The organism is Natronolimnohabitans innermongolicus JCM 12255, assembly GCF_000337215.1.
Lineage (GTDB): Archaea > Halobacteriota > Halobacteria > Halobacteriales > Natrialbaceae > Natronolimnohabitans > Natronolimnohabitans innermongolicus.
The window spans coordinates 1-56,457 of record NZ_AOHZ01000061.1; the positions used below are offsets into that span (position 1 = coordinate 1).

Here is a 56,457-nt window from a genome sequence, read left to right on the forward strand (position 1 = left end):
AGCAACAGTCCGACCGCCGAAATCGCCGGCCCGGTCGCTCGAGCCGGGAGCAGTCCCAGCCAGCGAGCGACGATGGCGAGTCCGCCCGCGACCGCGAACGCGAGCGGACCGACCACCAACAGCGTCGCGACCGGGACGCCGGTCGTCGAGAGTCCCCAGGTGAGGTCCGAAAGCCCGCGGACGAGCCCGACGTACAACAGACCGGCCCAGACGGTCCCGACGCCGGTGATGACGACGCCCGTGATCACCGCGACGGCCTGGCGGGTCGACGTGACGGCGATCTGGCGGACCAGCGCCCGCAGTCCCCACAGGAGGTAGGCGACGAGCGCGGTGCCGACGCCGACCGCGAGCAGCGGCCAGACGAGCGCCGGATCCGAAAGGCCCAGGATCGCGTTCTCGAGGGACGGCCGATCGGCGAGCAGGTATTCGACGTCGAGTAGCGGCCAGAGGAAGAGGCTGCCGACCAGCGCGAGTAGACAGCCGATACTCGCGACCCGAAGCCAGTTGTCGCCGATCCGGAGATACCGCAAGGCGTCCTCCCGCCGCGAGCGCGGCGCCAGCTGGCGAACGGGAAGCTTGCGAAGCGCCAGTCGCAGACACGACGCGCTCACGACGACGGCGAGGCAGCTGACGACCACCGAGCCGAGCGCGTCGTCGACCGCGGTCGCGGAGTCCAGCGACACCCAGCCGAAGAAGGCGGCGACGGCGACCGTCCCGACGGCGACGCTTGAGACGAGCACGGTGAGGTACGTCAACAGCCCGCTCTTGACGGCCCGTCCGATCTCCTCGCTGCCGACGTCGGCCCAGGCGGCTGCGACGCCGACCAGCGCCACCGCACACGCGGCCACGACGAACAGGGCTCGGTCGACGATTGGGGCCGCGAGGACGAGCACCGACAGCGCCGACCCGGCGGTCACGACCAGCAGGTGGCCGACGAACAGCTGGGCGAACGAGTTGCGATCGAGGAGTGCGACGCCGGCGACGGTGAGGCCGACGAGCAAGGCGAGCGCGGGCAACAGCTCCGGCTCGCCGGCGCGCACGCCGATCGCGCCGACGACGGCGAAAACGACGAGCGAGGCGAGCCAGAGACTCGCCGCTCGAGCGCGTCCCTCGTCGCCGATCGCGGAGGGGTCGTCGAGACGGGGGCTGGCGATCGGCATCTACGGCTCACCTCCCCACGGCGATCCGGTCGGCATCGATTCGACGGCTGCCCCCGGTTCATCGCCCCCTCCGCGATCGGCTGGGGATCCTGTTGCGCTCGAGGTCGTCGTGCCCGTCGATCCCCCGCTCGCGCCGCCGCCACGACGAGCACTCGAGCGGCGCGCGTCGGCGGTGAAGGCGTGTTCGATGAGCACCGGCAGCGGCGTTCCTCGGCGCCAGTCGAAGGTCCGCGCGCCCAGCGCCTGACAGCGAGCGAGACGCGTGCGCCGCCGAATCTGCGTGTACTGTCCGCTGAGGGTGTTCTCCGGAACGACGTCCGGCGAGAGCGCGACGACCGGGAGGCCGCCGCCCTGCCAGCGCTCGACTGCGTCGACCGCCCCGTCGTCGAGCAGCGGCGAGAACAGCGCCACCTGCGAACCCGACGGCGCGAGCTCGAGGATCTTCCGAACCTGTCGCGTCGTCCGGCGGCCGCTACTGGATCCCGAGCCGGAACTCGAGGCGCTCCAGTTGGGGGCCCGCCGCGCCCAGTTCGGTTTCGACTCCGATTCCGGCGTCTCCGTCGCCGCTCGCAGTACGTCGCGGGCGCGAACGCGTTGCTCGCGGCCGCTCGCAGGCTCGAGCCAGTGGAGTCCCGCCGGCCCGTCGCCCTCGCGGCCGATCACGGCGACGCCGACGTCGTGTCCATGACCGAGCAAGTCCGAAAGCGATCGCGTGGCCGCGTACGCGGCGAACTCGACGGCGGTCGGTCGTCCCGGTCCGGCGACGACCTCGTTTCGCTCGCGGGCGTCGACGACGAGGACGACCGTCGACGACACCTGGCGCTCGTAGTTGATCGTCGCGAGCGAGCCGCGTTTGGCGTAGTGGCGCCAGTCGATGCGGTCGGCCGGATCGTCCGGGCGATACTCCCGGACGGAGTGAAACGTCAGCCCCTCGCCGGGCCGGTCGGTCGTCAGCTGGCCGACGCGGCCGTTGCCGACGTCCTCGATCGGCGGCGCGTCGGCGTCTAACCGACAGACCAGTCGCTCGGCGCCGTCGGCTTCGACCGTCGCCGTCGCGACCGCGCTGGCGCCGAGCCCGCGGACGCGATACTCGGGCGCCTCGAAGTCGTACTCGCCGCGCCTGGCGACGACGACGTACTCGACGCGTCTGCTCTCGCCGGGCCGGAGGGTCGCGCCGACCCGCGGCGACCCCTCGAGCACGGCGAGTTCGTCGGGGACGCCGTCGACCACGCGCAGGTCGGTGAGCGTCCGGTCGGACGCGTTTCGCACCGTGAGCGCGACGGTAACCGGCTGTCCGGGGACGGCGGGGGTCGGCGAAACCTCGCGCGTCGCCTCGAGCCCGTCGGGAATCGAGACGGTCGAGACGGCGCCGTAGGCGACGTACACCAGGGGCACGACGGCGCCGAGCAACAGGACGGGGTTGGCGTCGAGCAGCCCGGCGATCACGAGCACGACCGTCGCCGCGATGGCGCCGCGCCAGCGCAACCGACGGCTCATCGGCGTTCACCCCCGGTCTCCCAACGGAACGACTCGGACTCGGTCGACTCCTCGAGCGTTCGGTCTGCGGGCTCGGCCCGCCCTTCGCCTCGGGTCGACGTAGTACTGAAATCCATCCGTTCGCGTCGGTCGGTTCCCGCCGGTGTCTCGATTCCGTCGGTGCCGTCGGTCGTCGTCCCCTCACGGCCACCGTCGCTGTCGGTTTCGACGGCGCCGTCGGCACCGAGTTCGGGACGGCGGGGCTGTGGCCCCCGCGCGGTCGCCATCGGATCGACCGCGCGCTGCAGCTGTCCGTCGGCGCCGCGATTGAGCTCCTCGAGTCGGGGCTGGAGAACCGGCCGCGTCCGGGGGGCCGACTGGCCGGGCACCGTCGGCAGCGCCTCGTTCGCCGCCGTCGCGACCGCGTTCACCGCCCGGCGGCTGCGCTCGCGGACGACGCGCTCGGGGAAGAGCCACGCCCGGAGCCGCTCGCGGAACGGTCGATCCGGCGGCTGCACGCTCGAGTCGAGCACGCTCGCGGCGACGCGGTCCTCGGTCCACTCGCCCGACTCGAGCGCGTTTTCGACCTCGGCTCGCGGCGTGCCGTCGGCCGCGAGCGCCTCGACGAGCGCCGTTCGGAGCGAGGGGCGAACGACTTCGATCCCGTCCTCGACGTCTCCCCCGTCGCCGGCCCGTTCGGCCGCTTCCTCGAGGACCGACGCCAGCGAGCCGCTGGAGAGCGCCGGCGACTGGTCGCTTCGCTCGGGCGCCGGCGCGGCGAACCCGTCGGCGTTCGTCCAGGAGACCGCCGGCGCGTCGGCCGTGTCGTCGAGCGTTCCGCGGACCTTCGACGCACCGAGGACGAGCGCCACGAGCGCGAGCAACAGGGCGGCGCCGATGGTCGGATTCGTCCAGACCCACACCAGTTGCTCGTCCGTTCCGTAGGCGACGCCGGCCGCCACGAGGACCAGCCCGAGCACCGTACATAGCGCGACGCGGCGGTTCATCGTCGATCACCGCTCGAGTCCGCGTCTGCATCTTCGTCTGTGCCTGCGTCCGTGGTTGCGTCTGCATCCGTGCTCGTCCCGTCGCTCTCGTCGGACGGCTCGCCACCGTCGTCAGCGTCCTCCTCGTCCTCGTCGTCCTCTTCTTCGTCGACGAGCGTCGAATACGCCGCGTCGGCCCGGTCGCGGACGCCGCTCGAGAGGGGCCGACGACCGTACTCGACCTCGCGAAAGAGCGTCGTCAACTCGTCGACTGACCCCCGCGGGTAGCCCTGTTCGACGGCGCTGCGCTGGATCTCGCCGGGCGTCGAGCGAGGCCACCGCCCCGGCGCGACGCGGCTGGCGAACGCGCGCCACAGCTCGCGAAACGTGAGCCGCTCGTCGGAATCGTCCGTCTCGGCGGCCGCTGCGGGTCCGACGGCTCGCTCGCCGTCTCGGTCGATGCTGGGCTTCGGCTCGTCACCGCTCGAGGACGCCGTCCGGCGACGTCGATACCGGTAGAGCAGCGCCGCGAGAACGAACGCACCCGCGGCGGCGGCGGCGCCGCGTTGTCCGTCGACGGCGTACCCGGCGCCGACGGCGAGGAGACCGACGATGACGGGCACCGGAAGCGTCCTGATCGCCTCGAGCCCTCCTCGCAGCCGACCGAACGCTCGGTCGGGAACCCTCGAGAGCCAGTCGACGAACGCGGCGACCAGCGCGGTTCCCGACCGCGGGAGCGTTCCGAGCCACGAACGCAGGGCCGCCAGCTTCGCCCGGAGCGCCACGATCGCGCGCTCGACGACGGCGACCATCGTCAGGACGCGGTCGACGAACCACTCGAGGAACCGGTTCGGCGCGTCGCCGGCCGACGGCCGTCCGACGTCGACGGATCGTCCGCGTCGCATGTAAGCGACGGCGAACGCGAGTCCGACGGCCGCGAGCAGGGCGGCCGCGCCGGCCGCCGGACCGTAGAAAGCCTCGACGACGAGGACCGCGAGAAGCGCGCCCGCTCCGCCGAGGACGGCTCCCGCGCCGAAAACGCCGTAGGTCCGGTACGCGAGGGCAGCGAGACCGACGACGACGAGCGTCGCCGCGAGCGCGACGTTGCCGTAGGCGTCCGCAAGGCTCGTGGTCGCCGTCTGATCGCCCGCACTGACCGTCACCGTCGCCGTCGGATCGACGGGGAGCGTGATCGCGAGCGTTCCGTTCTCGTCCGTCGTTCCGACGGTCTCGCCGTCGATCTCTACCGCCGCGTTCGCGACCGGTTCGTCGGCGGCCGTCACCTCGACGACGCCCGGGCTGCCGGGGATCGGCGCCAGCCCGTCCGGCGAGAGCGCCCCCTCGAGCAGCGCCACGTCGACGGCGGTCGTGCCGTGGAACTCCCCGCGGCTGACGCCCACCTCGACGGAATCGGTTCCGTCGTCCGGAATCTCGATCTCGGCGACTCCCGTCGCGTCCGTCTCGGCGACGTCGTCGCCGTCGACCGACACCGTCGCGTCGGCCATCGGGACGTCCTCGATGGTCGCCTCGAGTTCGACCGTTTCGCCGGGTTCCGGCACGTCCTCGAGGACGATCTCGACGTCGCCATCGACGTCGTAGGCGACGGTGCTGTCGTCGTCATCGCCGTCAGCGTCGTCCTGTACGCTCGCTACCGGCCGATCGTGTTGCGCGCCGATCGACGGCTGGACGCTCGCCGCGGCCGTCGATAGGTGTGCGCTCGGGTTCGAGGCCGAACTCGAGGCCGCGAGCAGCGGTTCTGCCAGCGCGGTCCCCGTCGAGGCGACCGCACCGGCACCGGATACGGTGGCGTCAGCCGATAACGCCGGGCTGTCTCCGGCTGCAGTCTCGGCGCCGATCCCCGTTCCGGCGCCGACTACGGCACCGACGCCGGCTGTCGCGGAGCTCAGGGACGTCCTCGCATCGGTCGCGTCTTCGACGCCCTCGCACTCGGGGTGGTCGCTCGTGTCGAGTCTGACCGAGAGTTCCGACTCGTAGGGCACCTCGCCGGTTACTCGGCCGTCGCCGTCCGTTTCGCCGACCCATTCGCCGTTGTACTGGACCGGAATGCCGGTCACCGGCTCCCGTTCGTGCAAGACCGTCGCGGTCACCTCGCTGCCGGGCGTCGGATCGTCGTGTAACATGATCGTACACGCCGAGACAAGCGGCGGCTCCGTCGGCTCCGACTCTTCGGGCGGATCGTCTGAGCCGAACCAGTCGAAGGAGAACCACTCGGGGAGCTCACCCCAGTCGAGGGAGATGTCGGGGAACCCGTCCATCTCCCCGTCGCCGTCGGGCATCGAGTCGGCGTCTATCTCGTCGGGATCGACGTCCGGTTCGCCGTCGACGCTCGGATCGATACCGGTTTCGGGACTCGTGATACCGCTCCCACCGCCAACCGGGGCGAGAAACGCCGCTAGCACGACCGCGAGCGCCGCGATCGCGACGAACGACAGCTGGCGATAGTCGGGACTGGCGTCGGGCGTCGACTCGTTGGAGGGGGGATCTGACACGTCGTAGCACCTCGGTTCGTCGGCTGGGGGACCGCTCGGGGAGCCGATTCGGGGGCCGCGTTTCCGTTTCGGCGTGTGCGACCGCCACTCGAGCGCGAGCGTTTCGTCCGTCGGTTGCACCTCGTCGGGTAGCTCTCGAACCTGCCGGTTCATTAAGGTATGCTCGAGTTCCCCCGGCGGGGCCGCGTCGGTACCGCTTCGTCGCCGGAGCGGTCGTCGCCCCCGAGCGGACGGCCGGTCGACGCCGTTCTGTCGCGCGGTCGAATACGGTTTCGACTCCCCGCTCTCAATTTTCCACTGAACTGTTCAATAGAAAACCTTTTGCTATCCGGCTCGGTTCGTTCGGACAGCATGTATCGACCGGCCGACACGACCGTCGAAGATACCGCAGCCGCAGACCGGCGAGTATGATCGACGCGACGGACCTCACCAAACGGTACGGCGACGTGACGGCGCTCGACGGACTCGACCTCGCCGTTCCCGAGGGCGAAATCTACGGCTTTCTCGGCCCGAACGGCGCCGGCAAGACGACCACGATGGAACTGCTGACGACGCTTGCGGTCCCGACCGCTGGCACGGCGACCGTCGCCGGCCAGCCGATCGCCGACCGGGAGGCCGTCAAACCTCACGTCGGCTACCTGCCCGACGAGCCGCCGGTGTACGACGCCTTCAGCGCCCGCGAACAACTCGAGTACGTCGCCACGCTCCGGGGACTCGAGGACGACGCGGCGACCGAGCGGATCGAGCGATTGCTGGCTCGCGTCGACCTCGTCGACGCCGCCGACCGCCGGATCGACACCTACTCGCAGGGGATGCGACAGAAGGTCGGCCTCGTGCAGGCGGTCCTCCACGAACCCGACGTGCTCTTTCTCGACGAGCCGACGAACGGGCTCGACCCGCGGATGGCTCGCGAGGTGATCGACCTGATCGACGAACTCGCCGCCGACGGGACGACCGTCTTCTGCTCGACGCACGTCCTCCCCGTCGTCGACGAACTGGCCGATACGGTCGGCGTCCTCTTCGACGGCTCGCTCGTCGCCGAAGGCGCTCCCGCGGAGCTACGACGCCGAGCCGGCGACGACGGCGACCGCTCGCTCGAGGACGTCTTCCTCGAGGTCACCGACGACGCGGGACGCATCGCCGACGAATCGGACCGGTCGACGGAGGCGCGTTCGGATGCCGGCTGATCGAGCCGGCGACTCGTCCGCGCCGACCGAAACGGAGTCCTCGTCGACCGACGGGGTCGCTTCTCGCTCCTCCCGCTCCTCCCGTTCCTCCCGGTCCTCTCGCTCCCCTCAGCGAAGCGGATCGTCACTGGCGACGATTCGGGCGATTTCGACCGCGGAGCGCCGCCAGGAGGACCACCGTCGGATTGCGACGCGCCGAAAGAAGGTCCTTGCCTACGTCGTGTTGGTGGCGCTGCTCCCGTTCTTTGGATTCCTCGTGTGGGGTGGCTACCAGCTCGGCAACCTCGTCGGCGGCGGCGAACTGGAGGAGTTCCTGACGCTGGCGCGGTGGTACGTCCCGATCGCGATCGGCCTCTACGCGTTCGTCGGCGCCGTCGAGGTCGGCGACCGACTGCTCGAGTTCGAGGCGCGAGACCTGCTGTTGACCTCGGTTCGAGACCGCGACCTCGTCCTCGGCTTGCTGCTGGCCGACCTTCGAAAGCGATCGTGGATCCTCATCGGGTGGACGCTGCTGTTGACGGTCGCGTTCGGGGTCGGCGTCGGGTCCGCGACCGCCACCGTCGTCGTCTCCGCCGCCGCGGCCGCGCTGACGGCCGCCTCGATCCTACTCGGCTACGCCGTCGGGCTCGCCGGCCGCGTCGCGCTGGCTCGTCTCCCGATCGGCGGCGGCGTCCGGAGCCTGCTGGGCGGACTCGGCCCGGTCGCGGTCTTCGTCGTCTTCGCCGCCGGCGGGATGTACGTCGGGCAACTGAGCGGCGAGGGACGCGACGCCGTCGCGGAACTCGCTCCCGACGGCCCGCCGCCGATTCCGATCGCCTACTACGCCGACTTCTTCGTCGTCGACACGCCGCTTTCGGCGGGAATCGGACCGGCCGCGATCGCCAGCGCCGCCGTCGTCGTCGCTTCCGTTCCCGTCCTCGTCTGGGCGGTCGCCGCGCTCGCGCCGATTCACTGGCGGATGGACCGCTCGCGAGCGGTCGACGAGGGGTCCGACGGACGGCCGACGAACGATGCGACCGCCCGCGCGGCGTCGACGGCGACTCGAGCGCGCCGCGACTGGCCGTGGCTCGCGACGCCGACGGGGTACGTCGCCGACGGCGTTCTCCGGCGTGCGATCCGCCGTCCGAGCCGGCTGGCACACCTCGTCTACTACGGGATGGCCGCCAGCTTCGTCGTCCTGACCGTCCTCACCGAGGGAAGCGGCATCCTGGCGGCCCTCGGCGCCGCGATCGCGGCGCTCGGCGTCCTGCTCGCCGGCGGCGCCGTCGGTCTGAACCCGCTCGGCGACGAGGGCTCGATGCTCGACCAGCTCGTCCTCTCTGCGTTCTCGCCGGAAACGTTCGTCCATGCGCGCCTGCTCGCGGGCGTCGCCCTCGGTCTCCCGCTCGCGCTGGTCGGGACGGCCTTGCTCGGTCTCGGGGCGCTCACGCCAACCGAGACGCTCGCCGTCGGCGCGACGCTCGTCCTCTCGGTGCCGGCGAGCGGGGCTGTCGCCCTCGGAATCGGGACGCTACTTCCGCAGTCGGAGCCGGGAACCGTCCTCGAGCGCTTCGAGTCCCGGCCGCCGGAGAAGCTCGCGATGTTCGTCCACGGCCTCCTGATCGCCGCCCTCGTCGGCGCCGCGGTCTGGCTGACGCTCGCCGACCTCGAGTCGACGACGCGGGGGATCGGACTCGCGGTCGTCGCCGCCACGACGCTCCTCGCCGCGGACGGTAGCTATCGGTTCGCGCGCCGCGGATTCGCGGAGTACGGACGCCCGAAGACGCGGGATCCGATCTACGCGCTGGAACTGGTCGCCGGGATCGGACTGCTCGGGCTCGCCCTCTCGCTGGCACTCGAGTCCGGACTCGTGCTGGTGATCCCGGGTACCGGTCCGGCCGTGATCATCGTCGCCGCCGTCGGCTCGTTCGCCGGCTGGGCGCTGGCGGGCGTCGCGTACCTGCTCTCGAGCGGCCGTTCGTGGGAATATCTCGACGGTCGCGTTCCGACGGCTCGCGACGCGCGCCTGCTCGCCGTCGGGATCGCGAGCTCGCTCGCGATTTACGGCGGGTTCGTCGCGATCACGTCGGTCCTCGACGCGCCCGTCGTCGAGCACGCGCTCTCGACGGCGGTCGTCGACGGCGGATTCCCGTTCCTGCTCGCGGTGCTCGCGCTCGTCGTTCTCGTCAACGCGCCCGTCGAGGAGTTCCTCTTTCGCAACGTCGTCCAGAAGCGACTCGAGGAGACGATCTCGGCGCGTCGGGCGATCGCCGCCACGGCGGCCCTCTTCGCGGTCCTCCACGTGCCCGCCTTTCTCCCCGGCTCGCCGACCGCCGTCGCGGTCACGCTCGCGCTGCTCGCGGCGCTCGCGGTGCTCTGGGGCTGGCTCTACGCGAAAACGGGAAGCGTCGTCGTTCCGGCGCTCTGTCACGGCGTCTACAACGCGGTCGTCGTTACGGTCGCGTTCGTCGGCGCGCTCTGAGGCGATGGTGTAGTGTGTTCGGCGCCGTCTCGAGGCGACCGCGAACCGAACGCTACACCACGCACCCCGACGCTACCGGCGCGCCTCGAGTTCGGCCTCGAGATCCTCGAGCTCCATCTCCTTCATCGAGAGCAAGACGAGCAGGTGGTAGACGATGTCCGCGGCCTCGTAAGCGATCTCGTCGTGGTCGTCGTCTTTCGCCGCCAGGACGAGTTCGGTCGACTCCTCGCCGAGTTTCTCTAACACTGCGTTCTCGCCTTTCTCGTGCGTGAACAGCGAGGCGGTGTAGGAGTCTTCGGGCAGCGTTTCCTTGCGATCCTCGATGACGGCGAACAGCTCTTCGAGCGTGTCGTCCATCTACATCTCACCCGCTACGTTGCGAATATCCTCGAGTTGCTCGAACTTTTCGCTCTCGTCGCGTCCGTCCTCGAAGACGTCGTCGGTGATCTCGATGGGGACGTTCGTCCGCGCGGCCAGCGCGAGCGAGTCGCTGGGGCGGGCGTCGATGACGGTTTCGCCGCGGGGAGTCTGAATGTGCAGATCGGCGATGTAGGTGCCGCCGTGGCCGTCGTCGCGCTGTTCGATCTCGCTGATGACGACGCGGTCGACGCGACTGCCGAGTTCTTCCATGACGTCCAACAGGAGGTCGTGCGTGAGCGGCCGTCCGATATCCTCGGCCTCGAGGCCGCGAGCGATACTCGTCGCCTCGTTGAAACCGATGAAGATGGGGACCACGTCATCCTCGTCGTCGACGCCGAGGACGACTACCGGCACCGGTCCCTGGGCCGTGCCCGCGACGCGAACCGCGTCGATAGATGCGCGCATACCAGACCCGTTGGGTGCGACCGAGAAAACATATCCGGTCGCGAATGCATGCCCACCGATCGTTCCCTCGAGCCGATCGCCCGGTGACTCACGACTACCACTCGCGGTCGTCGTCCGGTTGCGGCGAATCGTCGTCGGGCCGTGACGTATCGTCGCCGTCAGGTTCCGCCCACGGGTCGCCGGTGGCGGCCGGACTCGAGTCGCTCGCGTCCGCCTCCGTCAGTTCCGTCGCCTGCGCGCGCGATCCCGCCGCCGCGTTCGGCGGTCCCGCCGTCGATTCGGCTCCCGACACCGACCCCGACCCGGACGCCGGATCGCCGAGCAGCGACTCCGCGATCCGGCCGCAGACGTAGGCGAAGGCGTTGATGACGTGCAACAGCGCGATCGCGGCGATCGCGCCGATCGGGACGGCGAGCAGCGCCTCCGGCAGCGAGTCGATCGTCCACGAGACCGTCGTCGAGTTGACCGTGAAGAACTCCACCTCGTGGGGGTAACGAACCGGCGCGGTGACGATCGAGAGCGCACTCAGGAACAACACCAGCAACACGAAGCCGGCCATTCCGACCCAGAACTTGAGCAGGAGAAAGCCGACGCCGCGCCAGGTCGAGGGCGCGTCGAGATACCGCTTGGTTCCCGCGAGCAGTCCGTTGGCGGTCTCGGCCTCTCCGTCGGCGTCCCTCGCTCGCTCGAGTTCGGTGGATAGCAAGGCGTTTGCGAGCCGGCGCTCGAGTCGCGCGAGGAGCCGACAGCCGGCGACGGTCGCGATCAAAATCGGAATCCCGATCAGAACGATCGAGAACGCGGTCCCGAACGCGAAGCCGAACGTCACGAGCATGAGATACAGGAAGCCGAGCGGGAACGCCAACAGGAGGTACAGCAGGTTCTTGTAGGTCTGTCCGTCGGCGACGATGCCGACGAGGTCGCGGGCCGCGACGCCGTCGGTCGCGTCGGCCCGTCGTGGAGGGCACATGTCTATCGACCGTTGTTTCACCATCGCCAAAACTATTGTGTCGGTGTCATCGCTCGAGTCGTTCCCGCCGGCGAAGCGATTCCTACCGCGCTTTCTCCACCTCGAGCGCGGGAACGTCGGCGGCCGCGTTCTCGAAGAACGCCAACCCGTGGATGCGGCTGTCGGGGGTTAGTTCGGGGTGGAACGCGGTGCCGACGACCGGCCCCTCGCGGACGGCGACCGGGCGGTCGTCCCACGAGGCGAGCACGTCGGCGTCGCCGCCGACGTCGTCGATCGCCGGCGCGCGGATGAACACCGCGGGGTAGGGGTCGTCGTCGGCGAGGCCGTCGACCGAAAGCGGCGCTTCGAAGCTGTCCTTCTGGCGCCCGAAGGCGTTTCGCTCGACGGCAACGTCGAGGAGGCCGAGTTCGTCGACCCGCTCGTCGTTGGGCTCGCTCGAGGCGACGATGAGGCCGGCACAGGTCGCCAGCAGGGGCTTGCCGGCGGCGACGTGCTCGCGGATCTCGGGGGCGATTCCCTCGCTGTGGACGAGTCTGGAGATGGTCGTCGACTCGCCGCCGGGCATCGCGAGCAGGTCGCAGTCGGGGACGACTCCCGACTCGCGGATCTCGTGGACGGTGACCTCGGCGCCGCGGGCCCGCGCGGCGCGCTCGATGGCGTCGGCGTGTTCCTCGACGTCGCCCTGGACGGCGACGACGCCGGCGGTCAGTGACATGCACTCGGCTATGGCGCAGCCGGTCAAAAAAGTCGCGTCCTGTTCCAAACCGTCCTCGAGTCGGTCGCTACTCGCGAGTCGGTGATTCGTACGCAAGCGTTTCGACCGCAGCCACGAGCCGGTACAGGAGGTACACCACGTAGATGGCTCCTGCCGCCCAGAACAGCGACGCCTCCGAGCCGACCATTCCGAGCATGACCAGCGCGACGAGTCCGATTATTACCACGCCGTGGACGACGGGGAGTGAGATCCCAGGTCTGCTGTCTGTCATCTAGTTGGTTCTGTTTCACTCTTTCGCCCCGAGAGATAACATATTTGAAATTCGGACGCACGGTGCCGGGACGAGACCACTCGTCGGAAGACCGGGAGCTCAGACCATCTCAGTTCGACTCGGCTCGGAGTCGAATCTCGAGCCCATCGGGGTCGACGAATCCGAGTCCCGTCTCCCGTTCGTCGACCGTCACCCCGCTCTCCTCGAGTCGTCGCCGAATCGCCTCGAGCGCGTCGCTCGAAGGGACGACGAGTTCGGTCCACGACAGCCCGCGGCTCCCGTCGGGTGCAGGTGCCGACCGGCCGTTCCACGTGTTGACGGCGAGGTGGTGGTGGTAGTCGCCGGCCGCGAGAAACAGCGCTCGCGGCGTGGCCGTCTTCACGTCGAGGCCGAGCGTGTCGACGTAGAACCGGCGGGCTGCCTCGAGCGACGAGACCTCGAGGTGGACGTGTCCGAGCGTCGTTTCGGGTGGGACGCCGTCCGCCGCCGGAGCGTCCGTCGCGTCGTCGGCCGCTCCGCCGTCGGTCCCGCCGCCGGCCGCGGTCGCAGCCGCCGCGATGGGTTCGAGATCGAGCGCCCACGAGCCGATTCGAATGCCGCCGTCGTCGTCGCGCGGCCACTCTTCGCGGGGCCGATCACAGTAAAGTTCGACGCCGTTGCCCTCGGGGTCGTTCAGGTACAGCGCCTCGCTGACGCCGTGGTCCGAGGCGCCCGTGAGCTCCCAGCGGTCGCGAACGCGAGCCAGCGCGTCGCCGAGCGCCGCGCGGCTGGGGAGCAAGAACGCGTTGTGAAAGAGCCCCGCCGCGTCGGCGGGACGCGCCGACGCGTCCGAACCGTGACGGAGCTCGAGCAGTGGGGTCTCACCGGCGCCGAGGACCGTCGTCGACGAGTCCGCTGAAAGAACGGTGAGGCCGACGACGTCACGGTAGAACGTCGTGACGGTCGGTTCGTCGTCGACGACGAGCGCGCTCCGGCCGAGATGCGCCGCGGCCGGTAATTGCGCCGCGGAATTGGTCATGGTCTCCGTACGCGCTCGACGACCATATAGCGTCTGACCGATTGGTTAGTGTGTCGTGTGACATCAGTCGACACTCTCTCGAGTCGTCGAATCGGCGAGACGCCGGACGGACCCGGCGCTCGGGCGACGAAAGCGGGTCGGACCGAAAGCGGAACTGGACGGCGAGGCCGACTCGAGCCGTCGAGACGACGTCGTCACTCGAGCCAGCGGGTGGCGGGAGAGAAGTGGGCGCGTCGGCTACGCGGCGAACGTAAGCAGCTGTACCAGGATTCCGATCATCACGCCGGTCGCGATGACGGTCTTGGGGTCGATCTGGATTGCGTTCGAGTCCTCTGCGTCGAAGTACCGGACGAGTCCGGCACTGGACATCAGCCCACCGGTGTTCTGTCCTCGGTCCATACGCATGCCTATGAGCGGGCGGAACTAAATCTTTCGTCCGTCCTGTGCCGTCCCGTCACGTCGCCGGTTGCGGCAAGCGGTCACTGGTGGGAAACCCTTATGCGCGCTGCGTCGGAACTAGCGATGAACCGATGACTGTCACACTCAAGGACTTCTACGCGGACTGGTGTGGCCCCTGTAAGACCCAGGACCCGATCCTCGAGGAGCTCGAGGACGACTGGGAGGGCCGATTCGAGGTCGAGAAGATCAACGTCGACGAACAGCAGGATATCGCCAACGAGTACCAGGTACGCTCGCTCCCGACGCTCATCATCGAGAACGACGACGAGATCGTCGAGCGCTTCGTCGGCGTTACCCAGCGCGAGGACATCGAGGACGCCCTCGAGTCCGCCGGCGCCTAAGCAGTAACTATCCTTCTTTCCGTCTTTTCGGCCGTCAGCGGCAGCGCTCTCGTGCGGTTCGATCCCGATCGCCGCTAGTCGGCGACCGTCTTTCGGCCGAGTCGCTCTCAGGGTTCGTCCGGATCGATATCGTCGCTCGCGTCGTCCGATCCGAACGTCTCGTCGTCGTCTTCGAACCCGTCAGTGCCGTCGAACTCGTCGTCGGCGGGCGGCTCTTCGGTCGCGCCGAAGGCGTTGGCGTCCGTCTCCGTGTCGGTTCCCTCGCTGTCGCTTCCGCCCGGCACGTCGTCGTCCGGTCCGGCTGGCGCCCCGTCGTTAATATCGACGGTCGTGACCTCGTCGATTCCGCCGGCGCCGCCGGCGCCCGCGGCGGAGTCGTCGATATCGAACTCGTCGGTCTCGAGTTCGTCGCCGTCCACGCTGACTCGGCCGTCCTGGATCTCGATGACGACGCCGTCTCGGCTCGGCGAGCGGCCGATCAACTGGTTCGTCGTCGACTCGAGTTCCTGGTTGACCGACCAGACGAACCGTAACACGGACTCGAGTTCGGTGCCGGCTCGGCTGGCACTGCGCTCGGGTGAGAGTTCGCCGAGGCTCTGGGCGCCCTCCGGGTGGAGGTACTGGACGGGGTGGTCGTTCGGCACCTCGCGGAGGTCGACCTCGAACGACCAGAGGTAGGGGAGCAACTGGATGGCGTACCCTTTCGGTTTTGGCACTTTGCGACCGATGGCCGTCGTCGCGACGCCGATGGCCGTCGTCCCCGAGTCGGTGTCGTAGTAGACGCCGGGGAGGCCGGGAATCGAGAGGCGCATACCCGCCGTAGGAGGGTCCGTCGGGTGAGTCTACAGCCGGCACCTGCCACGTGGACTTTTTGGGTGTGTCGGCGCGGGTGCCGGCTCGAGGCCCCGTTTCTGAGACCGCGAGCGTGCATCAGGTAGCGAACGAACTCGTCGCTCGCGCTCGTGAACGCAACGCCGTCGTCGTGTTCGGCGATATGACGGGGTTGCGTTTCGACAACGACGAGGGGCGGTACGTAAACGACAAGACGCACAAAATGCCGTACGCGAAACTGGCAAACATTCTCACGTACAAGGCTCATCTCGACGGGCGAGCGTGTCTCCCTGTCGATGAGTACGATACGTCGGTGACGTGTTGGCGGTGCGGATCGCAAAATACGAGTCGTGATGTGCAGGGCCGGGTGGAGTGTTGCAAGTATGGGTTGGATGACAATGCGGACAAGAATGGCGTATTCGAAAATCAGAGATTTTCGGATGTATGCGAACCTCCGGTTCGCAACACGTCGAATATTGGGAAACGAGCCGTCGGTAAGGACATCATGAGCCCGCTATCGACGGTGGGGGCTGTTGTGGCTCAGCCCGAAACGCAGGTCGTACTCGACGGAATCAGCGGTGAGATGGAACCTGCGAACTCCCCAGAAGACGTGGGCCTAACCCTCTGTGAGAGAAGCCCACGACTTCAGTCGTGGGAGTAGTCACGCCGGCCGGACCGGTTCGACGAACTCGAACCGCTCGGTGTCGACGAGTCCCCGGTTCGTGATCCGAAGCTCTGGCAGGACCGCCAGCGCGAGCAGCGACATCGTCATGAACGGCGCGTTGAGCTCACAACCCAGTTGTTCCCAGGCGTCCTCGAGGGCCGCGACGGACTCGCAGACCGCCTCGAGCGGCCGGTCGCTCATCAGCCCGGCGATGGGCAGGGCGACCTCGGCGAGGACCTCGCCGTCGTCGACGGCGACCATTCCGCCCTCGAGTTCGAGCAGGCGCTCGGCGGCCCGGGCCATGTCCGCGTCGTCGGTGCCGACGACGAGCAGATTGTGGCTGTCGTGGGCGACGGTCGACGCGACGGCGCCGCGGTCGAAGCCGAAGCCGCTGACGAAGCCGTAGCCGACCGAGTCGTCGGTGCCGTGGCGCTCGAAGACGAACGCTTTCGAGACGTCGCCCTCGAGCTCGACCGTCCCGTCGACGACCGGCAGCGTCCGCTGTTCGCGGCTCGTGCCGACCTGATTCTCGTGGACGCGACAGACCTCGGCGACGACTTCGTTCACGGATTCGGGATCGTCGATCCGTTTGCCGCCGCTCTCGCCGCTCTCGGCCGACGGCGCCGGAATCGAAAACGCCGACGGCTCGGGCGCCTCGAGGGCGACGGTTTCGCGGGCCCACGCCGGGTAGCGCTCCCGGAGCGCGTCCGTGTGTTCCCCGACGGGTGGAAGCCCCGTTTCGTCGACGAGTTCGCCGTCTTCCGCGACGAGTTCCCCGTCGACCAACACGCGGGAAACGTCGACCGACGCGAGGTCCTCGAGGACGACCACGTCGGCGATCTTGCCGGGCGAGAGCGCCCCGAGGTCGGCGTCGACGCCGTAGTACTCGGCCGCGTTGAGCGTCACGGCCTGAATGGCCGTCACCGGATCGAGGCCGTTTTCGATGGCGACCCGGAGCACCCGATCGAGGTGGCCGTCCTCGACGATGGTGTCGGGGTGGGTGTCGTCCGTGACCAACAGGAGGTGGCGCGTGTCGACGTCGGTCTCGGTGACCGCTTTCACCGTCTCCGGAACGTCCTCCCACGCCGACCCCTGTCTGAGCTGGGTCCAGACCCCGCGCCGGAGCTTCTCGAGGGCTTCCTCGCGGCGCACGGACTCGTGGCAGGCGGTGATCCCCGAGGCGACGAACGCGTCGAGGGCCCCGCCGGTGTCGCGGCTCGCGTAGTGGCCCGTCGCGACGACGCCGGCGTCGTAGGTCGCGGCCAGCTTCCGGTGGACCTCCTCGTCGCCGTGGACGACGCCGGGGTAGTTCATCATCTCGCCGAGGGCGAGCACCTCGTCCCACTCGAGGGCCTCGGCCACGTCGTCGGCGTCGATCTCCGCGCCGGCGTCCTCGAAGCCCGGCGCGGCCGGCACGCAGGAAGGGATCGTACAGTAGGTCTTCAGCGGCAGGTCAGCCCCCTCGTCGAGCAACAGTCGGATTCCCTCGAGGCCGAGGACGTTGCCGATCTCGTGGGGATCCACGAACACGCCCGTTGTCCCCGTCGGCACGACGCCGCGGGCGAATCCGGTCGGCGTGACCATGCTCGACTCGATGTGGACGTGCGTGTCGAGAAAGCCGGGCGCGAGGTAGGCGCCGTCGACGTCGATCTCGGTCGTGTCGGGGCCGGCGTCGACCGCTCCCGTCTCCGTGACGCGAGCGATTCGTCCCGCGGCGATGACGAGGTCCATCCCTCGCTGGATCTCGCCGGTGTGGACGTTCACCAGTCGACCGTTCCGAACGATCGTCTCCGGCGGGTCGTCCCCCCGGGCGACCGCCGCGAGCGCCTGCGAGCTGTTTTCGAGCGTACCGTTCGTTCGCGTCGAGACGTACTCCATGCACGTGCGTACGCAACACCTCGAGTAACGTTGCCGAAGACGGCGAATACGGCCCGTACTTTCGCCCGGAGATGCTTTTCGACGACGTCGGTTCGGGGATCCGGCTCAGAATCCGTCGGCGTACTTATCCCGTCGGTTGACGTCGATCTCGCTGACGCTCGAGCCCTCCCGACTGGCCGCGAACAGAACGGCCTCGGCGACCTCTTCGGGTTCGCTGGCCTCGCCCTCTTCGAAGTGCTCTTCGAACGTCTTCCCGTCGGTCGCTTCGAACGCCGAGCGAACTTCGGCCGGGTTGACGATCGTGACGCCGACGTCGTCGTCGCCGACTTGCGCGGCGACGCTCTTGGCGAAGCCGCGAGTCCACCACTTCGTCGCCGCGTAGATCGGGTTGAACGATCGTGGATACTTGCCGGCGAAGCTACCGACGTAGATCAGGTGGCCGTCGGTCTCGCGGACGTGGGGAATCGCCGCCCGCGTCGCGTAGAAGAGCCCGTCGACGTTGGTCTCCTGCATCGTCTCGTACTCGTCGGTGGTCATCTCCTCGAGGTCGCTCCCGCGGGAGAGGCCGGCGTTGTTGACGAGGACGTCGATCCCGCCGAACGCGTCGACGGTCTCGTCGATCAGCGCGTCGACCTCGTCCTCCTCGCGGACGTTCGTCGGTACGACCAGCGTTTCGACCCCGTGGTCGGCCTCGAGTTCGGCGGCGAGGTCCGCGAGGCGATCCTCGCTACGGGCGGCGAGCACGACGGACGCCCCGGCGGCGGCGAACTCGCGACAGGTCGCGGCGCCGATACCCGAACTCGCACCCGTGACGATGGCGGTTTTGCCCTCGAGTGACGTTCGTACCATATCGAGGGTTCTCGACGGCCGGAGGCTAAAAATCGCGGTTTGCGGTAGTTTTCTGGTGGTGCTGGGACGTGACTCGGGGGACGTGACTCGAGGGAGGGACTCGATGATGTGATCGAGGGAACGCGTGATGTGATCGAGGGAACGCGTGATGTGATCGAGGGAACGCGTGATGTGATCGAGTGAACGCGAAGTGGATCGCCCGTGTCAGCGTTCGCGCACACTCCTAACGGATTTCACCTCGAGCTTGCGGGGCAGTGAGTTTGGTCGTCAGCGAGCTTGTCGGGCAGCGAGTGTAGGCGTTAGAAGTTTACTCATCAGCGAGCTACCGACACGGTCGTGGCAACGAGGAGTCCCACGCCCTCCCCATCCGACTCGTTCACTCCCGTCGGTCGTTCACTCGTCCCTCGCGAGTCGACCCGCGGCTCGCCGTTCGCTCGCCGCGGCTCTGCGCGCCGAAACTACGCTGTTCGGTGGGCGTGGGCGATCCCGGAATCAGCCGCTCAGTACCCCTCGATCCCGTACAGGTCGCCGTACTTCGACTCGACGTACTCGAGGAACGGATCGGCGGTCAGTGCCTCGCCGGTGGCGCGCTCGATCAGTTCCTGGGTCGTGTACTGCTTGCCGTGCTGGTGGACGTTCTCGCGGAGCCAGCCGTTGAGTTCCTCGAAGTCGCCCTCGCGGACGTCGTCGTCGAACGAGCCGAGTTCGTCCTCGGCGGCCGCGTACAGTTGCGCCGCGAGGACGGAGCCGAGCGAGTACGTCGGGAAGTAGCCGAACGAGCCGTGCGACCAGTGGATGTCCTGCAGGCAGCTCTCGGCGTCGGTTTCGGGGCGGACGCCCAGGTACTCCTCGTACTTGTCGTTCCACGTTTCGGGGACGTCCTCGACCGCGAGGTCGCCCGATATCAGGTCGCGTTCGATCTCGAAGCGGATGACGATGTGGAGGTGGTAGGTCAGCTCGTCGGCCTCGGTCCGAATGAGGTTGTCGTCGTAGACCTGATTCGCGGCCTCGTAGGCGTCTTCGGGCGAGACGTCCTCGAGTTCGGGGACGCGCTCGCGGGCGATCGGGAGGAAGTGTTCCCAGAAGGCTCGAGAGCGACCGACGTGGTTCTCCCAGAGTCGCGACTGGGATTCGTGGACCGAGAGGTCGCGGGCTTCACCGAGCGGCGTGGCGTAGCCGTCGTCGGGGAGCCCGAGCGTGTAGTTCGCGTGGCCGAACTCGTGGATTGTCGACGTAATGGAACCGAGCAGGTCGTCTTCCTCGAAGCGAGTGGTCACCCGGGCGTCGAACTGCGTCCCGGTGGAGAACGGGTGGGGGGCGGTGTCGAGGCGGCCGCGATCCCAGTCGTAGCCCAGCGAGTCGAGCGCGTCGCGGGCGAGGGCCTCTTGCTCGTCGTCGTCGAACTCGCCGGCGAAGGCGTCCGTGGTCAGTTCCGCGTCGCTCTCGTCGACCGCCTCGATCAGCGCCACCAGTTCGTCGCGCAGGCGCTCGAGGACGCGCTCGGCCGTCTCGAGGTCGATGTACGGTTCGTAGTCCGAAAACAGCACCTCGTAGGGGTCGGCGTCGGGGTCGATGTGATTCGCATACTCCCGCTTGAGTTCGACCAGGTCCTCGAGGACGGGCGCGAACGCCTCGAAGTCGTCCGCCTCTTTCGCCTGCTTCCACTTCGGGTGGGCGTTGGCCGTCGTCTCCGAGATCTCGGCGACGAGTTCCTGCGGGACGCTGGTCTCGCGGTCGTAGCGCCGACGGACCTCGCGGACGACGGCGGCTTGCTCGTCGTCCAGTTCGGCGTCCTCGAGTTCGTCGAGCAAGTCGCCGGTCTCGTCGGCGGTCAGCAGTTCGTGGCCGAGCGAGGACAGCGTCGAGAGCTGCTGGGCTCGAGCGGGCGTCCCCGCCTCGGGCATTACGACTTCCTGGTCCCACTGGAGGACGCCCGCCGCGTTCGAGACGTTCGCGATTCGTCGGACGCGCTCCTCGAACTGGTCGTAGGTGTCCGGAGTCGACTCCTGTGAGGGCTGATCGGTCGCCATTGGCTCCCGATACGGCTGGCCGTCGTATCAACGTGGCGCTACACCGCGGACAGCGGTTGACTCCGGTTCCGCGAGCACTGTCGATGCCGAGCGACCAATATCGTGTCCGATTTACGATAGATCGGGCGAGGAGAGTGTTTGGGATCTGTTTCAGTGGCGCGTTCCGACGCTCTGCTGTCGATTCTCGAGTTCGGCGAGGATTGTACGGAACGTGCAAGCAGTGGCGTATTCCGGAGCGCTGACGTATGTCTCGTTGCTATGGTCGTCGCATCAGCGATCGTGTTCCTCGTTAGCCTGCTAATCGGCGCGTTGGGTATCTACGTCGGCGCCCGCATCATCGTGGGCGCGGGCGACTACGACCACGCGATCGTCACCGCGTTGATCGGGGCGGTCGTCTGGGCCGTCGTCGGCTTCTTCGTGGGGTGGATACCCCTGTTGGGGCCGCTACTGGCCTTGCTCGCGTACATCGCCGTGATCAACTTCCAGTACCCCGGCGACTGGACGGCCGCGGCGATGATCGGCCTCGTCGCCTGGGCGACGATCCTGGTCGTCCTGTACGCGCTCGCGGCGCTCGGAATCACCGGCTTCGAAGCCGTTGGCGTTCCGGGCGTCTGACGGGCGCAGAAACGTCCGTCCGACGGTTACACGAACGGTATTTTTCGGCCGGTAAACGCAATCGCTGTCGCGAAATAGCGTCGGCAGTCAGCGCTGTATCTGCGCGACGAAATCGTCGGCGTCGCCGTCGAACTCCCGGACTGACTCGAGTACGGTACGCAACTCGTCACACCGTCGCGTCGGCGTGACCGCGCCTGCCTCGTGATCGAAGTCGACGAGGCGGTAGTCGGCGAGTCGCGGCAGTTTCTCGTGGTGCAGTCGAATCGCGGCCTGCTCGTCGTCGAAGCGGTCCTCGAGTTCGGAGATCGGAACGGTTCCGCCGCGCTCGGTCAGGAGATAGAGGATGTATCGCGTCTGCTCGTCGGCGAGTAACTGGAAGAAGTCCTCGAGTTCGAGAGGGAGGTCGGTCGACGCATCGGTGCCCGCGTTTAGGGCGAACTGATCGACGTTCGATCCGGCGTCTGGTTTCATACCGAACACCAAGCGACGAAAGGGTTGTAAACGCTGCTCCAACCTATGTTGGCAGTGTCGGTGAAAGGACATGTCATGTGATGACACGCAGCGTGGGAGGCTCAAACGGAAGGTGAGTGATTTTACATAAGGCGTGAAACGAGCCAGAGATGAGGCAACGGACGGTTCTGCCCCGAGAACGCGATCCCGTCGGCGTGTAAGAGTATCGGCGTCATTTCGCTCGTGTGAGCGCGACGCAGTGATAGGCTATCGATGGACCTCGATGCGGACGAGGCGCAGTATTTCGGCTGCAGGAAACGGCGTCGAAGTTCGAATACAGCGTCGTAATCCGAAGGCTGCCGGAACGAGCGCAACGTTATATATCTGCGAGAGCATCCAGTATTATGACACCTTGGGGGAACGACGAATCGGGGAACCTCTCCGCAGACGACGCTTTCGCGATCCTGGCCAATCAAACACGCTTCGAGATCGTCCAGACGCTGTGGGAACTGTACGAACCGGACGATCCGGCCAACGTGGTCAAGTTCGCGGACCTGTACGATGGGGATAACGCGGTTTCGTTCTCGGAACTGTACGACACGGTCGACTATAACGACACCGGGAACTTCAACTACCATCTCGAACAGCTCACCGGTCACTTCGTCCGCCAGTCGGACAGCGGGTACGAACTCACCGAAGCCGGCTTCGAGATCGTCCGGGCGGTCCTCGCGGGAACGGTCCGCGAGCGCCCGCGTCCTGACGCTGTGGAGATCGACGCAAACTGTCCCCGGTGCGACGCCCCTGTCGTCGCTGATTACGAAAACCACCACTTGAGCGTCTCGTGTAGTCAGTGTCCGGGCATCTGGCAGAACGTGACGGGCGAGGACGGCGTCCTCTTTACGTTCCCGCTTCCGCCGGCAGGGCTGTCTAACAGAACACCGGACGAGGTGTTCTACGCGACGCTCGTGTTCAATTTAAATCGAATCAGATCGTTTATCGACGGCGTCTGCCCCTACTGCTCAGGACCGGTTCATGAGTCGCTCGACGTCTGTGAGGAGCACGACCCTCGCGACCGGGGCGGGTGTCCGCAGTGTCACCGTCAGCACGCAGTCGAAGTCGCGGAAGTCTGCCACCAGTGCAAGGCGGTCGCTCGCGGACCACTCGCGATCGCGATCCTCTCGCACCCGGCCGTGGCGGCATTCTACCATGATCGCGGATTCGAGCACCGGTTTGCGTCCTGGGAGACGTTCAGTCGCGCACAGACTGTCGAGGAGTCAATTCTCGAGACAGACTCGTTACGCATCCGGCTCACGGTTCCCTGTGAAGGCGACCGACTGCGATTGACGCTCGACGAGTCGCTCTCGATCGTCGAGGCCGTCCAAGAGACCTCGCTGGAGCGGGACTGACGCTGTCGAGAACCGATGGCAGCCGCGGCTCGATCATCGGCTTCGGGAGTCCACCGGCAGAATGGGGCAATATGGGCTGTACTGGGGTACAGTAACTTCACCGTCAGTAATATAATACAGCGTACACTTATCTGTCAGATCCGCGAAGTCGAGTCGATGTCACGCGGGAAATACCGACGGCAGGTACTGGCACTGATCGGATGTAGTTCGGGGGCGATGCTGGCCGGATGCTCGAGCGGAAGCGACGACGGAACGACCAGCGGTAGCAGCGATAGCAACGGCGGTGACGAGAATACCGAAGAGTCGACGACCGAGGTGCCGGACGACCTGACCGCCGCCGACGTACTCGCCGAGGACGAGGTATCGGGGTTCGTCGCGGAGTTCGAGGCCGGTGACGAGAACCCGATAACCGGTACCCAGATCGTTCACGAGGAGGACTTCTACCTCGACGAAGAGACTAGTGGCGTCGAACGGTACGCCGTCGGTGACTCGATCTACATCGTCCACCGCGGCGGGTGTGACGTCGAAGACCGCGGCGATTCGAACGAGATGAACGACGCCTACGTCCCCGCTGAGCCGGCCCGCGGGCACTCGCTCGAGGACGTCCCCGTCTCGCACTCGACGACCGTCGACGGTGAAGCGGTCTACGTGATCGAACCCGACGAGCTAACGACGATGTACGTCAGCACCGAGACGGGCTACCGGGTGCGCATGGAGTCCGGTCCGAGCACCGTCGCGGAGTTCCACTCGTGGGGAGAGACGGATCCGATCGAGCCACCAGAGGAAGACTGCGGTATTTGAAGGCCGCGGGTGGCTGACGGAAGCCGACAGCGGGTCGAAATGGCGACTCCCGCACTCGTTCAACAGTAGAACACGATGACGACCCGTACCCAGGTGAGGATCGACCCGTTCGCCATCTGGGTTCGGGTTCCTTCCGACGGTTTCGACGACGGAGGTCGATATGTTCGACCGTCTCGACGGTGTCGGTCCGTCACCGTTCGTCGTGTCAGTACGAACTTGATCGGCGTTTCGCACCAAGGTGGAGCAATCGGGCGTCCGATTCCACGTCGTCGAGACGACGGATCACCCCGGCGTGCCCACACCGGGTTCGTCCTCGACGACGTCGTCCACCGGCTCCGGCGCCGGCTCACCCTCTTTTTCGGCCCGACTCACGACGTCGGCGAACGTGCTCGAGCGGTCGGCGATGTAATCCATCGTCTCGCTGTCCGGGCTCTCGCCGTCGGCCTCGACGAGGTACGTCGTGATCACGACCGTCTTGATCCACGGCGAGAGGAGGCCGAAGTACCCGACGGCCACGAACCCGCCGATGACGAGCCAGACGACGGTCTCGACGATCGTCCCGAACCCGCCGAGAGCTCCTGACAGCACCGCCAGGCCGCCGACGAACGCGAGCATGGTACCTTGCATCCCGAGCACAATCAACAGCGTCGAGCCGAGCACGGGCTTCCAGGTCTTCCCGTAGAGGACGATACCGTCGCGGGCAGCCGTCCAGGTTTCCTTCTCATCGTGTAAGAACATGTGAGCCAGGATGGCCTGGTCGATGTACGACGCCGCCAGTCCGATCGCTTGCGTCACGATTCCCATCAGCTGTCGCAATGCGGGGACGAAATCCGCCAGCTGTCCGAGGGAGGCGACGGCCTTGTTGAACTGTTTGAGTACCGTTTTGATGACCTGATCGACGGCGAACAGCGCGCTGGCTTCGACGAACCGATCGGACACCTGCTGTTTGCCGAACTGGAGTTGATTGTCCGGAACCTCGCCCGTCTCGACGACGTGTGCGATGACGGCGATGTGGCCGGCGGTGACCAGATAGAGGACGTACCGGTGGAGTAGTTTGACGAGTCCACCGAACACCACAGTCGCCAGGAGGATCAACACCAGCCCGATCACCCCCGAGACGCCGATCGAACCGAACAGGATCCAGAGGACGAGCCCGAACCAGAGGACCGCGAGCAGTGCGAACCCTACGCCGACCGCGAACCGGACCGCGACCCACGGCATCGTCTTCAGGAATATACTCGTTGCCTTGCCGAAGTGTAGTACCATCTCGACAGTATCATACGACAACCGATATTAATGTTTGGCAGACAGGTCTGTATTATTATATAGTAATAAAAATGGTGGCTTATAGTGGCGGTTAATGGGTGAGATGGGGTGTCCAGCGGTGGTATCGGCGTACTCAATGACAACTATCGGAGACGACCAATTCCGGTCGCTCGAGCGGTAGTCCGTAACTACCATGGGCCGTGGTCCGTGCGAACAGGAAGTAGGCAACGCTCGAGGAGACCGTACTGCAAGTGCCGAAAACGACCGCCTGTGTGGACGTGAACGCACCTCGACGACCGGTACCGACCGCTCGAGAACGGAACGTCGAGCGCCGCGGCCGACGCGGACTATTAGGCACTTCCCGAACGAGCAGTACTCGAGTACAGAAAGTTCTGTTACAGTATCGTACTACAGATCACACTTATCGATTCACGAAAGTTGAATTGTAGCGATAATACCGAATGGAAACGAATCGGGTTCGACTACGAGCCCGACTCGCCAGCTACTCCGCGAGGTCCGGAGCGCGGACGACCTCGCCCTCGTCGACGAACTGGTGACCGACGACTACGTCCACTCCGATCCGCTGCTCCCGGAGTCGCTCGATCGAAGTCGACCGACACTCTGTCTGTTCCAGCCGATGGCGGGGTCCACCCGCAGCGTAGGACCGCGGTTTACAGAGATAACAGGAGAAAGCCCACGGCTTTAGCCGTGGGAGGATGTCAACGCGGCCAGTTTTCGGCGGTTCGGCGGTAGGTCTCGTAACATCGCTCGAGGACTTCGAGCGAGACGCTCTCCGTTTCGGTGTGAGCTTCGCCGGGCTCGGATGGCCCGTAGATCACGCACTCGGTTCCGGCATCGGAGAGCCAGCCCGCGTCGGTCGCGTGCGGTTTCGTCACGAGTTCGGGCGACCCAGACTGGGTGCCGTCGGCCGCCTCGAGCACCGCCGTCGCGAACCGCTCGTCGCCGCATCGCATCGGCGGTAGATCCTGATCGACGGTCCACTCGACGCCCTCGAGGTCGGCGACGCGCTCGAGGTCGGCCCGCTCTCCGGGGACGGTCCGCTCGTCGACGGTCACCTCGCAGCGCTCGGGGATCACGTTCATCGCTGTGCCGCCCTCGATTTCGGTGACGACGAGACTCCCTGCGAGGGTCTCCCCGGCGACGTCGACCGCGGGAGCCTCGAGGGTCCGCACGAGGTCGACGGCGTCGGCCGCGCGGTAGATCGCGTTCTCGCCGACGCCGACCTCGCTCGCGTGGGCCGCGGTGCCGCGGGCGGTGATCGTGCTCCCGCGGCGACCCTTGTGGGCGACGGCGACGTCCGTCACGCCCGAACTCGAGTAGCCCGTCGAGCCCTCGCCGACGACGGCGTAGTCGGGCGCGAACCCCTGTTCGATGGCGTGGCGGGCGCCGACGCCACCGACTTCCTCGCCGACGAAACTGGCGAAGACGAGTTCGCCCGCGGCGTCGTCCGCGCCGACCGCGGCATCGCGAAACGCGAGCATCGCGGCCGCGACGGCGCCTTTCATATCCGCCGTACCGCGGCCGTACAGGCGCCCGTCGCGTCGCTCGACGACGTACTCGCCGTCGGCGTCCACCTGCGAGGGAGCGGGCTCGACCACGTCGTGGTGACCGACGAGTGCGAGCGATTCGTTCGCCGCGTTCGTGGCGCTCGCTCCCTCGGCGCCGCGGCGGGCGATCACGTTTCCAACTTCGTCTCTGCGCACGCGAGCGTCGGTTTCGCGGCGTAGCCACGACTCGATGAACTCGCCCGCGGCCGTCTCGTCGGTGTGGCTGGGGATCGAGACGAGTTCGCGGGTCAGTTCGGCAACGTCCATGTTCGCCACGTCGACGCTCGGGGAGTTGAGACCACCGGTCCGTCTCACCCGAGTCGCTCGTAGACCGGCCTCGTCGTCCCGGGTTCGGCGTCGGTGAGCCTCGAGACGGCTTCCCCGACCGACTCGAGGCTGGCCGTCTGTTCCTGGCTGGCCGCGGCGACCGACTGGGCGGCCGCGGCGACCTCGTCTGCACTCTCGGCGACGTCTTCGACCGTCGCCGCCGCCCGCTGGACGTTTCGCGCCTGCTGGTCGGTCGCCGCTGCGACGTCGTCCATCCGCGCCGCCGTCTCGCGTGCGGCGTCGTGGATCTCCTCGAGGTCGGCCATCGAGTCCCGGACGCGATCGGCGCCCCGGTCGACCCGCTCGACGGTTCGGTCGGTCGCGTCGACCGTCTCGAGGGCGTCCTCGCGAACGCCTTCGACCGCCGTTTCGATCGACTCGAGGTCGCGTCGCGTCTGGGCGGCGAACGACTCGACTTCCTCGGCGATGACGCCCATCGTCCTGGCGTTCCCGCTCGCGTCTCCACCGGCACTTCCGTCGGCGCCCGAGCGCGTCGCCTCGATCTTCGCGTTCTTCGCCAGCACCGCCGTTCGTTCGGCGACTTCGTCGAGGCGCTCGAGAACGGCGTCGATCTCGTCGGTGCGCTCCTCGAGGGCGGCCGCGGATTTGGCGACGTCCTCGGTGGCGGCTTCGATTTGCTCGAGTTCCTCGAGGGCCTCGGTGGCCGCGCTCGCGCCGTTCGACGCGAGGCGTTCGGTTCGCTCGCTCTCCTCGCTGACGGCGTCGGTCGTACTCGCCACCTCTTCGATCGCGGCGCTCAGTTCGCCCAGTTCGGTCGCCGCCTGATTCGTGTCTTCGGCCTGGCTCTCGGTGTGCTCGCTGATTGCGACGGCGCGCTCGGCGATCTCTTCGCTGGCGTCGTGGAGCTCCTCGATCGGGCCCTGAACGTCTTCCTCGACGTCGCGTGCAAGCCGCTTCCGGCGCTCGATCGAGTCCTCGAGATCCTGTGCGTACGAGTCGACGTACGTCTCGGTCGCGATCTGCATGTCGAGGTTGATGATCCGAAGCAGGGAGAGGACGTCGTGCAGTCCGTCGTCGATCGCGTCCCTGACGGTCGCTTCGAACGATTCCTCGAGGCCGTCCTGCTGATCGTCTTCGACCTGGCTCTCGCTCCCGCCGCCGAACCCGAGCGCACCGGCCAGGCCGCCGAGTCCGCCCTCCGTTTCTTCGGTCTCGTTTTGTTCGGCCGCCCACGTTTCGATCTCCGCGATCACCTGTTCCTGAATTCGTTCGTTGAGCTGCTCGAGCAACAGATCGTAGTAGACGCCGTACTGCCCGATGTAGTGTTTGAGCGGCATGTCGAGCAGTTCGTGAAGTTTCCCGATCCGAGCGCGGTTCGCGAAGAACTCCTGGTCGTAGTCGCCGGTCGAAAGCGAAACGAGGTAGGCACTCTGGGTCTGCTTGAGCGCGTTGACGTCCTTCGGCGACCGCTCGATCACCGTCCGCGTCCCCTCGTACCCCAGCAGATTTTCGTAGAAGTCGTCGGCGATCGCCGTCTGATTGTCCCGAAGCAGGTCCTCGAGGTCGGCGAGTCGCCGCTCGTCGTCCGCGTCGAAGCCGATGAAGTGCTTTCGCCAGTCGAGTTCCTGTTCGGTCAGCCCGATCCGGTCGACGAGTTCGTCGACCTCGAGAAACTCGTTGAGTTTCCCGGTTCCGAACGTCTGCGCAGGATCCATTGTATGAACATATTCGGTGAGTGGCTGAAATGACGGCGCCAATTCCTATCGACTGGGAACACTGTAAATCTATCGTGATGGTTTCCGTGGGGGAGCCGCTGACGGGCGTCCCGGTACCCCTACGGCGGCGTTCGAAGGTGGAACATCCTTATACGTGTCCGCCGACCAGCTAGCATATGAACGTCGTGCCGGATACGAGCGTGGTCATCGACGGCCGCGTCTCGGTGGCGATCGAAGACGGGCAGTTCGAGGGAGCGACGATTTCGGTGCCGGAAGCCGTCGTCGCGGAGCTCGAAGCGCAGGCCAACGACGGGATCGAGAGCGGCTGGGACGGTCTCGAGGAACTCCAGCGTCTGGCCGACCTCGCCGACGAGGGAACGGTCGAACTCGAGTACATCGGCGAGCGGCCGAGCGCCATCGAGCGGGGCCACGCCTCCGAGGGAGAGATCGACGCGCTGATCCGGGACCTCGCGGAGGACCACGAGGCGACCTTCATGACCAGCGACGTCGTTCAGGCGGAGGTCGCCCGGGCGAAGGGCCTCGAGGTCGAGCACGTCTCCCCCGAGGTCCGGGAGGTAGGTACGCTCACGGTCGAGAACTATTTCGACGACCAGACGATGAGCGTCCACCTCAAGACGGACGCCGTCCCGAAGGCAAAGCGGGGCGAACTCGGCGAGATGCACTACGAGCCGATCGCCGACGAGCCGCTTGAGGAGGCGACGATGGACGAGTACGCCCGCGAGGTCATCGACGGCGCCAAGGAATCCTCGGAGGGCTTCATCGAACTCTCCCAGCCGGGGATGAAGATCGTCCAGTTTCGCGACTACCGAATCGCCATCGGGCGACCGCCGTTTTCCGACGGCATCGAGATCACGGCCGTCCGGCCGATCGCCCAGACCGACATCGAGGACTACGAGAACGCCGACGAACTGAAAGAACGGCTGCTCGAGCGCCAGCGCGGCGTCCTCATCTCGGGAGCGCCGGGAGCCGGGAAGTCGACGTTCGCACAGGCGGTCGCCCGGTTCATCTCGAATCACGACTACGCGGTCAAAACGATGGAGAAACCGCGGGACCTGCAGGTCGGCCCCGAGATCACCCAGTACACCGAACTGGGCGGCGAGATGGCCAACACGGCCGACGCCCTGCTGATGGTCCGACCCGACTACACGATCTACGACGAGGTCCGCAAAACCGACGACTTCGAGGTCTTCGCGGACATGCGCCTGGCGGGTGTCGGCATGATCGGCGTCGTCCACGCGACGCGTCCGATCGACGCCCTCCAGCGACTCGTGGGACGGGTCGAACTCGGGATGATTCCACAGGTCGTCGACACCGTCGTCTACATAGAAGCTGGGGAGGTAAACACCGTCTACGACGTCCGGACGGAGGTCAAGGTCCCCGCCGGCCTCACCGAGGAGGACCTCGCCCGCCCGGTGATCCAGGTCACGAACTTCGAAACCGGCGAGCCCGAGTACGAGATCTACACCTTCAACCGCCAGGTCGTCACCGTCCCCCTCAAAGACGAGGAGGGCGGCCCCGGCAGCGAGTCCGGCGTCGACCGCATCGCCAAACAGGAGATCGAACGCGAGATCCGCTCGATCGCGCGGGGTTACGTCGACGTCGAACTCCGGAGCCAGGATAAAGCGGTCGTCTACGTCGAAGAGAACGACATCTCGAGCGTCATCGGCAAGGGCGGCGGTCGGATCACCGACGTCGAGAACCGCCTCGGCATCGACATCGACGTCCGAACCCACGACGAGAACCCCAACTACGGCGCCGGCGGTGGTGGCGGCGGAGCGACCGCCAACGGCGCCGGCGGCGGTGGCGGGGGCCAGCAGACCGCTGGCGAGATGGTAACGCCCGAAATCACCTCGAGACACATCGTCATCCCCGTCGACGGCAACCACGGCGAGACCGTCGAGGTGCAGGCCGGCGGCGACTACCTCTTCACCGCGACGGTGAGTCGCGGGGGCGAGATTCAGGTGTCTCGAGGGAGTGCGATCGCCGACGAGTTAGAGCAGGCGATCGATCGCAAGGAGCCGGTGTCGGTCGTGCCGTCGTAACAGTTGTTGGCAATGTGATCTACTTTATTCAGTCTGACCGGCTCGGACACTGCGAGATCCTTACCGGTTATTGTTCGGTTGTCAGTGCTCCGACTTCGGATTTTCTATCTGTTTCTTGACGTTGGTTTCATCTGGAGTGACGGGCTTCACTCGAAGCTCTCCGAAACCGTACTTCGAGTGGTTCCCGGCGCGGGTCACTCCAGAGATCGCGGTCTCCACCGGACGGTCGCCGTCGTAGCCGACGACCACACCGTGATCGACGGTTTCTAACTCGTAGATGTCTCCGCCCTCGATGATCTTCTCCAGCCGCTGGCGTAGCCGCGCTTCGTCGTCTATGCTCCACCACCAGGGCACGTCCACGTTGTTCGCCTTCGGGTACTCTGACCGGAGAACGAACGGCGTCACGAGTTCGAGGATGAACGCCTCGCCGTCTTCGAGACGCGAGTAGTCTAGGGCCTCCAGGTCAACGACCTGCGTGTCTTTCAGCGTGGTCGTCCCGTAGCCGTAGTTACGTTTGCCGCCGAACTGGAGTCCATCGAGCACGTCCTCGCCCAGGGGGAGTACGCCAGGGTCATCGGCGTGCAAGTAGGCATTCACGTACCAGCGCGTGGTCTGCTGCTGTTTCCGAGCGTCGTCGGGCCGACCCATGATCGTCTCGTGAGCCAACGCTGGCATCCCACTCTGGAACCGGATATCGTGGGCGTTCAGTCCGTCGCGGGGTCGGGTATCGAGCAGCCACGGATGGTCGGGATGCCGAAAGAGGAACAGGTCGTTGTAGCTCTCCACGTCAGGGAGCGACGACCCCATGTACGGGCGAATGCCACTCTGTGAGTGCTCCTCGGGGAACGTCCCGAACTGGCCGGGAACGAACATCCCGTGGCTGGCGTTGATGTGCTGGTGGATGTCGTGCTCCAGCTGCATCCCGAGCGCGTGGTAGATCGCGTTCCCCGAGACGTAGTAGGGGTGCCCGAGATAGTCCATGTCGAGTTCCCAATGGACCTGCTGGATGCGGGTCACGCGTTCTCCCTCCGGGTTTCGAGATCCTCGATGTACTGGAGCGCAGTGCTCCAACTCCAGATCCGCCGGAGGTTCGCATCGAGCACCATGTCGTGCTTGTCGTGATTGACATCGAGCGGGTGCGCGGTGAGGCGCTTCCACGCCGACTCCCACGACCGCCACGGGCGGCTTCCAAGGCGGGCCCACGGTTGCCCGCCTGCACTCCCGTCGATACGGAGCGCGAAGCGGTCGCCCGCGTAGACCGTCCGGTGGGGCACGATCTCCTCGCTATCGTCCACGACCAGGAGGAGATCGGCGAACTCGTGGCCGGCGCGGTAGTTGTCCAAGAGCGCCGCCACGAGCAGCGTGTGGAACTTCAAGCTCGTGTACGGGTAGTAGATGCTCTCGTTGAACCCGCTCGCTACGTCCGACGTGAGCCACGCCCGATGCATCACTTCGGGGTCGGAGCCCGTCAGCAGGTCGTTGATGGCCTCAGAGAGACGCGGACGTGAGAACTCCTTGGGGTCGTAGTGAGAGTCGCCCGTCAGCAGTGAGAGCCGGTAGTGCGTCTCGTGGTTGTCCACAGTCTGTTCGGGCTTCCCGTTGGGCCGTGAGAGCGCCGACGCGTCGCCGTCCGCGCCGTGCGGGACGGTCTGATTCACCGGGACGCCGTGGAAGGTGTCCGGCGCGTAGTCGTGCGTCTCGCCGTTGAGCTTGTGGGCGTCGTGGCGGTAGGCCGCGACCATCACGTTCTGACCGCCGTCGCCCTGGAAGTCGCTAAGGGTGGCGTTCTCGGGCATCTACGGCCCCTCCTCGATGCGCTCTTCCAGCGCCTCCACGAACGCCGGGCGGTACTCTTCGGCCCACTGGTCGTCTTTCTCGTCCATCTTGTTCGTGTTGCCCTTCCCGCGGTCGAAGACGCGCTTCAGTTCGCGCTCCTCGTACAGCGGATTGATGAGGTGGCAATCGACGATCCCCGCGCCGAAGTTTCGCGCGCCACCGAGTTGGTGCATGAAGTCCGTCTTGTGCCCATCTAGGAAGTTGATCCCCTCGACGAGCAGGCCGATGAACTCGGGCTTCGTCTCCCGGAAGGAGAGGTGCCAGCAACCGTCAAGATTCGCCACGGCGTCCACCTCGGTGTTCCGTAGCGGTTCGCGGTTGTCCTCTCGGTTGCGAGAGACGACGTTCCGGTTCAGCCGGCGGTAGTGGCCTTCAGCCTGTCCGCGCGTGTAGTCCACGCTGTAGCGGACAGGGTTGAACTTGATCGGACGACGCATCACCTTCCCGGGCTGGTTGCCGAATCCACCGAAGAGATCGAAGACGACACAGCCGTCGTCTTCCTTCGGGTCGTCGGTACACGCACCCTTCTCGTGATAATCGTCGTCGAGGTCGCGCTCGTAGACGCCGTCCTTCATGAAGTTCGCGTTGGCCTCACCAGGATGGCAAGCGGTCCCGCCGTACTCGTGGACGACGCGCTCCATTCCATGGCGGAGCCAGCCCGAGAGCGGGAACGAGGGGATGATACCGCCGATCTGGTTCTGTGGGTCGTCGTCCTCGTAGTTCCCATTGCTGGCGTGGTGTCGGTCGGTCATGATCGAATCGCCGACCACCAGCAGGTCAGTCTGGATGCGGACGAACACGTCGCGGTCGAGATCTTCAATCATGGGTGTTAGCAGCTTTCCAGTGCTGTTTTGAGGGCTTCGAGACTGCCGTAGCCAATGCCGCCAATCTCGTACTCCGTGTACGTAGTTCCCTCATCTGTGCGGACGATCTGGGCCGTCACACGGGGGTCACTGGATCGCATCGGTCACCCCCTGACTCTTGTACTCCTCTTCCAGTTCGTCAAGCAGGTCTTCCGCGTCTGCCAGAACGTGACGGGTGTGTTCGAAGTCTGAACATCCGGGTCCGTTCCCGACGTTATCGTCTTCGATGGCTCTCCCAAGGGTGAGGAACGACGAATGGATGAACCGCACGAGGTTGAAAAGCCGTACCTTCGGGCTTTGGCGGTCAAGGACACCGATCCGTTCGAGATCGTCACTCACGTGCTCAATGTACTCGTCGGACCGAGAAACCATCAGCCAGAACTCCTCTTCAACGTCTTCGCCATGCTCAATACCGTCGCTGATTCGGTGAGCGTGGGGATCGACCTCTTCGGTGAAGAACGACTGGATGTTGATCGACATCTCCTGCCGAGCAATCCGCTCCCAGTTTGGACCGTTGTCACTAGGCATCAGGCGGACCCCTCCGTTGAGATACTGCGTACGAAAGCTTCGAATGGACTCTCATCGTCGGCGTAGTAGTGCCGATCGGCCCAATCTCGATTATCTACTCTATCCCGGACAAACTTCACGTAGTCATCGACGAAGTGAACGTTGAGAACACACTTCTGGATGAGCAGGCCGTCTGGGACGACGTGGATCGTCCCGTCGCTCGTCCGGTAGACGTGGGACGCGCCTTCGGTGTTGTCGCCCAGCTCGATGTAGGTCGGGCGCGGAGCGTTGTAGTTGCGAGCGATGCCTTCAATGGGATTGGGATCTGATTTCTTCATGGGTTTCTGCTTCCCAGAAGCCCAGTCCGCGTGTCTCCAGCACGCGGACGTTTCCTGCGATGGTCACGCCCCGAGGGACCGGGCTCCCTTTACCCTGCCTTACTAGGCGTGGGTAATAAAAATAGCGGTGCCGTGTGAGGCAGGGGGTTAAGTACTGGGAATATGAATTGCCGCTATGGACGAGGACCGGGAACGAAACTCTCAGGGCCGATTTACTGCGGAACATGACGTGACTGCGGAAGATGTCTACGAAGCAATGGATCAGTTCGAACCCTATACCAGCCGGGAGATTGCCGACAATTTGGACATCCCGCGACGGACGGCGTACAAATTCCTTAATGATCTGGCGGACGCCGGACTCATCCGAAAGAAAAAGCCAGAGCCACGTCGTGCCATTTGGATCCGGAACGAGGAATGATCACGCATGGCTGAAGATGGGGCTTAGACCATGAGGCAGAGGAATCAAGTTATCAAACGATCAGCAATCAGGAATTATGGAGGAAACGGTATGAACGAACGGTCGGAGACGCGGATCCAGACTTTCAGGATGAGCTTGAGCCTGTCCGCGTGCCGATCACTGACCCGGCGTACCACAACCTCAAAACATAACTGCTGAAGAACATCGTCGAGCACGATGATCTCCCTTCCGCGGTCGGGGGACGTGATTTCAAAAACCGGCATGACAACGAGACGGTGCTTTAGTCGCATAACCCTAATTTCGTCACTCCCGACGGCGAACTCCCACCATATGATGCGTTCCCAATCCGGCGAGAGAACGTGTGGTTAGAACAATACATATCGAGAGCCGGGTTCCCACCGAAACCCGTACAGCGTCTCGTCCGTCGCGGCGACGAGTCGGTCGTCGACGAGGAACAGCTCGTCCCCACAGTCGACGTCTTCGTAGCGCTCCACCGACCACCAGTCGTCGCCGTCGGCGGCGACGCCGACGAGGTCGCAGCCGCGTCCGCCGTTTCCCTCGAGCGTCCCGTAGCCGTAGACGCCGTCGGCGTTAGCGACCGGCCCGGCGGTGAACCGAACGTCGTCGCGGTGCCACTCCCGCTCGCCCGTCCCGAGGTCGATCGCGGTCAGCGACTCGCCGCTGGCGTGATAGAGCCGGTCGGTCGAACCGGTCTCGACGATCGCCGGATCGTGCGAGCGCGGCGGTGACTCGAGGGGAACCGTATACGCCGACTCCCTGTTGCGGTCCAGTCCCCGAAGCTCGCCGTCGACGGCCAGCAGGAGCGCCGGTCCGGCGTCGCCGCCGGCAGTCTCGAGCCAGCCCGGTGTTGTGGCCAGTTCGACGTCGGCTACCACCGATCCGTCGGCGTCGACGGCGACGAGGAGTGCGTCGCCGTTCTCGCGGTCCTCGAGAGCAGTCCAGACGAGGTCGTCCGCGACGGCGAGGGCTCGTATCCGCGGGTCGTCCGGTTCGTCGCCGACACGGGACCCGAACAACCCGTCTTCGAACTCGAGGTGGAACAGCTCCGTGCCGTCGGTCGCGTCGAAGCCGACGACGCCGTCGGCGTGGCTGCCGGCGACGAGCGACTCGCTCGCCTCGAGTGCGAGTCGCGGCACTCGATCCGCATCGTCGTCCTCGTCCGGCTCGGTATCGGACGCGTCGCTCTCCTCGGCGTGGTACCACTCCGCTTTCCACGTCGTTTGGGCGCCCTCGGCGGTCGAATCGACCCTCGCTTGCCGCTGTTCGTCACCGTCGCGCTCGAGTCGCACGACCGTGCCGTCCTCGAGCGGGAGGAATGCGGCGCCATCGGCAATTGCCGGCTCACCGTGACGGCTGGCGTCGGGGCTCCCGGTCCACACCGCCTGACCGCCGCCGTCGTAGACGTGTACGGTCCCGTCGCTGGGACCGAACGGCCCCACGGAGCGCTCGAAGACGGCGAACAGGTGCGTGCCGTCCCCGAGCCAGGTTACGCTCGGCGAGCCGCCGTACGGATCGACCGATTCGGTCCAGTCGAAGTCGCCGGCGGCGGCCTGATAGCCGCAGCCGGCGAGCCCCGTCGCCAGGCCGGTTCCGACCGCTGCGAGCAGTCGGCGTCTCCCGAGTCGGTCGCCGATCATTCGGTTTCCCTCGCGAGCTCCCGAAGCCGTTCGATTCGCTTCGCTGTCGGCGGATGCGTGTCCGGGAAGATATCGGTGCTGACGAGTTCTTTCGAGGCGAAGTCGCGCCCCTCGAGCGGCGCGAGGTAGAGCGCTTCCGTGCCGCCGTCGAGCCGTCGCAGATCGCGGTCGGGAACGTCGGTCATCGTCTCGTCGATCGTCTCGAGTGCGCTCGCGAGTGCGGCGGGCGAGCCGGTGATCGTCGCGGCGGCCCGGTCCGCGGCGTACTCGCGCTCACGGGAGAGCACGCGGTAAAAGAGCACGCTCGCGGCCCAGAACATCGCCGAGACGGTCAGCGTCACGACGGCCGTGACGGTGATGACGACCACCGCGACGAGGAGCCCGCGTCCGTCGCTGTCGCCGCCGCTCGAGCCGCCGAATCCGTGACCGAGCAGGCGGTAGAACCCGTAAAGGACGTAAAACGCCGCGATCGCGAGGTAGTAGGTAATCGTCGGCAACAGCCACGCGACGGTCATCAGCCTCGCGTCCTGATTTCTGAGGTGGGCGAGTTCGTGCGCCAGGACGGCCTCGAGTTCGGCGTCGTCGAGTTCCTCGAGCAGCGCCGAGGTGACGACGACCCGTTCGTCGCCGCCGCCGGCGACGGCGAAGGCGTTCGGCGCCCGACTCTCGACGACCGCGACGTCGGGTTTGGCGACGTCGACCTGGGCGGCCAGCCGCGTCACGGTCGCGTGGAGGTCGGGATAGGCGTCCGCGTCGACTGATCGGCCGCCGACGGAGCCGACGACGGCGCGGGGACCGAACCGGTACTGGACGACGAGGCCGCCGAGGACGACGACGGCGAGCAAGACGGGGTCGACGTAGAACTCGCCGTGGTAGGGCCGTTCGTTGGCCCACTCGAGCAACGCGATGCCGACGGTGTTCGCGAGAGCCACGAAGGTGTAGACGAACGCGAACGGGAGGACGACGAGCAATCCGAGCGCGACGAGCATTCGGAGCCGGAGGGCGTGATCGTCTGGGCGGGACATTGTGACGGAAACCGTAGCTGTCGTTCGGTTGTAAGCTCTCGACCATAACTGTATTCCTCGCCGATCGGGGCCGAACCTACCGTTCGGTCGCGCTCGAGTCGGTCGCGGTGCCCGACCGGCCACTGTAAGACGTTCTCACTAGTAGCTGTTTAAGGGTTAAGCATTTATACGAGACGAATGTCTAACCAGGTACGAAATAAGATGGTGTTTGAACGCAAATGAGCGTCGATAAGGAAACGGCCGTCTACTCGGGAATCGGTCACACGAACGGCTCGTTCATCACGGATCGCCCCGGCCTGGAACTCGTTCGCTCGCGGATTACGAGCGATATTCGGACGGCCGTCGAGAACGCCGGCGCGGACGGCGTCGTCGTCGCGATGAGCGGCGGAATCGACTCGACGGTGACGGCGGCGCTGGCCGTCGAAGCCGTCGGCAGCGACCGCGTCCTCGGGCTCGGACTTCCCTGTCACAAGAGCGAGGCGGCAGGGGTCAGCGAGGCGCGGACCATCGCCGACGGGTTCGGCATCGAGTTCGAGGAGATTCAGCTGCGGCCGGTGCTCGAGGCGTTCGAGCGAACGGTCGCGGACGAGATCGACGACCGGGAGTCGGACGCGGACCGGCCGTACGAGCGCAACCACGCGGTCGGAAACGTTACCGCGAGGCTGCGGATGATCGCGGCCTACTACGCGGCAAACAGGCAGCGCCGGCTCGTCCTCGGCACCGCGAACCGGTCGGAACTGCTGCTCGGCTACTTCACCAAGTACGGCGACGGCGCGGCCGATCGATACCCGATCGGCGACCTCTACAAGACGGAAGTTCGCGCGCTCGCAAAGCGGATCGGCATCCCCAAGCGGATCGTCAGCAAGGCGCCCTCAGCGGGGTTCTGGGCCGACCAGACCGACGCGGACGAACTCGGCGCGACCTACGACGTTATCGATCCGCTACTGCAGCGTCTCGTCGACGAGGGGCTGACGGCGGGCGACGCGGCCGACATCCTCGAAGTGGACCGCGAGACGGCACGATCGATCGCGTGGCTCTGTGCCGAAACGGCACACAAGCGGTCGATACCGGCGACGCCAGGGATCGCGGACCGCGCCGTCGAGTGACCGGTTCGTCGGTCGCCGGTTAGCCGTCGCCGATCACTGCTGTCGGTACAGTTCCGTATTACGCCACCAGAACAGTCCCCACGAGAGCATGAAGCCGGCACCCATCGCGACGATATCACGGATGAGATCCGTCACGCCCGCATCCACCAGCGGGACGAGGGCGATCGCCGACCCCATCGCGGCACCGACGACGATGAAAATCAGGTCACCAATCATGTGTTCCCGTGAGTTCTCCCAGTACACCTGGCGCTCCTCGTCGTACCAGACGCCGATATAGATCAAGACCGGAGCCATGGACGTGATCACCGTAATCACCTGATACTCCGGCTCGAGCCCCGCTGGGCCGAGTACGAGCAAGTTGATCGAGTTCGCGAGAATCGCCATCGCGAACAGTCCGACCAGGAGCCATCCCCAGCGCGGTAACGTCTCTTTGTCCATGCAGGGAGACGGTCACCGCGAGAAAATAATCCTCCTGTTTTGGACTCCCACGCCGGCGTCGGGCTACTCCGCGCAGCAGGCGTCCTTTTTCGGGGACTCTTCGACGCCGTTTCCGTCGGCTGCCACCGGTTCCTCGAGACGATAGAGACTCTGTCGGGCGTCAGCGAAGTAGATGTCCTCGTCGACGATTCCGATATCTTCGAGGCGCTCGAGCGCGTAGCGGACGGTCCGGGCTGACAGCATCGATTCCTCGACGATCTGCTTTTGGGTCAACGGCCCGTCGTACTCGAGTACCTTGAAAACGAGTTTGGCACTCGGTGGCAAATCTTCGATGTCCTCCCCGTCGGTCTCTGCCATATTACGAATCGAAAGGTCCCAGCAGCATAAAAGTTGAGCCTTACCGTCGATAGCTGACGTGAAATATTCCAATACAATACTACGAGGAAATACTATTATGACGGGCGCTATTCCGTAATCTGGCTGTTTGACCGGGTAGTCAGACGCTGGTGAAATTTGGCAGTATCGAGACGGCGGTGACGCTACAGTTGCTGCCAGACGTCTTCGTCGTCGTCGAATCCGTCCTCGGGGTCCGCGAACTCGTCACTGCCCTCGAGTTCGAGATCGTCGGGCGTAATCGGGGGTTCGGCGTCGGCGACTGCTGACTGGTCCTCGAGATCCATCTCGGGCCAGGCGGTCTCCTCCCAGAGGCCGCGATCGCTGTAGTAGTAGACGACGCCGTCGCTGACGACGGCAAACAGCCCTCGTTGCGTGTCGTGGACGACGCGTTCGTTCGTATCGATCGCGACGTCGACGACGTCCTCGATCGTATCGAGCGAGACGTGATAGTCCCCGATCCACATCGGGATCGACCCCCGCGAGATCCACTCGGCGTAGCGCCGTTCGTGGACCGCCCGACGCGCGGCCGCTTCGTCGATCGGCGAACGGCGGGCGGCGAAGACGCCGCCGGCGATCGCGAGCGTACCGAGCAGCGAGAGCGCGGCGATCGCCGTGAGGTTTCGCGGCTCAGTCGTCTCCTCGGTTCCCGTCTGAACGGTGTTCTCGTCGGTTGCCGACAGCGACTCCTCGAGCCAGTAGGCGTCGTCAGTTACCTCGAGCGGCGATGACGCCGTGTGGACGCCCTCCGTCGTCCCGGTGTCGTACTCCGCGCGGAACTCGAGACGGAGATCGACCGCCCCGACGCCGGAGAGCGCGCTCTCGAGTTCCTGCTGTCGGTCGCGGTAGGCGTCGACGTCGATCGTCGTCTCGGACGTCGCCGCGCCGTCCTCGACGGTCGGCGACCCGTCTATCAGCGTGTGGGTCTCGTTCCAGAACACCGAGTCGTCGCGAGTCGCCTCGAACCGAAGCGTCAGTTCGTGGTCGACGACACCGTCGTCGATCGGCGTTCTGTCGCTCGTATTTTGCAACTCGGTCGTCGGCTCGAGGGTTAGCTCCGGCGAGTCCTCGAGCATGTACACGCCGCTGTTCTCGAGGCGATCGCCCTCGCTCCACAGCGCCCCGTCCTGGACGACGACGGCGCTCGTCTCGACGTCGCTCGAGACGCGTTCGTCCCCGTACTGGACGGTCGTCGACGTTGACGGCGTCGCGACGACCCAGCCGGTCGCCACGAGCGCGAGGACGCCGATGGCGATCAACCCAATCGCGATCGTTCGACCGTGCTCTGCGAGCACCAACTCGAGGCGCGGGTTATCGATCACGGACCGACCACCCCGGGTCTGGTCGGGTCACTCGAGACGGCGACCGGCACCCCCACGACTCCCGAACCGACCCGCCCCCACGGGCCGGTTGGAGAACGCACATGTATCGAGACACATCTATCGAGCAATATAACGATATTGGCCGCAGTCTCCCCTTGTCTCGTTACAACCATTTCTTGAACTTCCGCTCGAGTCGCGTCGAGAGCGGCACGTGATCGCCGGCCGAGCGGACGCGAATGTCGTTGTATCCGAAGACGAGAAGTACGAGCGCCACCGTGGCGCCGACGATAACGCCGTTGACCGCGGCGATCGCGGCGAGCGGGTGGAGTCCGTGGAGCCAGACGAGCACCGTCGGCGGGAGCACCATCAGGTATCGGTATTCGCGTACGTCTCGCGTGTACTCGCCGGTCTCCTCGGGAGCGGTCAGGGAGACCGTGGTTTCGCCGCTCGAGCGCAGTCCCACTGTCTGCGATTCGGGTTCCACCGCGGCGCCGCGGTCGGCCTCGTGGACGGCGACGATCGGCAGGTAGCCCGCGTTGTCGACGGCCTGCGTGAGTTCGCCGGTCTCACCGGGGGCGAGTACTTGCGGATCGTCGCTCGGCGAGTCGGTACTCACGAGCCCGTACTCGGCGGTTCCGGCGGGAACGACCATAGCCGCGGTCGCGAACGTCACGAACACCAGGAGAATCAATCCAAGCGCCGTCCAGAACGCAATCACGTTCGTGCGAGAGCGCGAGCGACTCGTCTCGCGTTGTCCGGGCCCCAGTTGGTCGAGGACCACGCCGAAGCCGAGTATCGCGACGCCGACGCCGACTAACATCGCGCCGAGCCCCTCCGAGTCGGGAGCGGACGCGACGCCGACGACCGACCCAACGGTGCCTATCGCCGACTCGACGACGCTCTGGACGCCCATGATGGCCGTGCCGAGATACGGGATCGTCACTGCGTTGCCGTTTACTTGCCAGGCGGTGGCGACGATCTGGCTCTCGGAGACGTGCGGTTCGCCGCCGTCTTGATCGGTAAAGGGATTGGCGTCGCCCCTGGTGACGTATCCCTCGTCGGTTTCCTCGACGACGCGGTGGGTCGTCAGCTCCCCGTCGTGGAGCTCCCGGGCTTCGAACACGATGATATCACCCTCGCCGACGTCACCGGAGACGACGCTCGGAATCGCGACGAAGCCGTCGCCGGCGTCCATCGTCGGCTCCATGCTCCCCGTCGCGACGTATCCGAGCAGGATCGGCTGTCCGAGCAGTTGGCCGACCACCAGGAGGACGATCAGGAGCCCGGCGCCGAGCGCCAGCGCTCGCTTTAGAAGTGCCGTCGACGTCATCGTGACCTCTCGAGGTGTGTCGCCATCGATTTCCCAGTCGGTTCGACGCGTGCTTTCGAGTCGAACAGCTTAAATGTCCCGTGGGGGAGCGTATCGAGGTACCGCTCCACTCGACGGACCGAACTCATCGTCCGGGGAGGAACTGCCAGCGGCGATTGGCGACGATTCCGAGCGCGAGAAGACTCCCCGCAAGCGGCGGTGCGAGCGCGACCGTCGTCGCCGCCGAGAGCTCGCGGTTCCAGACGAGCGGCGACTCCGCGTCGGAATCGGAGACAGTGATCGTCCCCGCGTCGACGCCGCTGACCGCGAGGTCGTACGTCCCCGCCGCGTCGAACTGTCGCTCGAAACTGACCGTTCGTTCGGACCCCGGCTCGAGGGCGATCGCCCGCGTCTCGACGACGATGCCGTTGACCGCGAACTCGAGGGTGCGCTGAACGCGCTCGTCGGTCGGGTTGGAGACGGTCGCTTCGACCGTCGCTCGCTCGCCCGCGGCGAGTTCGGTCGCATCGACCGTCGCTTCCGTGACTGTCGGGACCGGATCGTCCTCGGTTTCGTTCCCGTCGTCTGACTTGGCAACGGTTACGTCCGCGGTCGTTCCGCCGTCGATTCCGACGTCGTAACTGCCGGGCCACTGCATTTGGCGTTCGAACGCGACGGTCCGCGTCTCCCCGGGACCGATTTCGACGGTGCGACTGTCGACGACGGTCCCGTCGACGGTCAGGTCGGCGGTCGTCTGGACGGACTCGGTTCCGGGGTTGTGGTACGTTGCCTCGACCGTTATGGTCTCGCCAGGTTGAACCGTCGTCGGCTCGACGGAGACGGACTCGAGGGTGGGCTCTGAGTCGTCCACACCATCGTCGTCATCGTCCGAGTCCTCGTCTTCGTACGTCACGTGGACGGTGAACGTCTCCGTTTCAGATTGGACAACAGCGGTGTCAATCGCGATACCGATACCGACCGTCTGACCAGCGGACGGTTCGAGTGGGCTCGATTCACTGATCTCGGACGTTGGATCTCCGGTTTTGTGGAACTCGAGTCCGTCGATATTGTTCTCGACCCAGAGCTGATCGATCGACTCGTCACTAATCGTAATCGCGAATACGTCATCAACGGTCGTAGTCGCGCGCTCGTTAAGTTTCTCGAGGTCAAGTCTGAGTTCGTCGTCTTCAACTGTCGCGTACAGGGAGGTCGATTCGAGTGAAACACCGTGTGTCGTCTCGTCGGGTTGCAGACTGATCGCCGCTGTCGGAACTACGAGTGCGACGAGAAAGCAACAGACCGCGGCAGAGAGTAACGTTCTTGATGGCGACATCTGAACCCTGCTGTAGTGACTGGGCCTGATCGCTCGGCGACCACTACGGGCGGTCAGTGACGCAGTACGTTGTGCGGTTTACTCGGGATCTGCCGCCTGCACGTCGATCGTAATCGTGACTTCCGCGTCGATTTCTCCTTCGTCTTCGAGGTCGAATTCGAGACCGAACGTAACCGGCAAATCTGATTCGCTGATGTCACCGAGGTCGTCATCGAGTATTTCCAACCAGCCATCTTCTTCGTCACTGGTTACACTAATATCGTCGATTTCCACGTCGTCTTGGTTGACGTCGATTTCTACGAGTTGCTCGATTCTGGTTGTCGCGTTTTGGTTTAGCCTATCTATCTCTATTGCCAAAACCCCATCTTCCGGGGTCGAGACGTACTCATCTGCGCCAGCGGCTGCTTCGAGTGTGACGTATGCGTCGCCGTCACCGGTTGTCTCGACCGTCACATCACGGTCTGCTTCCACGCTGCTAAACGCACCCGTACCGAGTGCGGCTCCGCCGCCCGCGACGATCGTACCCAGTCCAACTAACACATTTCGTCGGTTCATCCTCATGATTGTAGTCTCCATCCGACCGCGCTACCCCAGCGAGGAGCGGAACGCGGCTCTTACGCACTCCTTGGGACTTTCCCCACTTTGTATTGAGTATCGAGATGCTGTTCAAGGTTGATAATACTCGTTGGAAGGACGGACCAATTCGCTTCAAGCCCGGCTTGAACGGCCGAAAACTGGTGTTTCAGGGATTTGCTTTGTATAGGTATTGTGTCTCATGGGATACTAATACACATATGGTGCCAAGTTCCGACCGATCACAGTTCCGCAGTCGCGCACGTACTCAGGAAAAATCGTTCGTGAGTGGTTCGCCGTCGAACGTGACCGCGCCGTCGACCTGATTGACACATTTTCAAAAATCATAATCGCTGTGCTCGTCGTATTCTCTCATATAGAACGTTCGAACAGACAGCCGTGACAACCGTCCAGTACACGCCTCCCTACTCTGTTAAAAACTAGCCCAACGCTTTGTTGCGGCACGTCGTTGCAAGTATCACGACGGACAGTTACCGATCGAGTTGACTCCGAGTCGAACAGGTTGTCGCCTCTGGAGTCGACTCGATTCTCCTTCGAACATTGACGAGGCCAGAGTCTTTAAGTTTCAACTGCACTATCTTATCAAGTACAAATTAGGTCCGGGAAGCAGAACTCGACTACTGGGGTCGGTATTGGGGGGCGACTACGAATGAGCCGTCGAATCTGTTCGACCGAGAATTTCATACGATAATGCGTACGACAGTCTCTCTCGGGATAGGGTTGCTCATCTTCGGTGCGCTCGTATTGGTCGCCTCGAGCGGCGCGTTCGACGCGACGAGTGCAGACCGGGGGGTCGGTATCGAGACGGCATCGGACGAGGATGCGTTGCTCGGCCTCGAGTACGACGAGACACACCAGTTAGTAAGCACGAACGGCGAGGGGAGCTGTACCGGATTTATCATCGGTAGTTGTGCGTTCGAGTACGAGGAGGACCTCATCCATCTCGAGGACAACACGGTCGAACGGGATCTGGACATCTGGCTCGAAGACGGCACGACGAGCGATACCGAAATCGTCGACGACATCTCGATCAACGACGAGACTGCGACCGTCGAGGGCTCGTTCCAGTGTCCGGCGGGTGGCTATTTCCTCGTCCCGACGCCCGGCGATCAAGCGGAAGCGTCGGAAACGGCGACGATCGCGATCGCCGCGAGCAACGACGACGTGACGATCGAACTCGAGCGCGACGTGACGATTCAGTGTCAGCCGGATTGAGTGCGTTCTGGCGCCGCCGGCCGGGAGATATCTTCAGTTCAGACACCGTATTCAGACCGCCATTCGTCATATTTCATATAGGTAGGCGTCCTGCGGTTGCACGATAGTACAGTGTCAAGGGTTTCCGTACCACCTTGGCGAAAAGAACTATGTATCAGTACGCGACTCATTCTGCTACGACTGAGTAGTCGATGCAAGCGCATATGGGGGGGAATTCGGACCGAGGACAGATCTTCGATTTGCTGAGCAACCACCGCCGACGGTACGCGATCCACTACTGCAAGCAAGCGGATGAACCCGTTACGTTGGGTGACCTCGCCGAACACGTCGCGGCCTGGGAACTCGACAAGGAGGTCGAAGAGATAACGTCCGCCGAGCGAAAGCGCGTCTACACGTCGTTACAGCAGACGCATCTGCCGACGCTCGAGCGCGCCGAGATGATCGAGTTCGATAACCGAACGATCGAACTCACCGACGAGGCTGCCGAACTGGACGTCTACCTCGACGTCGTGCCGGCGGACTCGATCCCGTGGGGACTGTACTACCTCGGGCTGACCGCTGTCGGGGCGATCGTAATGGGAGGGTTGTGGCTCGAGATGATCCCGACGGAGACGGTGCCCGAACTCGGCTGGGCGACGCTCGTATTCGTGCTGTTTGCGGTTTCGGCGGTCGTCCACGTCGTCCAGAGTCGGCGGATGCGCTTGGGAGAGATGGAGCGGCCGCCGTGACCTGCAGACAGGACGTGTCTGTGTCGCCATCTGGCCCAGCTAGCTGATCCGCTCTCGAGTAATGCGAACGCCTTTTTAGCCCCGCGCTCAGAGTTCGAGCCATGTCGACCGAATCGATCAGTGACCGACGCGAGCACGTTCGCTCGATCAGCGTGACGGCGCTGTCCGCGCTGCTCGGCGTCGCCGCGGCAGTCGCTTCGATGGCGATGGTGGGCGACGTCTCGTCGTTCGAAGCGGCGGGTGACGCCGCGTCGGACACTCGAGCGCTACTGTTCGTCCTGGGGGCGATCCTCGTTCAGTTCGTCGTCTACGACTTTACGAGCATCTACGGCGACGACGAGTTCGGGGCGAAACACTACCTGTTCATCGTCTTCATGACGTTCGCGTTCTGGTTCGTCTCGTGGGGAATCCTGCTGACTACGGGGGCGGCCGCGTAACATGGCCGACGACAGTATCGCCGTCGTAGACTTAGATCGGTGCCAGCCCGACCGCTGTAGCTACGAGTGTAAGAACTACTGCCCGCCGAATCGAACGGGCAAGGAGTGTATCACGCTTCGCGGCGAGGAGGCAGACGAGGGCCAGCCCGAACAGATTCACATCTCCGAGGAGATCTGTCTCGGCGAGACCTGCGGGATCTGCGTCGAGAAGTGTCCCTTCGACGCCATCGAAATCATCAACCTGCCCAAGGAACTGCAGGACGATCCCGCTCACCGCTACGGCGAGAACGCCTTCTCGCTGTACGGCCTCCCCGCGCCCCAGGAGGGACAGGTCACGGGGATCCTCGGCCCGAACGGCATCGGGAAGACGACCGCCGTCCGCATCCTCGCGGGCGAACTCGAGCCGAACCTCGGGCGCCACGCGGACGAGGTCGACTGGGACGACGTTCTCGAGGCCTACCGCGGCACCGAGCTCCAGGACTACATCGCGGACGTCCGCGACGGCGAGGTGACGGTCGCGCGAAAGCCCCAGTACGTCGACCAGATTCCGAACTCCTTCGACGGGAACACGCGCGAACTCCTCGAGCGAACGGACGAACGGGACGCTCTCGACTCGCTGGTCGAACGCCTCTCGATCGGACCGGTCATGGAGCAGTCGATCGACGACCTCTCCGGCGGTGAGCTTCAGCGGGTCGCTCTCGCCGCGACGCTGGCTCGCGATACGGACTTTTACTTCTTAGACGAGATTACGCCGTATCTGGACATCGGCCAGCGCGTCACCGCGGCGCGGCTGATCCGCGAACTCGCCGAGGAGGAAGACAAGTCGATGCTGGTCGTCGAACACGACCTCGCGATTCTCGACTTGCTCGCCGACACGCTCCACGTCGCCTACGGTGAGCCCGGCGCCTACGGTGTCATCACGTCGCCGAAATCCGTCCGAAACGGTATCAACGAGTACCTCTCTGGCTACCTCGACAACGAGAACATGCGGATCCGACCGAACCCGATCGAGTTCGAGGAGCACGCCCCACGGACCGACACCCACGGCGACGCGCTCGTCGAGTACCCCGACCTCACCAAGAGCTACGGCGACGGCGAGTTCACCCTCGAGGTCGAGGGCGGAACGATCCGCGAGAACGAAGTGCTCGGTGTCGTCGGTCCCAACGGGATCGGGAAGTCGACGTTCGCGAAGCTGCTGACGGGCAATCTCGAGTCCGACGAGGGCGACGCCGACCTCGATCTGGACATCTCCTACAAGCCCCAGTACGTGACGATCGACCAGCACATGCGCGTCGACGCGTTCCTCTCGTCGATCACGGACCAGTTTGGCTCCTCGTACTGGAACACGGAGATCGCCCAGCCGCTCCAGCTCGAGCGGATCATGGAGCAGAACCTTTCGGACCTGTCGGGCGGCGAACGCCAGCGGGTCGCCATCGCGGCCTGTCTCTCCGACTCGGCGGATCTGTACCTGCTCGACGAGCCATCGGCCCACCTCGACGTCGAACAGCGGGTGCAGGCGACCAGCGCCATCCGGCGCTACGCCGAACAGCAGGACGCGACCGTCCTGGTCATCGACCACGACATCTACATGATGGACCTGCTGGCCGACCGGCTGATGGTCTTCGACGGCGAGCCGGCCGTCCACGGTCGCGCCGGCACGCCCCAGTCGATGCGCGAGGGGATGAACGAGTTCCTCGCGAACCTCGAGGTCACGTTCCGTCGTGACGAGCGGACCTCGCGTCCGCGGATCAACAAGCCGGAGTCGCAGTTGGACAAACGGCAGAAGTCCGAAGGCGAGTACTACTACGCGCCCTGAGACGGATTGCTGTCCCGATGTCCCGGCGCAACCGCCGCCCGGCCGGGTCGCGGGTGCGCCGGAACTGACGGACAGGAAACCGTATGAGACGGGAGACGCTTTTTTCGGTCGTTCAGTCCCGTTCGCCCGCCTCGGCGCCGAACACGACCGCGAGCCCGAGGAATACGATCAGGAGCCCGATCGCCGCGTAGCCGACGACGGCGGGCGAGAGGACGAGGCCGCCGGTGGCGCCGACGACCGCGCCGAGTGCGGCAACGACGGCCCCGACGACGATCAGTCCCGAACCGACGAGGTCGCTCGTGATCCCGCCGTCGTCGCGCGTCGAATCCGGTCGCTCGAGGGGGTCGACGAGTCGCCACTCGGGCTCGTCGTCCTGGTTCAGGCGGAGTCGACCGCCGGACAACGACGTCACGAGCGCGTCGCTCGCGGTCCGTACCGACGCGGACCACCAGTCGTCCTCGTCGGTGGGCTCGCGGTCGGTTCGCTGCAGGTAGACGGGTTCGCCGACGACGTGGTCGATCGAGGCGGCGTCGTAGCCGACGTCCTCGACCAGCCGGGCGAGCAAGAACTCCTCGGACCACGGAATCGGCTTCTCGAGCGTGAACGTGACCGTTTCGCCGTGGGGGAGCGAGACGGCGAGTCGAACCGTTCGGGCGTCGACCGCGTCGATGCCGGCGATCCGTCCCTCGACGTACCCCTCGGTCGTCGTCATGACGTCGATCCGGCCGAGTTCGTCGGCGAGGTCCGTCTCGGTGACGGTGTGCTCGGCGTCGGGTCGCGTCTCGCGTGGCGTCGAGTTCCCGTCCGTCGCGTGATCGTCGGATTCGCCATCAGTCGCTCGTCGCGGGTCGGTCATTCCGCGTGTGATTTCGATTTCGACTTCGCCGTCAGCGTCGGTGTTAGTGTCGCCGTCGGTGTCGACGTCGGCGTTGGCGTCGGCGTCGCTGGACGCTTTCTCGCGATCGGCCGGATCGTCGGCAATGTCGGTCACGGAACGTAGTCGCTCCGACCGTAGGGTCTCGAGCGGGGTAAGTCGTTCCCGTCACCCGCCGTTCCCGTCATCGATCGGGTCGCGCACGAGTGACGGCGAACAGGCCGTCTCCGTGACCCTCGCGAACGTCCGGCTCCTCGACCGCGCTCGGATCGTCGAAGACGGTCTGTAGCCGTCGCTCGATCGTGAACCCCGCATCCTCGAGGGCCGAACGCGCTTCGGCGGCCGTCAGGAACGTCGCGTCGGCGTAGAACGGATTCTCGTCTTTCTGTTCCTGATACACCCGTCCGACGGGACTCGAGCGGTCGAGGACGGCGACGACGAGTGCTCCGTCTTCGGCGAGGACGCGTCGCGTCTCGGCGAGCGTCGCCTCGAGGTCGTCGACGAAGGCGAAGACGGTGACGAACAGCGCGAGGTCGACCGCGTCGTCGGCGACGGGAAGTGACTCCGCGACGCCCTGTACCGACTCGATGTCACGCTCGCGAGCCCGCACGAGTGCGGACCGTGCGGGGTCGACGCCGAGCGAGATCCCGAGCGGCTCGGCGAACCGACCCGTGCCGGCGCCGATTTCGACGGTTCGCGAGCGCCGGTAGTCGGCGGGCAGGGCTCGCTCGAGGGCGACGCGTTCGGCGCGGTAGGCGTCTGCGTTCGCGTCGAACCACGCGTCGTACTCGTCGGGGTCGCTTTCGAACGGATCGACGACTGTCATAATACGACTGCGCGTTCGAAGAAAAAAGCCGCTTCGACTAGTCAGGCCCGATCAGCTGATCAGTCGTTGGCAGCTTCCACAGAGGTTCTCCTCTTTGATGTCGACCTCGCGGACGGTCGGCGAGAAGTTCATCACGCAACGGTTGTTGTCGCAGTGCTCGAGCCCGTAGGTGTGGCCGATTTCGTGGACGATCTCCTTGCGGACGCGGTCCTGGAAGATGTCCTCGGCGCTCTGGTTGGAGAACCCGCCGTCGCTCGAGGTCTGGAGGCGATACGTCGAGACGACGCTGCCGCTGCCGTCGAGATAGGCCAGTCCGAAGACGTAGTTTCGGCGGCGGTAGAAGAGGTCGTGGGGGGTGACGGCGATGTTTTTCTCGCCGCGGCCGACGCGCTCGGCCAACTGGATGAATGTCTCGGCGGTGTACTGGTTCCGGTCGGCGTCGTAGGCGCCGTTGGGGACCGACTGGGCGTCGTTGATCGTAACGTCGCAGTCGTAGACCGATCGCAACGCAGTCGAGGCCGCCCGCTTGACGTTCGCGGGGACGTTGCCGACCGGCACGATATCGACGAGCATAGCAAGTGCTATGGCCGCGGGTGGCATAAACGTCCCGCCGTGTCCCACTCTCGCCGGAACCCGTCGGATTTGCTCGAGGCTCTCGCCGGCTACGACCGCGTCGTCGAGATCGGAATCGGCCGGCGAACCGACGTTGCAGCGGCGCTCGTCGACCGCGGCGTGATCGTCACCGCGACCGACGTTTACGACCGCGGGGTCCCCGACGGCGTCGAGTTCGTCCGCGACGACGTCGTCGATCCGGACCCTGCCGTCTACGACGGCGCGGACGCGGTCTACGCGTTGAACCTGCCGCCGGAACTCCATCGACCCGCACTCGAGGTCGCCCGCGCGGCCGACGCGGACCTGCTGTTTACGACCCTCGGCGGCGACCAGCCCGCGGTACCCGTCGAGCGACGAACCGTCGCGTCGGGGACGCTGTACGTCGCTCGAGGGCAGAACCGTTGACCGCGGTCGCCGATTTCCGCTCGCGTCGGGGCGGGACGAATCGGCTCGAGCGGAACCGAAACGTTTCCGGATTGAATTGTTTTGGTGACTATCACAGTCGGAAGAATTATCGTGTGCCAGCACGGTTCAGCGATCGATGGTCGTCGACACAGTTCCGCTCGCCGCCGCCGGCGTCGTCGGATTACTGGCGCTGCTGGCGGTCGTCGCCGTCGTCGATTCGATCGGTCGGTTCCTGCACCGACTCGCGATGGCTCCCGGCGTCGTCGTCCACGAGTTCGCCCACGCACAGGCCTGTCGGCTCGTCGGAGTCTCCGTCGTCGAGGTCGTCTACTTCAGGTTCGGCGATCCGCCGGGGTACGTTCGCCACGCCCACCCTGGCCGGTACCGGGAGTCGTTCGTCATCAGCGTCGCGCCGTTTCTCGTCAACAGCGTCGTCTCGCTGGCGGCGTTTTTCGGCGTCGCCGTGCTTGCGGCGTCGGCCGGATTCGTAGACGCCGTCGTGCTCGGCGACGTCCTCGCGACCGCGAGTGCGTTGCGGGACGCGCTCGGAACAGCACCGCGCGAGGTACTGGCGGCGATGACCGCGCTCGCGTGGCTCGGCTTCGTCGTCGGCATACAGGCGTTTCCGAGTACCGGCGACGCGAACACGCTCTGGTCGCGCTCGCGGGCGGAGTGGCGGCGGTCGCCGGTCGTCCTGCTCGGCGTTCCGGTCGTCGCCGTAATCTACGTCGCCAATCTCCTCTCGTGGCTGTGGGCGGACGTCCTCTACACGTTGGGGCTCGCCGCCCTCGCGTTCGTCTCGGTCGGTGTGGTCAGCGCGTTCGGCGTCGCCGGTGCGGTCAGCGCGTTCGGTGCCCTCGGTGAGGTCGCCGCCGTCGGCGTCGTCAGCGTCGTCGGCCGCTGTCGGTGCTGACCGTCGCGTTTGGGACCGGGGTTCGCGATGGGCAACCAAATCCGACCGCCTTTATCCCCCGCGGGTCGTCTGTGCGACCATGAACGCAGACGCCGTCGTGTTGGACGTCGATGGCGTACTCGTCGACGTCGCCGACTCCTACCGGCGCGCGATCGTCGAGTCCGTCGAACGCGTCTACGACCGCACGATCCGCAAACCCGACATCCAGCAGTTCAAAGACGCCGGCGGGTTCAACAACGACTGGGAACTCACGTACGCGGCCGCCCTCTACGTCCTCGCGACGGGCGAGGGGTACGACCGCTCGATCGACGACTTCACCGACGAAATCGCCGCGAACGGCGGCGGTCTCGAGGCCGCCGAGGACGCGATTCGGGACGGACTCGGCGCGCAAGCGACCAGACGCGTCACCGACCGCTGGGACCGCGACCGACTTCGTGACGTCTTCCAGCAACTCTACCTCGGGGCCGACCTCTACCGTGGCCTCGAGGGTGGCGAACCCGATCTCGAGACGGCGGGATTCATCCACGACGAACCAGTTTTACTCGAGGAGACGACCCGCGACGCGCTCGTCGAGGACGACGATCGCTCGCTCGGGATTCTGACCGGCCGTCCGGCGCCCGAAGCCGAAATCGCCCTCGAGCGGGTGGGACTCGACGACGCGATTCCCCTCGAGCACCGGTTCACGATGGACGACTGGGAGGAGGGGAAACCGCACCCACGGGCGCTCGTGACGCTCGCCGACCGCTTCGACGCCGAGACGGTCGTCTTCGTCGGCGACACCTTAGACGACGTGCGAACCGCGAACAACGCCGCCGAGACGGATCCCGACCGCGAGTATCACGGCGTCGGCGTGCTCACGGGCGGACTCACGGGCGAGGATGGACGGCGGACGTACGAGGCCGAGGACGCGTCGGTCGTCCTCGAGTCGATCAACGAGTTGCCGGCGTTGCTCGAGGAGTAGCGTTCGACGCCGTCAGGTGCTCGCACACCCTTTTTTGGTCGGCGTCGGTGTAGGCCGTCGCAGTTCGATGCCTGACTTTCCCTTCGACGCCGATCTCCCCGGTCGACCGACGTCGCCCTGGCTCGCGAGCACGCTCGAGTCGCCTCCGGACGAGGATTCGTCGCGGAAGACAGCCGCTGAAACCGAATCCGAAGCCGATCCCGAGACGAGAACGGAAGCGGAACCGGAATCCGAGCGCCGCCCCGAAACGACCGGCACGCTCGACTACGCCCCGCTCCGGGCCGACCGCTCGGTCGACGTCGCCGTGGTCGGCGCCGGCATCGCCGGCCTCTCGACGGCGCTCGAGTTGCGCGAACGGGGGTACTCGGTCGTCGTTCTCGAGCGCGATCGAATCGCGGCGGGGACGACCGGCAAGTCGACGGCGAAGCTGACCAGCCAGCACGGGCTGCTCTACGATCACCTCCGCCGGGAGTTCGGCCGCCGGCAGGCGCGCCAGTACGCACAGACCCAGGAGGCCGCGATCGACGCCGTCGAGGAACGCGTCGACGATCTGGAGATCGACTGCGGGTTCGAACGCCACCACTCCTATCTCTACGGCGATCGCCGCGACGCCATGGAGCGCGAAGCCGCCGCGGCTACGGAGGCCGGCCTCGAGGCGACGTTCGTGACCTCGGTGCCGCCGTTCGAACGCTCCCAGGCCGGCGTTCGGTTCGAGGATCAGGCGTGGTTCGATCCGCGCGCGTACCTGCTCGGGATCGCCGACGAACTCGCGGGTCTCGAGGGGGCGAGCGTCCACGAGGGAACGCGCGTGACGGACCTCGAGCCCGGTTCGCCCTGCCGGATCCGTACCGACGCGGCGTCGGTCGAGGCCCGACGCGTCGTCCTCGCGACCGGCTTTCCGATCCTCGATCGGGCGGGCTACTTCGCCCGAATGCACCCGAAACGCTCCTACGTGCTCGGGCTTCGCCTCGACGGGCGGCCGCCGGAAGGGATGTACTACCGGCCCGGCGACGACTATCGGTCGATACGGACCCACCGCGGCGAGGACGAGACGCTCCTGCTGGTCGGCGGCGAGAGCCACAAAACGGGCCAGGGCGGCTCGGCCCGCGAGCGCTACCGGCGACTCGAGGGCTGGGCGCGCGAGCGCTTCCCGGTCGAGGAGGTCGCCTACCGGTGGTCGACCCAGGACTACGTGACGGTCGACAAGGTTCCGTTCGTCGGCCGCGCCGGACCCGGAGCCGAGAACGTCTACATCGCGACGGGCTTTCGCGGCTGGGGGATGACCAACGGCGTCGCCGCCGGACGGCTCCTCGCCGAACGCATCGCGGGCGCGGAGCCCGCGGCCGGAGACCTGTTCGACCCGCTGCGGTTCACGCCGAAGACGTCGCTGGCCGATACGCTCACCGAGAACGCCGACGCCGCGAGCCAGTTCGCGACTGACTGGGCGCGCTCGCTGTTTTCCGACGACGCCACCCCGATCGCACCCGGCGACGGACGGGTCGTCCGCCGCGGCGCGAAGCCGGTCGCCTGCGCTCGAGACGACGAGGGGCAACTGCACGAGGTATCGGCGGTCTGTCCCCACACGTACTGCGTCGTCGAGTGGAACGACGCCGAAGCGAGCTGGGACTGTCCCTGCCACGGCTCGCGGTTCGCGCCGGACGGCAACCTCCTCGAGGGGCCGGCGACCGATGACCTGTCACCCCGTCGGTCGCCGTCGGACGCGTCGCACGGTTCGCGGTCCGGTTCCGGTTTTGGTTCTGATTCTGGTTCCGGTTCCGGTTCCGAGTAGCCGACGCGGATCGGCGGGCCGGCGGTTCTCCCGACCGGTTTGCTCGCCCAGAGCAGAGCCGAAAATATTTGTTGGTATATGCGAATGTATGGCCAATGGAGACGCCGTTGCGCTCGAGCGTCGATACCGTCGTCGCCGATACGAGCCGCGCGTTCGGCACGTTCGTCGGACTCCTGTGGCTTTGCGTTCTCGTCGGAATCGTCGCCACCCGCGCGGTCGACACGGCGTCGGTCCAGTTCGTCGGACCCGTCGAACTGCTCTGGGCCGCGACGTTCGTCGTGGCTGCGCTTGGGACCACCTGGCTCGAGGGCGGCGGCTACGAGCGACTCGGCGCCGATCCCGACGGCGGGCCGACGTTCGCGTGGCTGGTCGTGTTGTTCGTCCCTCTTGCGTTCCTGCCGCTGTGGCTCGCGTCGACGCGCCTGCTCGGCGAGCCGACGGTTCCGAACATCCCCTTCGTGCTCTTTGCGACGCTGCTTTCGGGCTGGCTCGCTTTCTACGGCGGCCTCGAGCGACTCGACCTCGAATCCGACGACTTCACTCGCGTCTTCGGCTATGTCGTCGCCCTCGGCGTGCCGATCGCCGGCGCCGCGTGGCTGTTCGACGACGGCACGGTCGTCTCCGATCCCGTCGCCGCGGCGCTGGCGATCGTCGTTCAGGCGGCGGCCTGCTGGCTGGGAGTCGTCCGACGCGGGCGCTGAGCATCGACGCGGGTCGGAACAGGACGCGCCGGATACCTACGACTCGCTCGAGAACGATCCAAGTCCCGGATAATCTGCGATGATCCCGTCCACACCAGCGGCGGCGAGATCCCGATACTGCCGCCAGTCGGTCACCGTCCAGACGTTGACCGCGCGCCCCTCGGCGCGGGCGCGCTCGAGGACGTCGACCGCCGGCTCTGCGGAGCCGAAGCCGGCGTACTCGGTCCCCGCGAGTGCGGTTCCGGCGATCGCGTTTCTGGGCGGGTGGATCGCCTCGCAGTCGTATCGCTCGGCGACCTCGAGTCCCGCTTCGAGGTCGTCCCAGACGAGCGCCGCGGCCGCGTATCGCGAGTCGATCTCGCGAAGCGCCGCGAGCGCGCCCTCGCAGAACGACGAAAAGAGGAGTTCGCCGTCGAAGTCGGCGCACGTCTCGCAGACGCGGTCGACGAACGGTGCCCAGACGTCGCGGCGCTCGTCGCGCTCCGCGGCCGGCAGCGACTCGGCGAACCGCAGGTCGGTCGTTCCGGGGGTTTTCAGCTCGACGTTGACGCCGACCGTCTCGGGAACTGCCTCGAGAAATTCGGCGAGCGTCGGCACCGTCTCGTCGGTGCCGAGGACCCGCGTTCGCCGTAGCTCCTCGAGGGGCGTCTCCCAGACGAGTCCCGATGCGTCGGTGAGCGCGTGGCCGTCGCGGTCGCCGGTCCCTTCGAGGCGTTCGTCGTGGATCACCACGGGCGTTCCGCAGGCGGCGGGCTGGACGTCTACCTCGAGCATCGCGGTTTCCTCGCGTTCGGTCGCGGCGAGCGCCGCACCGACGGTGTTTTCGGGTGCGACGCCCGCGAAGCCGCGGTGGGCGATGACGGCAGGGCTTGTCATGGTCGAGAGACGACGGTCGGGATAATGGGTGCTGTGCTCGAGGCGGACGGCGCAACCGTACTCGACTACGGCTCGTACGCCTCTCGGTGGACGACCAGTTCCTCGCCGTCGACGAGGATCGTCACGACGATCTCGTCGCCCTCGGGATCGAAGCCGCTCGTGAACCAGTCGGCCGGGAACCGACCGTCGCCGTCGTCCTCGTCCGGCCGGTAAACCGACGACTCGGTCTCGAGACTCGAGGAGTACGCGATCACCTCGTCGGCGTCGGTCGACTGGTCGATATCGATGGTCACCCGTTCCTCGTCGACGTCGAACTCGAGGCCCTCGATCGGATCTCGGTCGTCGACCGGCTCGTCGTCGG

At 65.9% G+C, this 56,457-nt stretch carries 56 protein-coding genes (1 of these 56 only partly in view); 19 read left to right on the top strand and 37 right to left on the bottom strand.

Annotated elements, in window-relative coordinates:
- From C493_RS12810 to C493_RS12825, 4 genes are all read right to left on the bottom strand, one after another.
- A partial coding sequence (locus tag C493_RS12810; protein ID WP_007259870.1) for a hypothetical protein occupies positions 1–1,160 on the bottom strand: 1,160 nt, incomplete at its 3' end.
- Positions 1,161–2,657: a DUF58 domain-containing protein gene (locus tag C493_RS12815; RefSeq protein WP_049889352.1), complete on the bottom strand. Its 1,497-nt coding sequence runs from the start codon at positions 2,655–2,657 to the stop codon at positions 1,161–1,163.
- Complete coding sequence (locus C493_RS12820; RefSeq protein ID WP_007259872.1) at positions 2,654–3,643, bottom strand: DUF7269 family protein; 990 nt, start codon at positions 3,641–3,643, stop codon at positions 2,654–2,656. Before C493_RS12820 ends, C493_RS12815 begins: the two co-directional genes overlap by 4 nt.
- On the bottom strand, positions 3,640–6,132 hold the full coding sequence (locus C493_RS12825) for a DUF4129 domain-containing protein (RefSeq protein WP_083912413.1): 2,493 nt from the start codon (positions 6,130–6,132) through the stop codon (positions 3,640–3,642). Before C493_RS12825 ends, C493_RS12820 begins: the two co-directional genes overlap by 4 nt.
- 407 nt (positions 6,133–6,539) lie before the next feature.
- On the opposite strand from C493_RS12825, the gene C493_RS12830 reads away from it, so the two are divergent.
- Together C493_RS12830 and C493_RS12835 are read left to right on the top strand one after the other, a co-directional pair.
- A complete protein-coding gene (locus C493_RS12830) occupies positions 6,540–7,319 on the top strand; it encodes an ABC transporter ATP-binding protein (RefSeq protein WP_007259874.1) in 780 nt (259 codons plus the stop codon).
- Positions 7,320–7,545: 226 nt separating this feature from the next.
- Positions 7,546–9,780 (top strand): CPBP family intramembrane glutamic endopeptidase, encoded by a 2,235-nt coding sequence (locus C493_RS12835; RefSeq protein ID WP_161606898.1) that lies wholly within the window; start codon positions 7,546–7,548, stop codon positions 9,778–9,780.
- Between the two features lie 72 nt (positions 9,781–9,852).
- Here C493_RS12835 and hisE read toward each other — a convergent pair whose 3' ends face one another.
- The 7 genes from hisE to C493_RS12865 form a co-directional block, all read right to left on the bottom strand.
- On the bottom strand, positions 9,853–10,137 hold the full coding sequence (gene hisE, locus C493_RS12840) for a phosphoribosyl-ATP diphosphatase (RefSeq protein ID WP_007259876.1): 285 nt from the start codon (positions 10,135–10,137) through the stop codon (positions 9,853–9,855).
- Entirely contained in the window at positions 10,138–10,605 is a 468-nt protein-coding gene (locus C493_RS12845; protein ID WP_007259877.1) for a bifunctional nuclease family protein, read from the bottom strand. It lies immediately after the preceding gene.
- Between the two features lie 94 nt (positions 10,606–10,699).
- Positions 10,700–11,575: a sensor domain-containing protein gene (locus C493_RS12850; protein WP_007259878.1), complete on the bottom strand. Its 876-nt coding sequence runs from the start codon at positions 11,573–11,575 to the stop codon at positions 10,700–10,702.
- Positions 11,576–11,657: 82 nt separating this feature from the next.
- A complete protein-coding gene (gene pdxT / locus C493_RS12855) occupies positions 11,658–12,290 on the bottom strand; it encodes a pyridoxal 5'-phosphate synthase glutaminase subunit PdxT (protein ID WP_007259879.1) in 633 nt (210 codons plus the stop codon).
- Positions 12,291–12,357: 67 nt separating this feature from the next.
- Complete coding sequence (locus C493_RS22705; RefSeq protein ID WP_058865238.1) at positions 12,358–12,561, bottom strand: hypothetical protein; 204 nt, start codon at positions 12,559–12,561, stop codon at positions 12,358–12,360.
- Positions 12,562–12,670: 109 nt separating this feature from the next.
- The gene (locus C493_RS12860) at positions 12,671–13,579 is read right to left on the bottom strand and encodes a VOC family protein (protein WP_007259880.1); all 909 of its coding nucleotides are present in this window, start codon (positions 13,577–13,579) and stop codon (positions 12,671–12,673) included.
- Between the two features lie 237 nt (positions 13,580–13,816).
- Positions 13,817–13,978, bottom strand: coding sequence for a preprotein translocase subunit Sec61beta (locus C493_RS12865; RefSeq protein ID WP_007259881.1), 162 nt, complete (start codon positions 13,976–13,978; stop codon positions 13,817–13,819).
- 131 nt (positions 13,979–14,109) lie between these two features.
- Here C493_RS12865 and C493_RS12870 point away from each other — a divergent pair, with 131 nt between their 5' ends.
- Positions 14,110–14,379 (top strand): thioredoxin family protein, encoded by a 270-nt coding sequence (locus C493_RS12870; protein ID WP_007259882.1) that lies wholly within the window; start codon positions 14,110–14,112, stop codon positions 14,377–14,379.
- A 107-nt stretch (positions 14,380–14,486) separates the two neighbouring features.
- On the opposite strand, the gene C493_RS12875 is transcribed toward C493_RS12870, so the two are convergent.
- Positions 14,487–15,191 (bottom strand): hypothetical protein, encoded by a 705-nt coding sequence (locus C493_RS12875; protein ID WP_007259883.1) that lies wholly within the window; start codon positions 15,189–15,191, stop codon positions 14,487–14,489.
- A gap of 113 nt (positions 15,192–15,304) precedes the next feature.
- On the opposite strand from C493_RS12875, the gene C493_RS12880 reads away from it, so the two are divergent.
- Positions 15,305–15,871, top strand: coding sequence for an IS200/IS605 family accessory protein TnpB-related protein (locus tag C493_RS12880; protein ID WP_275039833.1), 567 nt, complete (start codon positions 15,305–15,307; stop codon positions 15,869–15,871).
- Here the strand turns inward: C493_RS12880 and C493_RS12885 are convergent, their stop codons facing one another.
- The 3 genes from C493_RS12885 to C493_RS12895 form a co-directional block, all read right to left on the bottom strand.
- Positions 15,872–17,752, bottom strand: a complete 1,881-nt coding sequence (locus C493_RS12885) for an adenine deaminase (protein WP_007259885.1) — start codon at positions 17,750–17,752, stop codon at positions 15,872–15,874. It abuts the gene before it with no gap.
- Positions 17,753–17,857: 105 nt separating this feature from the next.
- Positions 17,858–18,601, bottom strand: coding sequence for an SDR family oxidoreductase (locus tag C493_RS12890; protein WP_007259886.1), 744 nt, complete (start codon positions 18,599–18,601; stop codon positions 17,858–17,860).
- A 500-nt stretch (positions 18,602–19,101) separates the two neighbouring features.
- The gene (locus tag C493_RS12895; RefSeq protein ID WP_007259887.1) at positions 19,102–20,631 is read right to left on the bottom strand and encodes a carboxypeptidase M32; all 1,530 of its coding nucleotides are present in this window, start codon (positions 20,629–20,631) and stop codon (positions 19,102–19,104) included.
- 258 nt (positions 20,632–20,889) lie between these two features.
- Between C493_RS12895 and C493_RS12900 the strand changes: the two genes are divergently transcribed.
- Positions 20,890–21,246 carry a hypothetical protein gene (locus C493_RS12900; RefSeq protein WP_007259888.1) on the top strand — a complete coding sequence of 119 codons (357 nt, stop codon included), beginning with the start codon at positions 20,890–20,892 and terminating at the stop codon, positions 21,244–21,246.
- 87 nt (positions 21,247–21,333) lie between these two features.
- Here the strand turns inward: C493_RS12900 and C493_RS12905 are convergent, their stop codons facing one another.
- Entirely contained in the window at positions 21,334–21,717 is a 384-nt protein-coding gene (locus C493_RS12905; protein ID WP_007259889.1) for an ArsR/SmtB family transcription factor, read from the bottom strand.
- A gap of 383 nt (positions 21,718–22,100) precedes the next feature.
- Here C493_RS12905 and C493_RS12910 point away from each other — a divergent pair, with 383 nt between their 5' ends.
- Both C493_RS12910 and C493_RS12915 read left to right on the top strand, forming a co-directional pair.
- A complete protein-coding gene (locus tag C493_RS12910) occupies positions 22,101–23,102 on the top strand; it encodes a DUF7351 domain-containing protein (protein WP_007259890.1) in 1,002 nt (333 codons plus the stop codon).
- Between the two features lie 156 nt (positions 23,103–23,258).
- Positions 23,259–23,903 carry a hypothetical protein gene (locus C493_RS12915; RefSeq protein ID WP_049889353.1) on the top strand — a complete coding sequence of 215 codons (645 nt, stop codon included), beginning with the start codon at positions 23,259–23,261 and terminating at the stop codon, positions 23,901–23,903.
- Between the two features lie 282 nt (positions 23,904–24,185).
- Here C493_RS12915 and C493_RS12920 read toward each other — a convergent pair whose 3' ends face one another.
- The 3 genes from C493_RS12920 to C493_RS12930 form a co-directional block, all read right to left on the bottom strand.
- Positions 24,186–25,169, bottom strand: coding sequence for a hypothetical protein (locus C493_RS12920; protein ID WP_049889354.1), 984 nt, complete (start codon positions 25,167–25,169; stop codon positions 24,186–24,188).
- Positions 25,170–25,888: 719 nt separating this feature from the next.
- Positions 25,889–27,004, bottom strand: a complete 1,116-nt coding sequence (locus C493_RS12925; RefSeq protein WP_007259893.1) for a M20 family metallopeptidase — start codon at positions 27,002–27,004, stop codon at positions 25,889–25,891.
- Between the two features lie 44 nt (positions 27,005–27,048).
- Positions 27,049–28,740 (bottom strand): globin-coupled sensor protein, encoded by a 1,692-nt coding sequence (locus tag C493_RS12930; protein ID WP_007259894.1) that lies wholly within the window; start codon positions 28,738–28,740, stop codon positions 27,049–27,051.
- A 176-nt stretch (positions 28,741–28,916) separates the two neighbouring features.
- Here C493_RS12930 and C493_RS12935 point away from each other — a divergent pair, with 176 nt between their 5' ends.
- Entirely contained in the window at positions 28,917–30,803 is a 1,887-nt protein-coding gene (locus C493_RS12935) for a PINc/VapC family ATPase (RefSeq protein WP_007259895.1), read from the top strand.
- Positions 30,804–30,884: 81 nt separating this feature from the next.
- On the opposite strand, the gene C493_RS12940 is transcribed toward C493_RS12935, so the two are convergent.
- The 5 genes from C493_RS12940 to C493_RS12960 form a co-directional block, all read right to left on the bottom strand.
- Entirely contained in the window at positions 30,885–31,820 is a 936-nt protein-coding gene (locus C493_RS12940) for a hypothetical protein (RefSeq protein ID WP_007259896.1), read from the bottom strand.
- Positions 31,817–32,599, bottom strand: a complete 783-nt coding sequence (locus tag C493_RS12945; RefSeq protein ID WP_007259897.1) for a hypothetical protein — start codon at positions 32,597–32,599, stop codon at positions 31,817–31,819. Before C493_RS12945 ends, C493_RS12940 begins: the two co-directional genes overlap by 4 nt.
- A complete protein-coding gene (locus C493_RS12950; protein WP_007259898.1) occupies positions 32,600–33,463 on the bottom strand; it encodes a hypothetical protein in 864 nt (287 codons plus the stop codon).
- A 126-nt stretch (positions 33,464–33,589) separates the two neighbouring features.
- Positions 33,590–34,030 (bottom strand): hypothetical protein, encoded by a 441-nt coding sequence (locus C493_RS12955; protein ID WP_007259900.1) that lies wholly within the window; start codon positions 34,028–34,030, stop codon positions 33,590–33,592.
- Positions 34,030–34,347, bottom strand: coding sequence for a hypothetical protein (locus C493_RS12960; protein WP_007259901.1), 318 nt, complete (start codon positions 34,345–34,347; stop codon positions 34,030–34,032). The genes C493_RS12955 and C493_RS12960 overlap by 1 nt, the downstream gene beginning before the upstream one ends.
- 175 nt (positions 34,348–34,522) lie before the next feature.
- On the opposite strand from C493_RS12960, the gene C493_RS12965 reads away from it, so the two are divergent.
- On the top strand, positions 34,523–34,765 hold the full coding sequence (locus C493_RS12965; protein WP_007259902.1) for a helix-turn-helix domain-containing protein: 243 nt from the start codon (positions 34,523–34,525) through the stop codon (positions 34,763–34,765).
- Positions 34,766–35,130: 365 nt separating this feature from the next.
- Here C493_RS12965 and C493_RS12975 read toward each other — a convergent pair whose 3' ends face one another.
- Positions 35,131–36,423, bottom strand: coding sequence for a PQQ-binding-like beta-propeller repeat protein (locus C493_RS12975; RefSeq protein WP_007259904.1), 1,293 nt, complete (start codon positions 36,421–36,423; stop codon positions 35,131–35,133).
- Positions 36,420–37,448 (bottom strand): M48 family metalloprotease, encoded by a 1,029-nt coding sequence (locus C493_RS12980; RefSeq protein ID WP_007259905.1) that lies wholly within the window; start codon positions 37,446–37,448, stop codon positions 36,420–36,422. Before C493_RS12980 ends, C493_RS12975 begins: the two co-directional genes overlap by 4 nt.
- Positions 37,449–37,666: 218 nt before the next feature.
- Here C493_RS12980 and C493_RS12985 point away from each other — a divergent pair, with 218 nt between their 5' ends.
- Entirely contained in the window at positions 37,667–38,554 is an 888-nt protein-coding gene (locus tag C493_RS12985; RefSeq protein ID WP_007259906.1) for an NAD+ synthase, read from the top strand.
- 33 nt (positions 38,555–38,587) lie between these two features.
- Here the strand turns inward: C493_RS12985 and C493_RS12990 are convergent, their stop codons facing one another.
- The 6 genes from C493_RS12990 to C493_RS13015 all read right to left on the bottom strand — a co-directional run bounded on the left by C493_RS12990 (position 38,588) and on the right by C493_RS13015 (position 43,925).
- A complete protein-coding gene (locus C493_RS12990) occupies positions 38,588–38,992 on the bottom strand; it encodes a hypothetical protein (RefSeq protein ID WP_007259907.1) in 405 nt (134 codons plus the stop codon).
- Between the two features lie 63 nt (positions 38,993–39,055).
- The gene (locus tag C493_RS12995; protein ID WP_007259908.1) at positions 39,056–39,349 is read right to left on the bottom strand and encodes a MarR family transcriptional regulator; all 294 of its coding nucleotides are present in this window, start codon (positions 39,347–39,349) and stop codon (positions 39,056–39,058) included.
- Positions 39,350–39,531: 182 nt separating this feature from the next.
- Positions 39,532–40,707 carry a DUF5305 domain-containing protein gene (locus C493_RS13000; protein ID WP_007259909.1) on the bottom strand — a complete coding sequence of 392 codons (1,176 nt, stop codon included), beginning with the start codon at positions 40,705–40,707 and terminating at the stop codon, positions 39,532–39,534.
- 163 nt (positions 40,708–40,870) lie between these two features.
- Positions 40,871–42,037 carry a signal peptidase I gene (locus C493_RS13005; protein ID WP_007259910.1) on the bottom strand — a complete coding sequence of 389 codons (1,167 nt, stop codon included), beginning with the start codon at positions 42,035–42,037 and terminating at the stop codon, positions 40,871–40,873.
- A gap of 124 nt (positions 42,038–42,161) precedes the next feature.
- Positions 42,162–43,349 carry a CARDB domain-containing protein gene (locus C493_RS13010; protein WP_007259911.1) on the bottom strand — a complete coding sequence of 396 codons (1,188 nt, stop codon included), beginning with the start codon at positions 43,347–43,349 and terminating at the stop codon, positions 42,162–42,164.
- A 78-nt stretch (positions 43,350–43,427) separates the two neighbouring features.
- The gene (locus C493_RS13015) at positions 43,428–43,925 is read right to left on the bottom strand and encodes a hypothetical protein (RefSeq protein WP_007259912.1); all 498 of its coding nucleotides are present in this window, start codon (positions 43,923–43,925) and stop codon (positions 43,428–43,430) included.
- A gap of 708 nt (positions 43,926–44,633) precedes the next feature.
- Here C493_RS13015 and C493_RS13020 point away from each other — a divergent pair.
- The 4 genes from C493_RS13020 (at position 44,634) to C493_RS13035 (ending at position 48,139) form a co-directional block, all read left to right on the top strand.
- Entirely contained in the window at positions 44,634–45,158 is a 525-nt protein-coding gene (locus C493_RS13020; protein WP_152421159.1) for a hypothetical protein, read from the top strand.
- A gap of 203 nt (positions 45,159–45,361) precedes the next feature.
- Positions 45,362–45,886, top strand: coding sequence for a DUF7344 domain-containing protein (locus C493_RS13025; RefSeq protein ID WP_007259914.1), 525 nt, complete (start codon positions 45,362–45,364; stop codon positions 45,884–45,886).
- A gap of 101 nt (positions 45,887–45,987) precedes the next feature.
- Complete coding sequence (locus C493_RS13030) at positions 45,988–46,323, top strand: EMC6-like membrane protein (RefSeq protein ID WP_007259915.1); 336 nt, start codon at positions 45,988–45,990, stop codon at positions 46,321–46,323.
- A 1-nt stretch (position 46,324) separates the two neighbouring features.
- Positions 46,325–48,139: a ribosome biogenesis/translation initiation ATPase RLI gene (locus C493_RS13035; protein WP_007259916.1), complete on the top strand. Its 1,815-nt coding sequence runs from the start codon at positions 46,325–46,327 to the stop codon at positions 48,137–48,139.
- A 112-nt stretch (positions 48,140–48,251) separates the two neighbouring features.
- On the opposite strand, the gene C493_RS13040 is transcribed toward C493_RS13035, so the two are convergent.
- From C493_RS13040 to C493_RS13050, 3 genes are all read right to left on the bottom strand, one after another.
- Positions 48,252–49,130 (bottom strand): hypothetical protein, encoded by an 879-nt coding sequence (locus tag C493_RS13040; RefSeq protein WP_007259917.1) that lies wholly within the window; start codon positions 49,128–49,130, stop codon positions 48,252–48,254.
- A gap of 67 nt (positions 49,131–49,197) precedes the next feature.
- Complete coding sequence (locus C493_RS13045; RefSeq protein WP_007259918.1) at positions 49,198–49,839, bottom strand: class I SAM-dependent methyltransferase; 642 nt, start codon at positions 49,837–49,839, stop codon at positions 49,198–49,200.
- 51 nt (positions 49,840–49,890) lie between these two features.
- The gene (locus C493_RS13050; RefSeq protein WP_007259919.1) at positions 49,891–50,412 is read right to left on the bottom strand and encodes an archaemetzincin family Zn-dependent metalloprotease; all 522 of its coding nucleotides are present in this window, start codon (positions 50,410–50,412) and stop codon (positions 49,891–49,893) included.
- Positions 50,413–50,451: 39 nt separating this feature from the next.
- Between C493_RS13050 and C493_RS13055 the strand changes: the two genes are divergently transcribed.
- The 5 genes from C493_RS13055 to C493_RS13075 all read left to right on the top strand — a co-directional run bounded on the left by C493_RS13055 (position 50,452) and on the right by C493_RS13075 (position 55,220).
- A complete protein-coding gene (locus C493_RS13055; RefSeq protein WP_193787905.1) occupies positions 50,452–50,856 on the top strand; it encodes a UPF0146 family protein in 405 nt (134 codons plus the stop codon).
- Between the two features lie 136 nt (positions 50,857–50,992).
- A complete protein-coding gene (locus C493_RS13060) occupies positions 50,993–51,769 on the top strand; it encodes a metalloprotease family protein (protein ID WP_007259921.1) in 777 nt (258 codons plus the stop codon).
- 79 nt (positions 51,770–51,848) lie between these two features.
- A complete protein-coding gene (locus C493_RS13065; protein ID WP_007259922.1) occupies positions 51,849–52,730 on the top strand; it encodes a TIGR01548 family HAD-type hydrolase in 882 nt (293 codons plus the stop codon).
- A gap of 67 nt (positions 52,731–52,797) precedes the next feature.
- Complete coding sequence (locus C493_RS13070; protein ID WP_007259923.1) at positions 52,798–54,519, top strand: FAD-dependent oxidoreductase; 1,722 nt, start codon at positions 52,798–52,800, stop codon at positions 54,517–54,519.
- 95 nt (positions 54,520–54,614) lie between these two features.
- On the top strand, positions 54,615–55,220 hold the full coding sequence (locus C493_RS13075; protein ID WP_007259924.1) for a hypothetical protein: 606 nt from the start codon (positions 54,615–54,617) through the stop codon (positions 55,218–55,220).
- Positions 55,221–55,256: 36 nt separating this feature from the next.
- Here the strand turns inward: C493_RS13075 and C493_RS13080 are convergent, their stop codons facing one another.
- Together C493_RS13080 and C493_RS13085 are read right to left on the bottom strand one after the other, a co-directional pair.
- The gene (locus tag C493_RS13080; RefSeq protein WP_007259925.1) at positions 55,257–56,096 is read right to left on the bottom strand and encodes a glycerophosphodiester phosphodiesterase; all 840 of its coding nucleotides are present in this window, start codon (positions 56,094–56,096) and stop codon (positions 55,257–55,259) included.
- Positions 56,097–56,161: 65 nt separating this feature from the next.
- On the bottom strand, positions 56,162–56,457 hold the 3' end of the coding sequence (locus C493_RS13085) for a hypothetical protein (protein ID WP_007259926.1). Its footprint extends 595 nt past the window's final position; only the last 296 of its 891 coding nucleotides appear in the window; the start codon falls outside the window, past its right edge — the gene reads right to left on this strand; it ends in the stop codon at positions 56,162–56,164.

Excerpts from the sequence above, each read along its gene's own strand:
- C493_RS12900 (WP_007259888.1), top strand. The coding sequence starts at position 20,890 with ATGGTCGTCGCATCAGCGATCGTGTTCCTCGTTAGCCTGCTAATCGGC.
- C493_RS12890 (WP_007259886.1), bottom strand. The coding sequence starts at position 18,601 with ATGGTACGAACGTCACTCGAGGGCAAAACCGCCATCGTCACGGGTGCG.
- C493_RS13015 (WP_007259912.1), bottom strand. The coding sequence starts at position 43,925 with ATGGAGACTACAATCATGAGGATGAACCGACGAAATGTGTTAGTTGGA.
- C493_RS13050 (WP_007259919.1), bottom strand. The coding sequence starts at position 50,412 with ATGCTCGTCGATATCGTGCCGGTCGGCAACGTCCCCGCGAACGTCAAG.
- C493_RS12910 (WP_007259890.1), top strand. The coding sequence starts at position 22,101 with ATGACACCTTGGGGGAACGACGAATCGGGGAACCTCTCCGCAGACGAC.
- C493_RS13020 (WP_152421159.1), top strand. The coding sequence starts at position 44,634 with ATGCGTACGACAGTCTCTCTCGGGATAGGGTTGCTCATCTTCGGTGCG.
- C493_RS12915 (WP_049889353.1), top strand. The coding sequence starts at position 23,259 with ATGTCACGCGGGAAATACCGACGGCAGGTACTGGCACTGATCGGATGT.
- C493_RS13030 (WP_007259915.1), top strand. The coding sequence starts at position 45,988 with ATGTCGACCGAATCGATCAGTGACCGACGCGAGCACGTTCGCTCGATC.
- C493_RS12870 (WP_007259882.1), top strand. The coding sequence starts at position 14,110 with ATGACTGTCACACTCAAGGACTTCTACGCGGACTGGTGTGGCCCCTGT.
- C493_RS12930 (WP_007259894.1), bottom strand. The coding sequence starts at position 28,740 with ATGGATCCTGCGCAGACGTTCGGAACCGGGAAACTCAACGAGTTTCTC.
- C493_RS12925 (WP_007259893.1), bottom strand. The coding sequence starts at position 27,004 with ATGGACGTTGCCGAACTGACCCGCGAACTCGTCTCGATCCCCAGCCAC.
- C493_RS12905 (WP_007259889.1), bottom strand. The coding sequence starts at position 21,717 with ATGAAACCAGACGCCGGATCGAACGTCGATCAGTTCGCCCTAAACGCG.
- C493_RS13060 (WP_007259921.1), top strand. The coding sequence starts at position 50,993 with ATGGTCGTCGACACAGTTCCGCTCGCCGCCGCCGGCGTCGTCGGATTA.
- C493_RS13035 (WP_007259916.1), top strand. The coding sequence starts at position 46,325 with ATGGCCGACGACAGTATCGCCGTCGTAGACTTAGATCGGTGCCAGCCC.
- C493_RS13045 (WP_007259918.1), bottom strand. The coding sequence starts at position 49,839 with ATGACAGTCGTCGATCCGTTCGAAAGCGACCCCGACGAGTACGACGCG.
- C493_RS12945 (WP_007259897.1), bottom strand. The coding sequence starts at position 32,599 with ATGCCCGAGAACGCCACCCTTAGCGACTTCCAGGGCGACGGCGGTCAG.
- C493_RS13070 (WP_007259923.1), top strand. The coding sequence starts at position 52,798 with ATGCCTGACTTTCCCTTCGACGCCGATCTCCCCGGTCGACCGACGTCG.
- pdxT (WP_007259879.1), bottom strand. The coding sequence starts at position 12,290 with ATGTCACTGACCGCCGGCGTCGTCGCCGTCCAGGGCGACGTCGAGGAA.
- C493_RS13025 (WP_007259914.1), top strand. The coding sequence starts at position 45,362 with ATGGGGGGGAATTCGGACCGAGGACAGATCTTCGATTTGCTGAGCAAC.
- C493_RS22705 (WP_058865238.1), bottom strand. The coding sequence starts at position 12,561 with ATGACAGACAGCAGACCTGGGATCTCACTCCCCGTCGTCCACGGCGTG.
- C493_RS12850 (WP_007259878.1), bottom strand. The coding sequence starts at position 11,575 with ATGTGCCCTCCACGACGGGCCGACGCGACCGACGGCGTCGCGGCCCGC.
- C493_RS13075 (WP_007259924.1), top strand. The coding sequence starts at position 54,615 with ATGGAGACGCCGTTGCGCTCGAGCGTCGATACCGTCGTCGCCGATACG.
- C493_RS13010 (WP_007259911.1), bottom strand. The coding sequence starts at position 43,349 with ATGTCGCCATCAAGAACGTTACTCTCTGCCGCGGTCTGTTGCTTTCTC.
- C493_RS12935 (WP_007259895.1), top strand. The coding sequence starts at position 28,917 with ATGAACGTCGTGCCGGATACGAGCGTGGTCATCGACGGCCGCGTCTCG.
- hisE (WP_007259876.1), bottom strand. The coding sequence starts at position 10,137 with ATGGACGACACGCTCGAAGAGCTGTTCGCCGTCATCGAGGATCGCAAG.
- C493_RS12960 (WP_007259901.1), bottom strand. The coding sequence starts at position 34,347 with ATGAAGAAATCAGATCCCAATCCCATTGAAGGCATCGCTCGCAACTAC.
- C493_RS12980 (WP_007259905.1), bottom strand. The coding sequence starts at position 37,448 with ATGTCCCGCCCAGACGATCACGCCCTCCGGCTCCGAATGCTCGTCGCG.
- C493_RS13005 (WP_007259910.1), bottom strand. The coding sequence starts at position 42,037 with ATGACGTCGACGGCACTTCTAAAGCGAGCGCTGGCGCTCGGCGCCGGG.
- C493_RS12830 (WP_007259874.1), top strand. The coding sequence starts at position 6,540 with ATGATCGACGCGACGGACCTCACCAAACGGTACGGCGACGTGACGGCG.
- C493_RS12815 (WP_049889352.1), bottom strand. The coding sequence starts at position 2,657 with ATGAGCCGTCGGTTGCGCTGGCGCGGCGCCATCGCGGCGACGGTCGTG.
- C493_RS12885 (WP_007259885.1), bottom strand. The coding sequence starts at position 17,752 with ATGGAGTACGTCTCGACGCGAACGAACGGTACGCTCGAAAACAGCTCG.
- C493_RS12955 (WP_007259900.1), bottom strand. The coding sequence starts at position 34,030 with ATGCCTAGTGACAACGGTCCAAACTGGGAGCGGATTGCTCGGCAGGAG.
- C493_RS12845 (WP_007259877.1), bottom strand. The coding sequence starts at position 10,605 with ATGCGCGCATCTATCGACGCGGTTCGCGTCGCGGGCACGGCCCAGGGA.
- C493_RS13065 (WP_007259922.1), top strand. The coding sequence starts at position 51,849 with ATGAACGCAGACGCCGTCGTGTTGGACGTCGATGGCGTACTCGTCGAC.
- C493_RS12865 (WP_007259881.1), bottom strand. The coding sequence starts at position 13,978 with ATGGACCGAGGACAGAACACCGGTGGGCTGATGTCCAGTGCCGGACTC.
- C493_RS12975 (WP_007259904.1), bottom strand. The coding sequence starts at position 36,423 with ATGATCGGCGACCGACTCGGGAGACGCCGACTGCTCGCAGCGGTCGGA.
- C493_RS12995 (WP_007259908.1), bottom strand. The coding sequence starts at position 39,349 with ATGGCAGAGACCGACGGGGAGGACATCGAAGATTTGCCACCGAGTGCC.
- C493_RS12875 (WP_007259883.1), bottom strand. The coding sequence starts at position 15,191 with ATGCGCCTCTCGATTCCCGGCCTCCCCGGCGTCTACTACGACACCGAC.
- C493_RS13080 (WP_007259925.1), bottom strand. The coding sequence starts at position 56,096 with ATGACAAGCCCTGCCGTCATCGCCCACCGCGGCTTCGCGGGCGTCGCA.
- C493_RS12965 (WP_007259902.1), top strand. The coding sequence starts at position 34,523 with ATGGACGAGGACCGGGAACGAAACTCTCAGGGCCGATTTACTGCGGAA.
- C493_RS12860 (WP_007259880.1), bottom strand. The coding sequence starts at position 13,579 with ATGACCAATTCCGCGGCGCAATTACCGGCCGCGGCGCATCTCGGCCGG.
- C493_RS12950 (WP_007259898.1), bottom strand. The coding sequence starts at position 33,463 with ATGATTGAAGATCTCGACCGCGACGTGTTCGTCCGCATCCAGACTGAC.
- C493_RS12990 (WP_007259907.1), bottom strand. The coding sequence starts at position 38,992 with ATGGACAAAGAGACGTTACCGCGCTGGGGATGGCTCCTGGTCGGACTG.
- C493_RS12985 (WP_007259906.1), top strand. The coding sequence starts at position 37,667 with ATGAGCGTCGATAAGGAAACGGCCGTCTACTCGGGAATCGGTCACACG.
- C493_RS12920 (WP_049889354.1), bottom strand. The coding sequence starts at position 25,169 with ATGGTACTACACTTCGGCAAGGCAACGAGTATATTCCTGAAGACGATG.
- C493_RS12820 (WP_007259872.1), bottom strand. The coding sequence starts at position 3,643 with ATGAACCGCCGCGTCGCGCTATGTACGGTGCTCGGGCTGGTCCTCGTG.
- C493_RS12895 (WP_007259887.1), bottom strand. The coding sequence starts at position 20,631 with ATGGCGACCGATCAGCCCTCACAGGAGTCGACTCCGGACACCTACGAC.